At 62.9% G+C, this 57,671-nt stretch carries 49 protein-coding genes (1 of these 49 running past the window's edge); 28 read left to right on the forward strand and 21 right to left on the reverse strand.

The features are described 5' to 3' along the window. The 5 genes from YH62_RS30665 to YH62_RS23090 form a co-directional block, all read left to right on the forward strand. On the forward strand, positions 1-280 hold a 280-nt coding region (locus YH62_RS30665), incomplete at its 5' end, for a hypothetical protein (RefSeq protein WP_210166219.1). Continuing rightward, positions 268-1,221 carry an ornithine cyclodeaminase family protein gene (locus tag YH62_RS23075; RefSeq protein WP_046796656.1) on the forward strand — a complete coding sequence of 318 codons (954 nt, stop codon included), beginning with the start codon at positions 268-270 and terminating at the stop codon, positions 1,219-1,221. The genes YH62_RS30665 and YH62_RS23075, both read left to right, overlap by 13 nt. Next, positions 1,221-3,707, forward strand: coding sequence for an ATP-dependent helicase HrpB (gene hrpB / locus YH62_RS23080; protein ID WP_046796657.1), 2,487 nt, complete (start codon positions 1,221-1,223; stop codon positions 3,705-3,707). Before YH62_RS23075 ends, hrpB begins: the two co-directional genes overlap by 1 nt. Before the next feature lie 69 nt (positions 3,708-3,776). After that, entirely contained in the window at positions 3,777-5,117 is a 1,341-nt protein-coding gene (locus YH62_RS23085) for an ActS/PrrB/RegB family redox-sensitive histidine kinase (protein WP_046796658.1), read from the forward strand. Between the two features lie 69 nt (positions 5,118-5,186). Further along, entirely contained in the window at positions 5,187-5,759 is a 573-nt protein-coding gene (locus tag YH62_RS23090; protein WP_046796659.1) for an ActR/PrrA/RegA family redox response regulator transcription factor, read from the forward strand. A 9-nt stretch (positions 5,760-5,768) separates the two neighbouring features. Here the strand turns inward: YH62_RS23090 and YH62_RS23095 are convergent, their stop codons facing one another. Further along, a complete protein-coding gene (locus tag YH62_RS23095) occupies positions 5,769-6,257 on the reverse strand; it encodes an MmcB family DNA repair protein (RefSeq protein WP_046796660.1) in 489 nt (162 codons plus the stop codon). 180 nt (positions 6,258-6,437) lie between these two features. On the opposite strand from YH62_RS23095, the gene YH62_RS23100 reads away from it, so the two are divergent. Continuing rightward, the gene (locus tag YH62_RS23100; protein ID WP_046796661.1) at positions 6,438-7,115 is read left to right on the forward strand and encodes a L,D-transpeptidase; all 678 of its coding nucleotides are present in this window, start codon (positions 6,438-6,440) and stop codon (positions 7,113-7,115) included. A gap of 76 nt (positions 7,116-7,191) precedes the next feature. On the opposite strand, the gene YH62_RS23105 is transcribed toward YH62_RS23100, so the two are convergent. From YH62_RS23105 to hslV, 7 genes are all read right to left on the reverse strand, one after another. Further along, positions 7,192-9,363, reverse strand: a complete 2,172-nt coding sequence (locus tag YH62_RS23105; protein WP_046796662.1) for a malate synthase G — start codon at positions 9,361-9,363, stop codon at positions 7,192-7,194. Positions 9,364-9,466: 103 nt separating this feature from the next. Continuing rightward, positions 9,467-11,473, reverse strand: a complete 2,007-nt coding sequence (locus tag YH62_RS23110) for a hydantoinase/oxoprolinase family protein (protein WP_046796663.1) — start codon at positions 11,471-11,473, stop codon at positions 9,467-9,469. A 63-nt stretch (positions 11,474-11,536) separates the two neighbouring features. Further along, positions 11,537-12,955, reverse strand: a complete 1,419-nt coding sequence (locus YH62_RS23115; protein ID WP_046796664.1) for a cytochrome P450 — start codon at positions 12,953-12,955, stop codon at positions 11,537-11,539. Between the two features lie 44 nt (positions 12,956-12,999). Beyond that, a complete protein-coding gene (locus YH62_RS23120) occupies positions 13,000-13,920 on the reverse strand; it encodes a DUF1402 family protein (protein WP_245282169.1) in 921 nt (306 codons plus the stop codon). 242 nt (positions 13,921-14,162) lie between these two features. After that, on the reverse strand, positions 14,163-15,470 hold the full coding sequence (gene hslU / locus YH62_RS23125; protein WP_046796666.1) for an ATP-dependent protease ATPase subunit HslU: 1,308 nt from the start codon (positions 15,468-15,470) through the stop codon (positions 14,163-14,165). Then, the gene (locus YH62_RS23130; protein WP_046796667.1) at positions 15,467-16,009 is read right to left on the reverse strand and encodes a GNAT family N-acetyltransferase; all 543 of its coding nucleotides are present in this window, start codon (positions 16,007-16,009) and stop codon (positions 15,467-15,469) included. The genes hslU and YH62_RS23130 overlap by 4 nt, the downstream gene beginning before the upstream one ends. Then, positions 15,999-16,523, reverse strand: a complete 525-nt coding sequence (hslV, locus tag YH62_RS23135; protein ID WP_046796668.1) for an ATP-dependent protease subunit HslV — start codon at positions 16,521-16,523, stop codon at positions 15,999-16,001. The genes YH62_RS23130 and hslV overlap by 11 nt, the downstream gene beginning before the upstream one ends. Before the next feature lie 209 nt (positions 16,524-16,732). Between hslV and hisB the strand changes: the two genes are divergently transcribed. From hisB to coaA, 7 genes are read left to right on the forward strand one after another with little or no spacing between them, the layout of a single operon-like run. Then, complete coding sequence (gene hisB, locus YH62_RS23140; RefSeq protein WP_046796669.1) at positions 16,733-17,341, forward strand: imidazoleglycerol-phosphate dehydratase HisB; 609 nt, start codon at positions 16,733-16,735, stop codon at positions 17,339-17,341. A gap of 19 nt (positions 17,342-17,360) precedes the next feature. Then, entirely contained in the window at positions 17,361-17,843 is a 483-nt protein-coding gene (locus YH62_RS23145; RefSeq protein ID WP_046796670.1) for a DUF2628 domain-containing protein, read from the forward strand. Next, entirely contained in the window at positions 17,843-18,493 is a 651-nt protein-coding gene (hisH, locus tag YH62_RS23150; RefSeq protein ID WP_046796671.1) for an imidazole glycerol phosphate synthase subunit HisH, read from the forward strand. The genes YH62_RS23145 and hisH overlap by 1 nt, the downstream gene beginning before the upstream one ends. 25 nt (positions 18,494-18,518) lie before the next feature. Then, positions 18,519-19,262 (forward strand): 1-(5-phosphoribosyl)-5-[(5-phosphoribosylamino)methylideneamino]imidazole-4-carboxamide isomerase, encoded by a 744-nt coding sequence (gene hisA / locus YH62_RS23155; RefSeq protein ID WP_046796672.1) that lies wholly within the window; start codon positions 18,519-18,521, stop codon positions 19,260-19,262. Continuing rightward, on the forward strand, positions 19,259-20,047 hold the full coding sequence (gene hisF, locus YH62_RS23160; protein WP_046796673.1) for an imidazole glycerol phosphate synthase subunit HisF: 789 nt from the start codon (positions 19,259-19,261) through the stop codon (positions 20,045-20,047). Before hisA ends, hisF begins: the two co-directional genes overlap by 4 nt. Before the next feature lie 13 nt (positions 20,048-20,060). Further along, positions 20,061-20,384 carry a phosphoribosyl-ATP diphosphatase gene (locus tag YH62_RS23165; protein WP_046796674.1) on the forward strand — a complete coding sequence of 108 codons (324 nt, stop codon included), beginning with the start codon at positions 20,061-20,063 and terminating at the stop codon, positions 20,382-20,384. Further along, positions 20,381-21,367 (forward strand): type I pantothenate kinase, encoded by a 987-nt coding sequence (gene coaA / locus YH62_RS23170; protein WP_046796675.1) that lies wholly within the window; start codon positions 20,381-20,383, stop codon positions 21,365-21,367. The genes YH62_RS23165 and coaA overlap by 4 nt, the downstream gene beginning before the upstream one ends. 21 nt (positions 21,368-21,388) lie before the next feature. On the opposite strand, the gene YH62_RS23175 is transcribed toward coaA, so the two are convergent. The 3 genes from YH62_RS23175 to YH62_RS23185 all read right to left on the reverse strand — a co-directional run bounded on the left by YH62_RS23175 (position 21,389) and on the right by YH62_RS23185 (position 24,175). Continuing rightward, on the reverse strand, positions 21,389-22,000 hold the full coding sequence (locus YH62_RS23175; RefSeq protein WP_046796676.1) for an alpha-ketoglutarate-dependent dioxygenase AlkB: 612 nt from the start codon (positions 21,998-22,000) through the stop codon (positions 21,389-21,391). 13 nt (positions 22,001-22,013) lie between these two features. After that, positions 22,014-22,448: an alternative ribosome rescue aminoacyl-tRNA hydrolase ArfB gene (gene arfB, locus YH62_RS23180; protein WP_046796677.1), complete on the reverse strand. Its 435-nt coding sequence runs from the start codon at positions 22,446-22,448 to the stop codon at positions 22,014-22,016. 116 nt (positions 22,449-22,564) lie between these two features. Then, on the reverse strand, positions 22,565-24,175 hold the full coding sequence (locus tag YH62_RS23185) for a phosphoenolpyruvate carboxykinase (RefSeq protein WP_046796678.1): 1,611 nt from the start codon (positions 24,173-24,175) through the stop codon (positions 22,565-22,567). Between the two features lie 324 nt (positions 24,176-24,499). Between YH62_RS23185 and YH62_RS23190 the strand changes: the two genes are divergently transcribed. The 12 genes from YH62_RS23190 to trxA all read left to right on the forward strand — a co-directional run bounded on the left by YH62_RS23190 (position 24,500) and on the right by trxA (position 42,209). Beyond that, a complete protein-coding gene (locus tag YH62_RS23190) occupies positions 24,500-25,225 on the forward strand; it encodes a response regulator transcription factor (protein WP_137326856.1) in 726 nt (241 codons plus the stop codon). 199 nt (positions 25,226-25,424) lie between these two features. Further along, positions 25,425-27,188, forward strand: coding sequence for a sensor histidine kinase (locus YH62_RS23195; protein ID WP_280950078.1), 1,764 nt, complete (start codon positions 25,425-25,427; stop codon positions 27,186-27,188). Continuing rightward, positions 27,185-27,649, forward strand: coding sequence for a serine kinase (locus tag YH62_RS23200; RefSeq protein WP_046796680.1), 465 nt, complete (start codon positions 27,185-27,187; stop codon positions 27,647-27,649). The genes YH62_RS23195 and YH62_RS23200 overlap by 4 nt, the downstream gene beginning before the upstream one ends. Before the next feature lie 124 nt (positions 27,650-27,773). Further along, a complete protein-coding gene (locus YH62_RS23205) occupies positions 27,774-28,175 on the forward strand; it encodes a PTS sugar transporter subunit IIA (protein ID WP_046796681.1) in 402 nt (133 codons plus the stop codon). 14 nt (positions 28,176-28,189) lie between these two features. Next, entirely contained in the window at positions 28,190-28,465 is a 276-nt protein-coding gene (locus tag YH62_RS23210) for an HPr family phosphocarrier protein (protein ID WP_046796682.1), read from the forward strand. Positions 28,466-28,647: 182 nt separating this feature from the next. Next, complete coding sequence (gene ahcY / locus YH62_RS23215) at positions 28,648-30,048, forward strand: adenosylhomocysteinase (protein ID WP_046796683.1); 1,401 nt, start codon at positions 28,648-28,650, stop codon at positions 30,046-30,048. A 195-nt stretch (positions 30,049-30,243) separates the two neighbouring features. After that, positions 30,244-32,823 carry a PAS domain-containing sensor histidine kinase gene (locus YH62_RS23220; protein ID WP_082118470.1) on the forward strand — a complete coding sequence of 860 codons (2,580 nt, stop codon included), beginning with the start codon at positions 30,244-30,246 and terminating at the stop codon, positions 32,821-32,823. Beyond that, complete coding sequence (tsaE, locus tag YH62_RS23225) at positions 32,820-34,343, forward strand: tRNA (adenosine(37)-N6)-threonylcarbamoyltransferase complex ATPase subunit type 1 TsaE (protein WP_046796684.1); 1,524 nt, start codon at positions 32,820-32,822, stop codon at positions 34,341-34,343. The genes YH62_RS23220 and tsaE overlap by 4 nt, the downstream gene beginning before the upstream one ends. A 13-nt stretch (positions 34,344-34,356) precedes the next feature. Further along, positions 34,357-35,088 (forward strand): nucleotidyltransferase family protein, encoded by a 732-nt coding sequence (locus YH62_RS23230; RefSeq protein ID WP_046796685.1) that lies wholly within the window; start codon positions 34,357-34,359, stop codon positions 35,086-35,088. 3 nt (positions 35,089-35,091) lie between these two features. Next, positions 35,092-38,280, forward strand: a complete 3,189-nt coding sequence (addB, locus tag YH62_RS23235) for a double-strand break repair protein AddB (protein WP_046796686.1) — start codon at positions 35,092-35,094, stop codon at positions 38,278-38,280. Beyond that, complete coding sequence (addA, locus tag YH62_RS23240) at positions 38,273-41,815, forward strand: double-strand break repair helicase AddA (RefSeq protein WP_046796687.1); 3,543 nt, start codon at positions 38,273-38,275, stop codon at positions 41,813-41,815. Before addB ends, addA begins: the two co-directional genes overlap by 8 nt. Before the next feature lie 73 nt (positions 41,816-41,888). Then, positions 41,889-42,209, forward strand: a complete 321-nt coding sequence (gene trxA / locus YH62_RS23245) for a thioredoxin (protein WP_046796688.1) — start codon at positions 41,889-41,891, stop codon at positions 42,207-42,209. A gap of 84 nt (positions 42,210-42,293) precedes the next feature. Here the strand turns inward: trxA and YH62_RS23250 are convergent, their stop codons facing one another. From YH62_RS23250 to YH62_RS23285, 7 genes are all read right to left on the reverse strand, one after another. Then, complete coding sequence (locus tag YH62_RS23250; RefSeq protein WP_046796689.1) at positions 42,294-43,646, reverse strand: folylpolyglutamate synthase/dihydrofolate synthase family protein; 1,353 nt, start codon at positions 43,644-43,646, stop codon at positions 42,294-42,296. Positions 43,647-43,669: 23 nt separating this feature from the next. After that, the gene (accD, locus tag YH62_RS23255) at positions 43,670-44,566 is read right to left on the reverse strand and encodes an acetyl-CoA carboxylase, carboxyltransferase subunit beta (protein ID WP_046796690.1); all 897 of its coding nucleotides are present in this window, start codon (positions 44,564-44,566) and stop codon (positions 43,670-43,672) included. Positions 44,567-44,605: 39 nt separating this feature from the next. Further along, the gene (gene trpA / locus YH62_RS23260; RefSeq protein WP_046796691.1) at positions 44,606-45,445 is read right to left on the reverse strand and encodes a tryptophan synthase subunit alpha; all 840 of its coding nucleotides are present in this window, start codon (positions 45,443-45,445) and stop codon (positions 44,606-44,608) included. 2 nt (positions 45,446-45,447) lie between these two features. Further along, positions 45,448-46,668: a tryptophan synthase subunit beta gene (trpB, locus tag YH62_RS23265; protein ID WP_046796692.1), complete on the reverse strand. Its 1,221-nt coding sequence runs from the start codon at positions 46,666-46,668 to the stop codon at positions 45,448-45,450. Further along, positions 46,665-47,336, reverse strand: coding sequence for a phosphoribosylanthranilate isomerase (locus YH62_RS23270; RefSeq protein ID WP_046796693.1), 672 nt, complete (start codon positions 47,334-47,336; stop codon positions 46,665-46,667). Before YH62_RS23270 ends, trpB begins: the two co-directional genes overlap by 4 nt. Before the next feature lie 1,161 nt (positions 47,337-48,497). Further along, on the reverse strand, positions 48,498-49,259 hold the full coding sequence (locus YH62_RS23280) for a SprT family zinc-dependent metalloprotease (RefSeq protein ID WP_046796695.1): 762 nt from the start codon (positions 49,257-49,259) through the stop codon (positions 48,498-48,500). Between the two features lie 104 nt (positions 49,260-49,363). Next, positions 49,364-49,786, reverse strand: a complete 423-nt coding sequence (locus tag YH62_RS23285; RefSeq protein WP_046796696.1) for a DUF2852 domain-containing protein — start codon at positions 49,784-49,786, stop codon at positions 49,364-49,366. A 453-nt stretch (positions 49,787-50,239) separates the two neighbouring features. On the opposite strand from YH62_RS23285, the gene YH62_RS23290 reads away from it, so the two are divergent. Next, positions 50,240-51,115: a delta-class carbonic anhydrase gene (locus YH62_RS23290; protein WP_052760492.1), complete on the forward strand. Its 876-nt coding sequence runs from the start codon at positions 50,240-50,242 to the stop codon at positions 51,113-51,115. Positions 51,116-51,172: 57 nt separating this feature from the next. On the opposite strand, the gene phaZ is transcribed toward YH62_RS23290, so the two are convergent. Together phaZ and YH62_RS23300 are read right to left on the reverse strand one after the other, a co-directional pair. Further along, positions 51,173-52,453 carry a polyhydroxyalkanoate depolymerase gene (gene phaZ, locus YH62_RS23295; RefSeq protein WP_046796822.1) on the reverse strand — a complete coding sequence of 427 codons (1,281 nt, stop codon included), beginning with the start codon at positions 52,451-52,453 and terminating at the stop codon, positions 51,173-51,175. A 201-nt stretch (positions 52,454-52,654) separates the two neighbouring features. Continuing rightward, complete coding sequence (locus YH62_RS23300; RefSeq protein ID WP_046796697.1) at positions 52,655-53,497, reverse strand: fumarylacetoacetate hydrolase family protein; 843 nt, start codon at positions 53,495-53,497, stop codon at positions 52,655-52,657. 701 nt (positions 53,498-54,198) lie between these two features. Here YH62_RS23300 and YH62_RS30280 point away from each other — a divergent pair. Together YH62_RS30280 and YH62_RS23305 are read left to right on the forward strand one after the other, a co-directional pair. Further along, positions 54,199-54,378, forward strand: coding sequence for a hypothetical protein (locus YH62_RS30280; RefSeq protein WP_137326770.1), 180 nt, complete (start codon positions 54,199-54,201; stop codon positions 54,376-54,378). Positions 54,379-54,587: 209 nt separating this feature from the next. Next, entirely contained in the window at positions 54,588-55,190 is a 603-nt protein-coding gene (locus YH62_RS23305; protein WP_046796698.1) for a nitroreductase family protein, read from the forward strand. A gap of 61 nt (positions 55,191-55,251) precedes the next feature. Here YH62_RS23305 and gyrB read toward each other — a convergent pair whose 3' ends face one another. Then, positions 55,252-57,671, reverse strand: partial view of a DNA topoisomerase (ATP-hydrolyzing) subunit B gene (gyrB, locus tag YH62_RS23310; RefSeq protein WP_046796699.1) — the 3' portion only. It continues 16 nt past the right edge of the window; only the last 2,420 of its 2,436 coding nucleotides appear in the window; its start codon lies beyond the right edge, outside the window — the gene reads right to left on this strand; the stop codon is at positions 55,252-55,254.

Consider the following 57,671-nt stretch of genomic DNA (forward strand, 5'->3'; position numbering starts at 1 on the left):
GATTTCTCTAGAACAAAGGACTTCGTCGCCAGCAGCGCCGCCGCCCTCGTTCAGTGAGCGGCGTTATAAGCGGAGCCATCCGATGGTGTCAACGACCTTTTTAAAAAAATGTCATCTTTCTTCTCCGACCAGCCCGAAACGGCGTTTTGCACGCCAAAATCGGGCAAAAGTTAACGGAAAGGCAGCGCGGCATCAGCAAAAACCGCTTTCTCGGCGCTATCCGCCGTTGCTAGGGTTGAAGGCATTTCCCAAGGCTGGAGTCGAAACATGCTGGTACTGAATGAAGAGGAAACACGGGCGGCGCTTCCATGGGCCGAATTGATCGATGCGGTGGAGGCGATGTTCCGCAGCGATTGCGTGATGCCGGTGCGCCATCATCACGAGATGGACGTGCCCGGAGAAGCGCCCGCGACCATGCTCCTGATGCCGGCCTGGGTGCCGGGCGGCCATATCGGCGTCAAGATACTCAACCTCTTCCCCGACAATCACCTGCGGGCTCTGCCGACCATCATCGGCAGCTATCTTCTTTCCTCGGGAACGACCGGCGAAATGCTTGCGATCGTGGAGGGGGGCGAGCTCACGGCACGGCGCACGGCAGCCACCTCGGCGCTCGCCGCGAAATATCTGGCCTGCGCCGACGCGGAAGAGATGCTGATGGTTGGCGCCGGGCGGCTGTCGCTCAACCTGATGGAAGCGCATGCCGTGACCCGGCCCTTGAAGCGCTTTGCGATATGGGCACGCAACCGGCAAAAGGCTGAGGAGATCGCCGCCGCGGCCCGCAAGCTGGGTCTCGATGCATCCGCCGCGGACGATCTCGAAACCGCAGCCCGTTCGGCTGACATCATTTCCTGCGCGACGCTTTCAAACGATCCGCTGATTCGAGGTGAATGGCTGAAGCCTGGGGCGCATCTCGATCTGGTCGGCGCCTTCAAGCCAAGCATGCGCGAGAGCGATGACGAGGCGATCCGCCGCGCGCAGGTCTATGTCGATACCCGGGCAGGGGCGATGAAGGAAGGCGGCGACATCCATCAACCGCTCTCAAGCGGCGTGCTGACGGCCGAGGACATTCGCGCCGAGCTTGCGGAACTCGCCAGCGGCACCAAGGTCGGCCGGGCAACCGCAGAGGAGATCACCCTCTTCAAATCCGTCGGCGCCGCGCTGGAAGACCTCGCCGGCGCGATCCTCGCCTACCGGAAAGCAAGCGCAAAGGCCGGAGGCTGATGTCCCGGGAAACTGCCGAGGGTGCGATCTTGAAGCGCCTGCCGAAGCTGCCGGTCGGCGAAGTTCTGGGCGAGATCACCACCGCACTCAAGTCCGGCACGCGCGCCGTGCTTTCAGCACCGCCCGGTGCGGGCAAGACCACGCTGGTGCCGCTCGTTCTTCTCGACGAGCCCTGGTGCACAGATAAGATCATCCTTCTGGAGCCGCGCCGGCTTGCGGCACGGGCGGCGGCTTCGCGCATGGCCTCGCTCCTCGGCGAAACGGTCGGCGAACGGGTCGGTTACCGGATGCGGCTCGACAACCGCATTTCGGCAAAGACCCGCATCGAGGTGGTGACCGAAGGCGTGTTCGCCCGGATGATCCTCGACGACCCCGAGCTTGCGGGCGTCTCCGCGGTCATCTTCGACGAATTCCACGAACGTTCGCTGGACGCGGATTTCGGCCTCGCGCTGGCGCTCGACGTGCAATCGGGCCTTAGGGAAGATCTGCGTATCCTGGTTATGTCGGCGACGCTCGACGTGGAGCGCGTGGCAAGCCTGCTCGGAGAGCCTCCGGTGATCAAGAGCGAAGGCCGCAGCTTCCCGATCGATATCCTCCACAAGGACCGGGCGTCGAACCTTCGCATCGAGGATGCAATGGCCCGCGCCATCGTCGAGGCCCATGCGGAAGAGACGGGCTCGATCCTTGCCTTTCTTCCCGGCCAGGCGGAGATCGGGCGCACGACCGAGCGGCTTGAGGGGCGTTTCGGGCCGGATACACTGATCGTGCCGCTCTACGGCAATCTTTCCCAGAAGGAGCAGGACCTCGCGATCCGGCCGGCGCCCGCAGGTCAGCGCAAGATCGTGCTGGCAACCTCGATCGCCGAGACCTCGATCACCATAGACGGCGTCCGGATCGTCATCGACAGCGGGTTGCAGCGCCTGCCCGTATTCGAGCCTTCGACAGGTATCACGCGGCTTGAGACGGTTCGCGTGTCGCGCGCCTCTGCCGATCAGCGTGCTGGCCGCGCTGGGCGAACCGAACCGGGGATTGCCGTGCGGCTCTGGCATCCGGGACAGACGGCAGCGCTTTCCTCGTTCACGCCGCCGCAGATACTCGCCAGCGATCTTTCCGGGCTTGCACTGGATCTCGCCCATTGGGGCGTGCAGGACCCGAGTACCCTTTCCTTTCTCGATCCGCCGCCCGGCCCGGCGTTCAACGAGGCAAAGGCGCTGCTCGCGCAGCTCGGCGCGCTCGATGCGCAGGGCAGATTGACCGAAAAAGGGCGGCTGATGCGGGAGCTTGCACTACCGCCTCGTCTTTCCGCCATGACGATTTCAGCTGCCGAGGAAGGCTTCGGCAGACAGGCCTGCCTGCTTGCCGTGCTTTTGACCGAGCAGGGGCTGGGCGGCAGCGACGTCGATCTTGACGAACGTTTGCGCCGTTTCCGCAATGAGCGAGGCGAGCGGGCAGAATCGGCCCGGAAGCTTGCGGAGCGGATCGCCTCCAACCTGCCGAAGACGAAGCAGGGAAGCGACATCCCGCCGGCCGGCCGGCTGCTGCTGCATGCCTATCCCGATCGGGTCGCCCTGCAGCGCGGCGGACGCGGGCGCTTCGTGATGGCAAACGGCCGGGGCGCGGAACTGCCGGAGACGGAGCGGCTGGCGGCGGCTTCGATGCTGGTCATCGCCGATCTCACCGGCCGCGCCGCGCAGGCGCGTATCCTGGCGGCGGCGGAAGTGAGCCGCGCGGATGTCGAAGCGCAGCTTTCCGACGCCATCACCCGCAAGGACGAATGCTTCTTCGATCGCGTGAGCCGCCAGGCGCGGGCACGCAAGGTAGTCCGCCTCGGCGCGATCGTCTTCGATGAAAAACCGCTGCCCCGCCCAAGCGGCGAGCAGGCGGCCAAGGCGCTTGCCGAAGGCGTGAGCGAACTCGGCCTTTCCGTGCTCCCCTTTTCCAAGGAGGGACTGCAGCTTCGCGACCGCATCGGTTTCCTTCACCGCACGATCGGAGAACCCTGGCCGGATGTGAGCGATGAAGCGCTGCTTGCCCGGCTCGACGAATGGTTCGTGCCCTTCCAGGGGAATGCCTCCGGCCTCGATTCGATCGACCCCGGCGGCCTTTCGGAAGGTCTTCGCTCACTCATTCCGCACGATGCCGCCAGGGAGCTCAACAGGCTGGCGCCGACGCATTTCGAGGCGCCCACCGGCCAGCGCCATCCCATCCGTTACGATGGGGAGGAGCCCGTTCTTGCGATCCGCGTGCAGGAACTCTTCGGGCTCAAGACCCACCCGGCGATCGCCGGGGGCAGATTGCCGATGCTGCTCGAACTCACCTCGCCCGCGCACCGGCCGATCCAGACCACCCGCGATCTCCCCGGCTTCTGGGCCGGCTCCTGGAAGGACGTGCGGGCGGAGATGCGCGGCCGCTATCCGAGGCATCCCTGGCCGGAGGACCCGGCGGAGGCCGCCGCCACCACCCGTGCCAAGCCGCGCGGGACGTGACAGAATGCCGCCTGCGACCTGAAGGCGAGCCGGTCTATTGAGGTTTGTCAAAGCACCGCGGAGATTAATATGGTCGGATCGGAGACGGCAAACGGCGGCTCGAAAAATCCCGCGGTGAAATATGCGCAATTCGGGCCATCCAGCCGGCGCATCCGGCTGCAGACCCTCGTGCGCCTGCGCTGGCTGGCCGTGGCCGGCCAAACGCTGACGGTCATGATCGTCGCTTTCGTGTTGCAGTTTGCGTTTCCGCTGGTGGAAGCGGCGGTCCTGATCGCGGCACTGGCCTTCGCCAATCTCGCGCTTTCGGCCTGGTTCCCCCCGACGCACCGTCTCGGGCCGAAATCGGCTCTGGCGCTGCTCGGGTTCGATCTCCTCCAGATGGCGGCTCTCCTTTATATTACCGGCGGGCTTGCCAATCCCTTCGCGCCGCTGATCTGCGTGCCCGTCATCATCTCGTTCGCCTCGCAGCCGCTCCGTCATTCCGTTGCGCTGATCGTCTTTGCGCTGGTCTGCACCACGGTGCTCGCCCTCTCGCCCCACGACCTTCCCTGGTACGAAGGCGAGAGCCTGCGCATCCAGCCCGTCCTGCAGGTGGCCGTGTGGTGCTCGATCGCATCGATGATGCTGTTTGCCGCGTTCTATGCCTATCGCGTCTCGCACGAGGCGACCCTGCTTTCCGATGCGCTTGCCGCCACCGAACTCGTGCTCGAGCGGGAAAAGCATCTTTCGCAGCTCGACGGCCTTGCCGCCGCGGCCGCCCATGAGCTCGGCACGCCGCTTGCCACCATCAGCGTCGTCGCCAAGGAAATGGAACGGGAGCTTATCGACGACGAACGTTTCCGGGAGGACGTGCAGCTTCTTCGCAGCCAGAGCGAACGGTGCCGGGACATCCTGCGCCGGCTCACCTCGCTTTCGGCAGACAGCGAGGAACATATGCGCCGGCTGCCGCTCTCCTCCATGATCGAGGAGGTGCTCGCGCCGCACCGGCAGTTCGGCATCCGGATAGACGTTGTGGAACGGAACGATCGCGCGACCGAACCCGTCGGCAGCCGCAATGCCGGCATCCTATACGGCCTCGGCAATCTCATCGAAAACGCCGTCGACTATGCCCGAAGCAGGGTCATCGTCACGGTGGAGCACGATGCCCAGCGCGTCGCGATCACCATCGAGGATGACGGGCAGGGTTATTCGCCGGATATTCTCTCGCGCATCGGCGAGCCCTATATGACGAAGAGATCGAAGGAGGTCGAACGCGCCGGCGGTCTCGGGCTTGGACTTTTCATCGCAAAGACGCTCCTCGAACGTTCGGGCGCGACGCTTCGGTTTGAGAATCGCGGCGCCTCCGGACCGGGAGCGCGCATCCACATAGAATGGCCTCGCTCCGTGATGGAAGAGCCCCGGCCCAAATGACTTGGCCAATCGGCCGGAAAGAACGATAATCCCATGGAATGACGGGACCGAAGCCCGCGGAGAAGAAGAATGGAAACTCAATTGGAAAAAGCCGCAACGCAGGATATGGACCTCGGTCCCGACGCGTCGCTGCTCATCGTGGATGACGACGGCCCATTTCTCCGCCGATTGGCGCGCGCGATGGAGAGCCGCGGCTTCTCGGTCGATACGGCGGAATCGGTTGCCGAAGGCGTCGCCAAATCGAAGGCGCGTCCGCCCAAATATGCGGTCGTCGACCTGAGGCTTGGCGATGGCAACGGCCTCGACGTGATCGAGGCGATCCGCCAGGCGCGCGAGGACACCAAGGTGATCGTGCTGACGGGCTACGGCAATATCGCGACAGCCGTGACCGCCGTAAAGCTCGGAGCGCTCGACTATCTCGCCAAGCCCGCCGACGCCGACGACGTCTTCAACGCGCTGACGCAGCGTCCCGGGGAAAAGGCCGATGTGCCGGAGAACCCCATGTCGGCGGATCGGGTGCGCTGGGAGCATATTCAGCGGGTCTACGAGATGTGCGAGCGCAATGTTTCGGAGACCGCCCGCCGGCTCAACATGCACCGGCGCACGCTGCAGCGGATTCTCGCCAAGCGCGCTCCGAAATAATAGCCGGCGCTACATCTCGTCGAAGCTCTTGCCGCTTGCCCATTCGGCCAGCATAAGCCGCTGGGCGGCGGCACGGGAAAAATTCAGCATGACGGACTTGCGGGTGGCCGGCGGCAGCTTGTGCTCGGGCGCATCGCGCAGCAGGTGTCCACCATAGCCGTCCGAAAGGAAGAGGCCGCAATCCTCCGGAAAAATGTCGAGCGGCACATCCTTATGCGTCGCGAAGAAAAGCCGATCGCAATAGGCGCGGTATTCCGGCCACTTGCGATCGACGCGGAAATCCTCGATCGAGGTCTTGATCTCGATGATCCAGATCTCGCCCTTTTCGGAAACCGTCACCAGATCGGCGCGCCGCCCGCTCGACAGCACGAATTCGGGCAGAATGGCGTGGCGCATATCGTGCAGCAGGATCTGCACGCCACGACGCACCATCATGGCGCGCGCCGACTGGCGTCCATCGATCAGCGGGTTATTGCCGGCTATATTAAGAATCACCATGGATTTTCAGGGGACCAAGTCAACAAAATGTTGCAAAAAGGCCATGTTGTTTTCATTTCTGCGGCGAATGGCCTTCGACACTACGCAGCGCCTTGCCAAGCTAAATCTAATCGAAAATAACCCGTCTTCAAAGATGGTCTCCATCTCTTTAAATCGATTCGTCATTCCCAAGAGATTTCCATGCGCATCCGCTCCAGCATGATCGCATTCGGCCTGGCGGCTCTCGCCCTGGCCGGCTGCTCCACCACGTCCGAAACCAAGACCTCAGCGGTAAAGGCGGAGGCTCCGGTCCGCATCGAGACCGCCAAGATCTCCACCGATTACGGCCCGATGACCGATGCCGGCTATGCGCTGCCGGCCGTTCCGATCAATCGGGTCGACAAGAAATATCATCGTCAGGTCGTAGACTATTCCAGCAAGGAAAAGCCGGGCACGGTCATCGTCAACACGCGCGAACGCTTCCTCTACTACATCCTGCCGAACGGCAAGGCGGTGCGCTACGGCATCGGCGTCGGCAAGCAGGGCTTCTCCTGGTCGGGCGAGGCCTATGTCGCCTGGAAGCAGGCTTGGCCGACCTGGCATCCTCCGAAGGAGATGGCTGTGCGCCGCCCGGAACTCACCCGCTATGTCGAGGAAGGGATGGGTCCCGGCCTCAACAATCCGCTCGGCGCGCGCGCCATGTATCTCTTCAACGAGAAGGGCCAGGATACGCTGTTCCGCCTGCATGGCACGCCGGAATGGGCTTCCATCGGCACGGCTGCTTCCTCCGGCTGCATCCGCCTGATGAACCAGGATGTGATCGATCTCTACAACCGCGTTCGCCCCGGCCGCGGCACAAAGGTCGTCGTCATCCAGTAAGCTCCGGCTTCAGAACAAACGAAAGGCCGCCTGGATCGCTCCGGCGGCCTTTTCTGTTTCCGAAACTAAACTGAACTCAGCTCGCAAGCTTGGCCTTGAGCTCCAGGCGGCGGCGATGCAGGACCGGCTCGGTATAGCCGCTCGGCTGCTCGCGGCCTTTCAGCACCAGGTCGCACGCCGCCTGGAATGCGATGGAGCCCTCGAAATCCTTGGCCATCGGCGTGTAGAGCGGATCGCCGGCATTCTGGTCGTCCACGACCGCCGCCATTCGCTTCATGGTCTCGACGACCTGCTCCTCGCTCACCAGCTTGTGGTGCAGCCAGTTGGCCATGTGCTGGGCGGAGATGCGAAGCGTTGCGCGATCCTCCATCAGCCCGATATCGTTGATATCCGGCACCTTGGAGCAGCCGACGCCCTGATCGATCCAGCGCACCACATAGCCGAGAATGCCTTGGGCATTGTTGTCGAGCTCGCGCTGGATTTCCTCCGCGGTCCAGTTGGGCCGCGGCGCGACGGGCACGGAGAGAATGTCCGAAAGCTTTGCGCGGGCACGGCTCTTGAGGCTCGCCTGAACGGCCGCGACATCCACCTTGTGATAATGCGTGGCGTGCAGCGTCGCTGCCGTGGGAGACGGCACCCAGGCGGTATTGGCGCCGGCCTTCGGATGGGCGATCTTCTGCTCCAGCATCGCCGCCATCAGATCCGGCATGGCCCACATGCCCTTGCCGATCTGCGCATGGCCGGAAAGGCCGCATTCAAGCCCGATATCGACGTTCCAGTTTTCATAAGCCGCGATCCAGGCGGCCTGCTTCATGTCGCCCTTGCGGATCATCGGACCCGCTTCCATCGAGGTGTGGATCTCGTCGCCCGTGCGGTCGAGGAAGCCGGTATTGATGAAGACCACCCGCTCCCGCGCCTGACGGATGCATTCCTTGAGGTTGACCGTCGTGCGGCGCTCCTCGTCCATGATGCCCATCTTGATGGTATTTGTAGGAAGCCCCAGCGCCTCCTCGACGCGCGTGAAGATTTCGCAGGCGAAGGCGACCTCCTCCGGCCCATGCATCTTAGGTTTCACCACATACATGGAGCCTGAGCGGGAGTTCTTACGGCGGCCGTTCGGGCCGATATCGTAAAGTGCAATCAGCGCCGTCACCATGGCGTCCATGATGCCTTCAGGTACTTCCGCGCCGTCCTGGTCGAGGATCGCTGGATTTGTCATCAGGTGGCCGACATTGCGCACCAGCATCAGGGAGCGGCATTTCACCTCGAAGGCGGAGCCATCCGGGGCCTTGTACTCGAGGTCCGGATTGAGCTTGCGGATGAAGCTCTTGCCGCCCTTGGTCACCTCCTCCTGAAGATCGCCCTTCATGAGGCCGAGCCAGTTGCGATAGACCAGAACCTTGTCCTCCGCATCGACGGCCGCGACGGAGTCCTCACAGTCCATGATGGTGGTGATGGCCGATTCCAGCCAGACATCGGAAATGCCTGCCGGATCGCCCTTGCCGATTTCGGTCGTCCGATCAATCAGGATTTCGACATGCAGGCCATTCTTCTTCAGGAGTATCTGGCTCGGCTCGGAGGGCTCGCCGAGATAGCCGGCGAACTGGGCCGGATCGGCGAGACCGACTGTCCGTCCGCCCTGCAGGGCCGCGGTCAGCTTACCCGATGAGACGGTAAGGGAGACGACGTCCGTCCAACTCGCGCCGGCAAGCGGCACGGACTGATCCAGGAAATCTCGCGCCCAGGCGATGACCCTGGCGCCCCGGACAGGATTGTAGGCCTTGCCTTTTTCAGCGCCGTCCGTCTCCGGAACGGCGTCCGTGCCGTAGAGCGCATCATAAAGCGAACCCCAGCGGGCATTGGCGGCATTCAGCGCGTAACGGGCATTCATCACCGGCACGACGAGCTGGGGTCCGGCAATCTCGGCGATCTCCGGATCGACATTCGAGGTCGAAACGGTGAAATCGGGCCCTTCGGGCACGAGATAGCCTATCTCCTGCAAGAAGGCTTCGTAAGCCGCCATGTCGGCCGGGGCGCCGTTCTTGCGGTACCAGCCGTCGAGCTTTTCCTGCAGGTCGTCGCGCTTGGCCAGCAGCGCCCGGTTCTTCGGAGCGAGGTCATGAACGATACGGGCGAACTCCGAAAAGAAACGCTCGGCATCCACGCCGGTGCCGGGCAGCGCCTCCTGCACCAGGAAATCATAAAGCTTTCCGTCGATCGCCAGTCCGCTCTTCTGAATACGACCCATTATTGAACTCCCAACTCAGTCCTGAAATTAAACGCCGCCACTTTGCGCGCGTCGGACCGGCTGTCAATGCGACAAAGGCCGGAAAACGTTTCAACAGCCCTCTTCAGCCGATGGCCGCCATGCGGGGCCGCCCGGTGGCAATGGCGGTCACGCGCGCTTCCACCAGCCGGCGCGAACCCTCGACCTGCGGCGCGTCGATCTCTTCCGCGATCGTGACGACCGCATCCTGCGCGCCCTCTATCCCGGCTCGCTCCAGGGCCGCCGCCGAAGCGCGATCGCGCGCCGCCGACAGCGCCTCCGCCTCCCCCGCGATGCGCAGGCTTTCTCCGCCGCCGGAAAGCACGAAGCAGCCCTCTTCCGGCGAGGTGACGACCACGGTCACGCTTGCCCGCACCTGCCCCACCACGGCGCCGAGCGCATTGGCCACATCCGCATGTTCGGGGATCACCGGCTCGGCTCCCAGCATCTCGGCAACCGCAGGATAATAGACGGACGCGGACGCGCCGAGGCCAACCAGCGGCCGGTCGAGCGAGATGGAGAAGCGGGTGATGCCGGGCGTTCTTCTTAGCGCCCTATCCACCGCCATGGATACAGCCGGATCGATCGCTTCCGCGCCGTCCTCCGCCAGGCAGGCGGCGAGCACGGCTTCGCAGGACTGGCGTGTCAGCCGGCTCACGATCTTTTGCGCCAGCTCTTCCGCCGAGCCCGCGATCGGTTTTCCCGCGCCATCCCTGCGGCGGGCGGCAAGTTCGAGACCGAGTCTAGCGGCATCCACTTTCCACTGGTTCTGCCGGCCAAGCACATGCAGGGCGTCGGAAGGCGTGATGCCAACCAGATGAACGAGGCCCCGCGCCACAAGACGATCCAGCACCGCCTTCTGCGAGGCGGCGGTCAACAGCTCGTTGAGCGGCACCGACTCGCCGCCGATACGGGCATAGAGCGCCTGCTCCTGCGGCTGCAGGCCCTGTGCCATGGCGTCCGGCAAGCCTGTGCGCAGCGCCAACCGCCCGTCATGCCGGCCAGCGTGGCTGGCGCGAAGCTGCTTCTCAAGCGCCGCCACAACGCCCGCGCCATGTCGCATGGCGGCAAGACTCAGGGGCAGAATACGGCGCGGACCCAGCGTGAAACGGGCTTCGAGGCCGCGATCGTCGATATGCACTTCCGAATCACCACCGAGGCCATAGGTCCGCAGCGCCACCGCCTCCACCATGGTGCGGTGGCCGCCCACGACCGCGCCCTCCTCCGCAAGCCGGGGCTGCCCGCCCTCGAGCACCGCCACATCCGTGGTCGTGCCGCCGATATCGGAAACGACCGCCCGGTCGAGCCCGGTCAGATAACGGGCGCCGACAAGGCTTGCCGCCGGCCCCGACAGAATGGTCTCGATGGGGCGAAGCCGCGCCTCGGCGGACGAGATCAGCGCACCGTCTCCGCGAACCACCATCATCGGCGCGGCGATACCCCGTCTTCCCAGGAAATCCTCGCAGGATCCGATCAGCCGATCGATGATCGAGACCAATCGGGCGTTCAGAAGCGTCGTCAGGGCACGGCGCGGCCCACCAAGCTTCGAGGAAAGCTCATGGCTGCATGTAACCGGCAGATGGGTCGCCACCCGGATGCGATCGCGCACGCGGACCTCGTGAGCCGGATTCCGCACGGCGAAATAGCCGGCGACGGCGAAGGAGGACACCGAACCCGCAAGCGCCGGCAGCGCTTTTTCCAAAGCGGCAAGATCGAGCGGTGTTTCGTTGCCGTGCACGTCGTGGCCGCCGGGTAGAAAGATGACCGGGTCATTGCCGAGCGCGCCGGCAAGCCCGTCTCGGGCGAGGTCCTGCGGGCCGAAGCCGATCATCACCAGCGCCGCGCGGCCGCCCTGTCCTTCCACCAGCGCATTGGTGGCAAGCGTGGTGGATAACGAGACGAGCCCGATCTCCGAAACCGCTATGCCGCTCCTCCCCAGCACGGCGTCCGCCGCACCGGCGATGCCTTCGGACAGGTCGTGCCGGGTAGTCAGCGATTTGGCCTTGGCGCAGACACCTTCTCCTTCGCGGAAAAGCACGGCATCCGTATAGGTGCCGCCGGTATCAATGCCGAGGAGATAGGGAGAGTTCACGCAAGGCGCCCTTGGGACAGAGGAGAAGATTTCCTGCGATCAATACCCCAAGGCCGGCAAAGATCAATTCGGCGCGATCGACGTTCCGTGTCGCAGGCTGACCCGCATCGGCATTCCGTCGCGCGGCTGAGTCGTCAATTTCTGCACCGGCCAGATTTTCGTGCCGGGCGTCGCATCGAAGCGATAGCGCTTCATGAGCACCGCAAGCGCGATCACCGCCTCCTGCATGGCGAAGGTGGCCCCGATGCAGATGCGCGGCCCCGCGCCGAATGGCAGATACTGGAAGCGGCCAACCTTGCCCCGGTTCTCAGGCAGGAAGCGTTCCGGCATGAAGGCGCGCGGCTTTTCCCAATGAAGCTCATGCCGATGCAAGGTCCACGGCATGACGAGAACCGTCACCCCGGCAGCGATCCTCACCGTCTCACCCGCGGGACTGGTCCAGCGATCGTCGGCGATCGCAGCCCGGTTGATCGAAGGCGCCGGCGGATAGAGGCGCATCGCCTCCTCGAAGGCCGCTCGCACCCAGGGCATGAGGTCCAGCCATTCGACCGGGTCCGCGCCGCTTGCGAGAACCTGGTCGATCTCGGCTTCCATGTTTTGCCGGACATGTGGGGAATGCGCCACGCAGTAAAGCGTCCAGGCGAGCGCGCGCGCCGTCGTCTCATGCCCGGCGCCGATGAAGGTGAGGATATTGTCCTCGATCTCGTCCATCGTGAGCCCATCCGGCCTTGCCAGGTCGAGAAGCAGAGTGAGGAAATCCTCCGGCGTATCCGCCCGGTTCTCCCGCATGCGCTTCCGGCGAAGCGCCATGGTATCGGCGACCACGCCGCGGAACTTGTCGAGCACGCGCTGGCCGCCGATCCGCGTCAGGCGCGGGACCCAGGAAGGGGCGCGCAGAAGATCCATCGGATCGACGCGCCCCATGCGGTGCAGAAGCCGGTCGACATCGTCGGAAAAATTCTCGCTCTTCGTGACGATCTCCCCGGAAAAGAGGGTTTCCGAGAGGATCGCGAAGGTAAGCTCCGTCATGTCGTTGGAAATGTCGAAGACCTTTCCCTCCGATCCGGCGCCTGCATATTTTTCCGCATATTCCTCGGATTTGCGCAGCATCTGCCCGGCAAAGCCCCTGGCATGTTTCGGCGTGAAGACGGGCGCCATGGCTTTGCGCGACCGTTTCCAGATATCGCCCTCGGCGGTCAGAAGGCCGTCGCGCAGGATCGGTCGAAGGATGAGCTGGCGGATTTCCGACATCTCGTAATTCGCCGCGTTATCCACCAGCACATGACGGATGAGGCCGGGATCGTTGACGATGAGCGTTCGTTCCCGGAAGAATTTCGTCTCGATCCAGGGAAGCGTGTAGGAGGGCTTCCCCCAGAGCTCCAGGGGGTTGCGAAGCACCGTGCGAATGATCTCGAGCCGCGATGGGGGAACCGTGCGGGGTTCCGGTGCCGGCGGAACGAAAGGTTCGGGGCGCATCTCCATGGACAGCCCTCCTGATTATTCCTGTCGGTGAGGAGTATCGGCTCTCAGAGGAGCGATTTCAACTCGGCGAGTCTGTCGTTGACCAGCCAGCCGTAGTAATTCTCCTCCGGCAGGGCACCGCCTCCTCGGGCTGCCAGCGCCGCGGCGCGGTTCGCCGAGCCGCCGGTATTGTAGAGGGTCGCCGTGATGCCCGGATTGCGGGAGATATCGACGCCGGCGATCGTCTTGTAGTCGTCGATCGAGCGCCGGATGCCGGCCGCGATATAGGCGAGCGACTTGTCCGGGTCCATGATCGCCTCATAGACTCCCGCCGCATCACTCTCGTCGAGCCTCGGATAGCCGGAGGTCTTCGCCACCGTATCCGACAGCATAAGCGCAGTCAGCGGATTGAGCTGGCCGAGCCCGAAGGTCTGGCCGGCGAAGAAAGGCTGGAAGAAGACGGCGCTGAACCGGTTGTTCGGGAAGGCCGTGCCGCCGACCTTGCGGCCGCGGAAACTTTCTTCCCAGACATTTTCCCGACAGGTCCACAGCCGATAGGAATCGGAGAGCCGCTGGCATTTTTCGAATTCAGGCCGGGTCAGAAACTCGCTGATCGTCTCGCTGCCGAAGCCGAAACGGAACCTGTTGCCGGCATAGGCGGCGGCCTTGATGTAGTAGGACTGCAGCCGGTCATAGGCATCGACGTTATAGGTATGCTCGCCGACGATCGCACCGACGATATGGATCGGATCGATGCCGTAATCACCGGCCGTCGACTTGATCTTGGCGATCAACGCCCTGTCATTGGCAAGGAGATCACGGATCTTCTCGTATTTGTCGTCGAAGGTGGTCCGGCCGGCACGCGTCCGGCGCACCGAGGCGCCCGGCACCTTCGGCTGTTCCGCATGGCGGTTGCCTTCCGGCACCAGCAGAAGCCCCCCCGCCCCGGCACCCGAAGGTACCGTCCAGGCGGCCACAAGAAGCAATGCCAGCAGAAAACGTCTCAATATCCGTGTCCCAGGATTTTGTTCGGAAGCCCGCATTTCGCGGACACGCACGAAAGAATGGGCCTGTCTCAAATCCGATGCGCAGCCAAATGCAGCCAAATCATGAAAACGCGCCTCCCTTTACGTGAAAGAGAGGCGCGATGTCGAGATTGCCACGGTCAAAATCCCGTCAGCGGGAGCCAAGTCGCAGCCGGACGTTGCCCGGCTGCCACGTTTCGCGCTTAGAGAATGTATCTCGAAAGATCGGTATCGGCCGCCAGATCGCCCACATGCTTGCGCACATATTCGGAATCGATGGTGATCTCGTTGCCGGGCCGGTCCGGCGCGTTGAACGAGATCTCGTCCAGAACGCGTTCCATCACTGTCTGAAGACGCCGCGCGCCGATATTCTCGACCGAGGCGTTGAGGTGCACCGCCACATCGGCGAGCGCATCGATGGCATCTTCGGTGAAGTCGAGCGTAAAGGTTTCCGTCGCCATCAGCGCTTTGTACTGGCGGATGAGGCTTGCCTCAGTCTCCGTCAGAATGCGGCGGAAATCCTCCTTGGTCAGCGCCTTCAGCTCGACGCGGATCGGCAGGCGGCCCTGAAGCTCCGGCAGCAGATCGGAAGGCTTGGCCACATGGAAGGCGCCCGAGGCGATGAAGAGGATGTGATCCGTCTTCACCGGACCGTATTTGGTCGAAACCGTCGTGCCCTCCACCAGCGGCAGGAGGTCGCGCTGCACGCCCTCGCGGGACACGCCCGCGCCGAGTCCGCCGTCACGGGCAGCGATCTTGTCGATCTCATCCAGGAAGACGATGCCGTCGTTTTCGACCGCACGCACCGCTTCGCGTTGGATGACCTCGCTGTCGATCAGCTTGTCGGATTCGTCGCGGACCAGTTCGCCATAGGATTTTTCGACCGTGGTGCGAACCTTCTTGGTGCGGCCGCCCATGGCCTTGCCGAACATTTCGGAAAGATTGAGGACGCCGATATTGGCGCCCGGCATTCCGGGGATCTCGAAGCCGGGCATGCCGGAGCCGGTATCCGCCACCTCGATTTCGATCTCCTTGTCGTCGAGCTCGCCGCTCCTGAGCTTCTTGCGGAAAGTCTCGCGGGTTGCGGGCGAGGCGGTCGAACCGACCAGAGCGTCCAGCACCCGCTCTTCCGCGCTCATATGGGCCTTCGCCTGCACTTCGGCGCGCTTCTTCTCACGCACAAGGCCGATGCCGACTTCCACGAGATCGCGGATGATCTGCTCCACGTCACGGCCGACATAGCCGACCTCGGTGAACTTGGTCGCCTCGACCTTGATGAAGGGCGCGCCGGCGAGCTTGGCGAGACGGCGGGAAATCTCCGTCTTGCCGACGCCGGTCGGGCCGATCATCAGAATGTTCTTCGGCATGACCTCGTCGCGCAGGCTCTCGTCGAGCTGCTGACGGCGCCAGCGGTTCCTGAGCGCGATCGCGACCGCGCGCTTGGCGTCGTGCTGGCCGATGATATGGCGGTCCAGTTCGGACACGATTTCTCGGGGGGGAAAGTTGGTCATGATATCTCGTTCGCTTTCGGGTCGTATTGCATGATCAGCACGTCATTGCCGGTTCGGCCTTCCAGCGCCGGAACCGGCCGAAAGCCGGCCTTGGAATAAGCGCGGACCGCCCGGACATTGGCGGGATCGGGGTCTATGATGATGGTCTCGTGGCCAAGGCTGCGCAGCATGCCGAGAAAGGCGGTCAAGGCCGCGGAGCCAATCCCTAGGGAGAGCTTGCCGGGCTCGCCGATCGAAAGATCGACGCCGACGGCCTCGGACGACAGTTCGAGCAGCCACGGATGGTCCTTCGTCCACTCCTCGTTCTGGTGATGGCCAAGAAACCAGTATTGTATGTAGCCGACGGGCTCCGCATCGAGCGTCAGGATGAATGGGCGCGTCGTGTCCCTTCCTTCCACCATGTCTCTGATGAAGCCAAGCTCCTCTTCCGGATTGCCCCACCATTCCAGCACATGCGGCTCGTTCAACCACTGACGAAGCAGCGGGTAGTGAGCCGGATCCACCGGCAGGAAGCCAATTCGGGCGGGATCAATCAGCATCCAGCGTTTCCACCACGAGATTGTGGTTGGTGTAGACGCAGATATCGGCGGCGATATCGAGCGCGGTTCGGGCGATCTCCTCGGCCGACTTGTCGCTGTCGACCAGCGCACGGGCGGCCGCGAGCGCGAAATTGCCGCCGGAGCCGATCGCCATCACACCGTGTTCGGGCTCCAGCACGTCGCCGTTGCCGGTCACAGCCAGCGTGATCGACTTGTCGGCCACCAGCATCATCGCTTCGAGATTGCGCAGGTATTTGTCCGTGCGCCAGTCCTTGGCGAGTTCGACGGCAGCGCGCATCAACTGGCCCGGATATTGTTCGAGCTTCTTCTCGAGCCGGTCGAGCAGCGTGAAGGCGTCGGCCGTGGCGCCGGCGAAACCGGCGATGACCTCGCCCTTGCCGATGCGGCGCACCTTGCGCGCATTGCCTTTCATAACGGTCTGGCCGAGGCTCACCTGGCCATCGCCGGCAATGATGACCTTTCCAGCCTTCCGGACTGTGATAATCGTTGTCATGAAGCACCCTGTTGGCCCAAGTCGGGCATTGACCGGGGGCACGGAGCGGCCCCGTTGAGCCCTATGTAAGGGGTGCCGGCGCGATTGCAATCTTGGCCATGGCGACGTGGCCCCGCGCTGCAGCAAGCGAGGCTAATCCAAGGGTGCTTTTGCTGGATATTTGTCATCTCGCCTGATAAGGAGCGCAGATCGATCGCATGGAGTGACCAATGGGCGAGACCGCAACCGGACGCGTGGGCGCCGTTTCCCGCAAGACCAACGAAACTTCCGTCTCCGTCTCCGTCAATCTCGACGGCACCGGGACCTCGAAGATTTCCACGGGCGTCGGCTTCTTCGACCATATGCTGGACCAGCTTTCCCGCCATTCGCTGATCGATATGGAGATCGACGTGAAGGGCGACCTGCACATCGATGATCACCACACGGTGGAGGATACCGGCATCGCGCTCGGCCAGGCGGTCGCCAAGGCCCTCGGCGACCGGCGCGGCATCACCCGCTATGCCTCGATCGATCTTGCCATGGACGAAACCATGACGAAAGCGGCCGTCGATCTTTCCGGCCGGCCTTTCCTCGTCTGGAACGTCGCCTTCAGCGCGCCGAAGGTCGGCACTTTCGATACGGAGCTGGTGCGCGAATTCTTCCAGGCCTTCGCGCAGAACGCCGGGATCACCCTGCATGTGCTGAACCATTACGGCGCCAACAACCACCATATCGCGGAAACCTGCTTCAAGGCCGTGGCGCGCGCACTCCGCACCGCCACAGAAATCGATCCGCGCCAGGCAAACAGCGTTCCCTCCACGAAGGGAACGCTGGTCTGACCGGCCGAAGGAGGTCGTCTTGACAAGCTATCTCGTTCTGACCCCGCCTGGAGGCCCGGAGAGGGACCACCGCTCGACCATCGTGCTTCCCGACCGGTTCTCCTGGCTGGCGCTTCTCTTTCCGTGGATCTGGTTACTCGCCAAGCGCCTCTGGCTTGCGGCCGTTGCGGTCGTCGTCCTTCAACTGGGCACGGGATGGCTGATGCAGCTTCCGGGACTCGAGACCGCCGGCTGGCTCGCAGGTCTGGCAATCAACCTGCTGGTCGCATTGGAAGGAAGGCATTATTATTCGGAACACCTGATCCGCCGCGGCTGGAGCCTCGACGCGGTGATCTCGGCCGACAGCCGGGCCGGCGCCGAAGACATCTATTTCACTACGCTGAGGCGGGCGGAGGATAAGTCGCTGCCGCCCTCGGCTGAATGGGCGGTGCAAGCCCCCACCGCGGTGCCCACCGGCTGGCGCCCGGCCCTCGGGCTCTTCGATCACGAAGGAGGACGCTGATGCGCGTCGCGATCATCGATTACGGATCGGGCAATCTGCGCTCGGCCACCAAGGCTTTCGAACGCGCCGCCGAGGAAGCCGGCATCGAGGCCAAGATCGACCTTACCGACAAGGCGGAAGCCGTCGCCACCGCCGACCGCATCGTGCTGCCGGGCGTCGGCGCCTATGCCGATTGCCGCGCAGGGCTCGATGCCGTTTCCGGCATGCGGGACGCGATCATCGACGTGGTGGAGCATAAGGGCCGCCCCTTCCTGGGCATCTGCGTCGGCATGCAGCTCATGTCCTCCCGAGGCCTCGAGAAGACGACCACGGAGGGTTTCGGCTGGATTGAGGGCGATGTCGTGGAGATGACGCCCAACGACCCGAACCTGAAGATCCCCCAGATTGGCTGGAACACGCTGGACATTCACCACGAGCACCCGCTCTTCGAAGGCATTCCGACCGGACCGGACGGCCTGCACGCCTATTTCGTGCATTCCTATCACCTTGCGGCAAGACACCGGCACGACGTGATCGCGACAGCCGATTATGGCGGTGCGGTCACCGCCTTCGTGGCGCGAGACAACATCGCGGGCTCGCAGTTCCATCCGGAAAAGAGCCAGGCGCTCGGCCTCGCCCTCATTACCAATTTCCTGCGCTGGAAGCCTTGAGGCTCGCGCAGCAGAAGGAAGAAACATGATCCTTTTCCCCGCTATCGACCTCAAGGACGGCCAATGCGTTCGCCTGAAGCTCGGCGACATGGAGCAGGCGACCGTCTATAACCCGGACCCAGCAGCCCAGGCGAAAACCTTCGAGGACCAAGGCTTCGAGTGGTTGCACGTTGTGGATCTCAACGGCGCCTTCGCGGGAACGAGCGTCAATGGGGCGGCCGTCGACGCCATCCTGAAGGCTACCAAAAACCCGGTGCAGCTCGGCGGCGGCATCCGCACGCTCGATCATATCGAGGCATGGCTTTCGCGCGGGCTTGCCCGCGTCATCCTCGGCACGGTCGCGGTGCGCGATCCGGCGCTGGTCATCGAGGCATGCAATCGTTTCCCCGGCCAGGTCGCCGTCGGCATCGACGCCAAGGGCGGCAAGGTCGCGGTCGAAGGCTGGGCGGAGGCCTCGGAGCTCGGCGTGGTCGAGCTGGCGAAGAAGTTCGAGGGGGCCGGCGTCGCTGCGATCATCTACACCGATATCGACCGGGACGGCATTCTGGCCGGCATCAACTGGGCTTCCACGCTGGAACTCGCGAACGCCGTCTCCATCCCGGTGATCGCGTCGGGCGGACTTGCTTCCCTCGACGATATCCGCCGCATGCTGGAGCCGGACGCAGCCAAGCTCGAAGGTGCTATTTCCGGCCGCGCGCTCTATGACGGCCGTATCGACCCCGCCGAAGCGCTCTCCCTTATCCGCTCCTCACAAGGACGTGCCGCATGACCCTGAAGGCTCGCGTAATCCCCTGCCTCGACGTCAAGGATGGCCGTGTCGTCAAAGGCGTCAACTTCGTCGACCTCGTCGATGCCGGCGATCCGGTGGAGGCTGCCAAGGCCTATGACGCCGCGGGCGCCGACGAACTCTGCTTCCTCGACATCACCGCCTCGTCCGACAATCGCGAGACGATCTTCGATGTCGTGGCGCGTACGGCCGATCACTGCTTCATGCCGCTGACAGTCGGCGGCGGCGTGCGTTCAATCGCCGATATCCGCAAGCTGCTGCTTGCCGGGGCCGACAAGGTTTCCATCAATTCGGCAGCCGTCAACAACCCGGATTTCGTCGCGGAAGCAGCCGACAAGTTCGGCAACCAGTGCATCGTCGTCTCGATCGACGCGAAGCGCCGGCTGACCCAAGCGGTCGGCGGTGACAATCGCAGCGAATGGGAAATCTATACGCATGGCGGCCGCAACGCGACCGGCATCGATGCCTTGGAATTCGCCGAGAGAATGGTCGAACGCGGCGCCGGCGAATTGCTCGTGACCTCCATGGATCGAGACGGCACGAAGATAGGTTACGATCTTGAGCTGACGCGCGCGATCGCCGACAGCGTGCGGGCGCCGGTAATCGCGTCGGGCGGCGTCGGCTCGCTGGACGATCTGGTGGCCGGCGTGAAGCAAGGCCATGCCACGGCGGTGCTCGCCGCCTCGATCTTCCACTTCGGCACCTATTCCGTCGGCGAGGCCAAGCACTATATGGCCCAAAACGGCATCCCGATGCGGCTCGATTGAGAAAGGCCCGGTCATGAGCGGATTTTCCCTCAAGGATCTCGAAAGGATCGTCGGCGAACGCGCCAAGGCCTCGCCGCAGGAATCCTGGACGGCGAAGCTGGTGGCGGCAGGCCAGGCGAAGGCCGCCAAGAAGCTCGGCGAGGAGGCGGTGGAGACGGTCATCGCCGCGGTTGCCCAGGGGCGCGAGGAGCTGACCGCCGAAAGCGCCGATCTCCTCTATCATCTTTTAGTCGTCTTGCGCATCGCCGGCATCCCGTTGCAGGATGTCCTCGACGAGCTGGAAAAAAGGACCGGACAGTCCGGTCTTCAGGAAAAGGCAAACCGGCAGACATCATGACGACCGCCACAAAAACTGCCGAGATGCCGGACCCCTCCCCGTCTGCGACCTATTCGCCCTATCATCAGTTCACTTCGGAAGAATGGGCGAAGTTCAGGGCAGACACTCCGCTGACACTGAAGGCCGACGAGGTCGCCAGACTCCGCTCGCTCGACGACCCGATCGATCTCGACGAGGTCCGCCGCATCTACCTTTCGCTATCGCGCCTGCTTTCCTCGCATGTGGAAGCATCGCAACTGCTCTTCCGGCAGCGGAACCGGTTCTTGAGCCTCTCGGATGTCGCCAAGACGCCCTTCATCATCGGTATCGCCGGATCGGTCGCGGTCGGCAAATCCACCACGGCGCGTATCCTGAAGGAACTGCTGGCCCGCTGGCCGTCGAGCCCGAAGGTCGACCTCATCACCACCGATGGTTTCCTCTATCCGAACGCGGTTCTCCAGCGCGAGAACCTGATGGACAGGAAGGGTTTCCCGGAAAGCTACGACATCGGCTCCGTCCTGCGCTTCCTCTCCGCCATCAAGGCCGGCGAGCCGAACGTGAAGGCGCCGCGCTATTCGCACCTCACCTATGACGTGCTGCCGAGCGAATTCACCCTGGTCGACCGGCCGGATATCCTGATCTTCGAGGGCATCAACGTGCTGCAGGCACGCGCGCTTCCCGCCGACGGCAAGATCGTGCCGATCGTTTCCGATTTCTTCGATTTCTCGATCTATATCGATGCCGACGAGGCGCTGATCCATAACTGGTACGTCGCCCGCTTCATGAAGCTTCGCGAGACCGCCTTCCGCGATCCCAGTTCCTATTTCAACCGCTATGCGACGATCGACGAGGATGCCGCCCGCGCCGTGGCCGAGGGCCTTTGGGAAAACATCAACCTGAAGAACCTGCGCCAGAACATCCTGCCGACCAGGCCGCGCGCCGATCTCATCCTGCGCAAGGGCAAGAACCACCTGATCGAAACGGTGGCGCTGCGCAAGCTGTAGCCAACCGATAGCCAGCGATTTTCAGCGGTTCACGCGCCGCAGCGTGAGATTGATGCGTCCGCCGTTCTTCAGCAGCGTCGAGGTACCCGGATAGATGCGGTCGACGCCGTGGAAGGCGAGCCGCCCTTCGCCGCCGAGAACCACGACATCGCCGCTCGAAAGCCGGAAGGAGCCGGTCGGATCTTTCCGGGAAAGGCCGCCGACCCGGAAGAGGCAGCTACTGCCGAGCGAAACCGAAACCACCGGCGCCTCCAGGTCGATTTCGTCCTTGTCCTGGTGCAGCCCCATTTTCGCGTCGTCGGAATAGAAATTGACGAGGCAGGCCTCCGGCGGCTTCGAATAGCCCGACAGCTTTTCCCACAAATCCAGCAGTTCTCTCGGAATGGACGGCCAGGGATTTCCGGTGCCCGGATGCGTGGACTGGTACCGGTATCCACGCTCCTTGTCTGTCACCCAGCCGAGCGAGCCGCAATTGGTCATCCTGACCGACATGGGCTTGCCGGTGCCGGGCATTTCCGGAACGTAAAGCGGGGCCTCGGCCACCACCCCTCGGACGAGTTCCACCAGATGCTCCTGCGCGGCGCGATCGAGATATCCCGGCAGATGGCGTATGCCGTTCGCAAGGCTTGCCATGGCTCGCTTCCTTTCAGTCCCTCACAGGCCGGCCACGCATTTTCTTGATCTCGGAACGGCCCGACTTTTCCTTGAGCCGTCTTTCGACCGAACCCTTGGTAGGCTTGGTTGCCTTGCGTGGCGGCGGAGGCGGCTTTGCCGCTTCGAGGATCAGCTCCTTCAGCCGCTCACGCGCCTCCTCGCGATTGCGTTCCTGACTGCGGGACCGGCTCGCCTCTATCATCAGAACGCCCTCTTTCGACACCCGTTTTCCGGCGAGCTTGATGGCGTTCTGCTTCACACGATCCGGCAGCGAAGGCGAACTGCTAATGTCGAAGAAGAGCTGGACGGCGGTCGAGACCTTGTTGACGTTCTGGCCGCCCGGCCCGCCGGCAAGCACGAACTGCTCAGCGAGCTCCCATCCGGCGATGGTAATGCGGCTATTGATGACAAGAGGATTGCTGGCCATTGTTCTATCTCCGGGCGCATCCTTTCCATAAACGGCGGCAAAAGAAAACCGCCGGCCTCCATGGAGACCGGCGGTCGAATGTTCCACGTGAATCCAGTCGCTTATAAGCTATTTGCTTATTGGGCGGCCGCGAGCACCCCCGGGGCGGCGTCCCTTACCTTGCTGTCCACGTGATCCTCGAATTTCTCGAAGTTCTTGATGAACATGGAGACGAGCTTTGCCGCCTGCGCGTCATAGGCCGGGCCATCGGACCAGGTCGAGCGCGGGTCGAGAATGGAGACATCCACGCCTTCCACAGAAACCGGAACGGCAAAGCCGAAATTCGGGTCGGTGCGGAATTCCGCGTTCTTGAGGCTGCCGTTGAGGGCCGCCGTCAGAAGCGTGCGGGTCGCCTTGATCGGCATGCGGTGGCCGGTGCCGTAGGCGCCGCCCGTCCAGCCGGTGTTGACCAGCCAGCAATCCACGCCATGCCGATCGATGAGATCGCGCAGCAGGTTGCCGTATTCCGCCGGATGGCGCGGCATGAAGGGCGCGCCGAAGCAGGTCGAGAAGGTCGCTTCCGGCTCGGTCACGCCCTTTTCCGTGCCCGCCACCTTGGCGGTGTAACCGGAGAGGAAGTGATACATGGCCTGTTCCGGCGTCAGCCTGGCGATCGGGGGCATCACGCCGAAGGCATCCGCCGTCAGCATGATGATCGTTTTCGGATGTGGCGCCAGGCCCGTTTCCGAAGCATTCGGAATGAAATGCAGCGGATAGGCGCTGCGGGTGTTTTCCGTCAGAGAATTATCGTTGAAATCCGGAACCCGGTTCTCGTCGAGCACCACGTTTTCCAGCACGGTGCCGAAACGCCGGGTTGCCGCATAGATTTCCGGCTCGGCTTCGGCGGAAAGCTTGATGGCCTTGGCGTAGCAGCCGCCTTCGAAGTTGAAGATGCCGTTTTCGCCCCAGCCGTGCTCATCGTCGCCGATCAGCGTGCGGGCCGGATCGGCCGAAAGCGTCGTCTTGCCGGTGCCGGACAGGCCGAAGAAGACGGCCGAATCGCCGGCCGGGCCGACATTGGCCGAGCAATGCATGGGCATAACGCCCTTGACCGGCAGGCGGTAGTTCAGCACCGTGAAGACGGATTTCTTGTTCTCGCCGGCATAGGAGGTGCCGCCGATCAGCACGAGGCCATTCGCCAGGTCGCAGGCGATCACGGTCTCCGAACGGCAGCCGTGACGGGCGGGATCGGCCCGGAAGCTCGGCAGATTGATGATCGTCAGCTTCTGCTGGAAACCCGACAAGGTCTCCCGCTTCGGCCGGATCAGCAGATTGCGGATGAAAAGCGCGTGCCAGGCATATTCCGTGACGACGCGGGTCGGCAGAGCATATTCGGCATCGGCGCCGCCGATCAGGTCCTGGACGAACAGCGTCTTGCCTGCCGCGTGCGCCAGCATGTCCCGGCGCAGCACTTCGAAATGCTCCGGCGAGATGGGCTTGTTGTTGTCCCACCAGATCTGGTTTTCCGTGCTGGAATCGCGGACGACGAACTTGTCCTTCGGCGAGCGGCCGGTGTGTTGGCCGGTCACGGCTCGCAACGCTCCATCGATAGTGAGTTCGGCTTCGCCGCGGCGCAGAGCCTCTTCATAGAGCTCGACCTCGGAAAAATTGTAATTGACGCGGGATGCGTCGCCGAGACCGATTGCCGCCAGACCGTTTGACGGGTTGTGAAGTCCTAACTCCTCCATACGCGCCTTCCTTTATTTTGCCGTTGGATAACGGGGAAAGTAGTGGGAGTTTAAAGAAAGGGCAAGAGCCCATTCAAAATAATGCAATGATATCAAATAATTAATCGATTTAAAAAATTTTATTTCCATTTAAATCGGTTTAAGCGATATTTTGGTTTTGCTGCTGAAAACTTGTCGGACAGCCTGAAAAGCCTGCGACCGTAAGCCGCCCCTTTATCTTTGCCACAATTTGTTCCACCTTTATACTCACAAGGCGCATCGGCGGGTTGCCACCGGCGGGGGTGATTCAGGAGACGCGCAATAATGGTGACGGAGACGGAGAGCATGCAGACAATCGCGCTCGTTGACGACGACCGCAACATTCTAACCTCGGTGTCGATCGCGCTCGAGGCAGAAGGTTACAAGGTCGAAACTTACACGGACGGCGCTTCCGCGCTCGATGGCCTGATCGCCCGTCCACCGCAATTGGCGATATTCGACATCAAGATGCCGCGCATGGACGGCATGGAGCTTCTGCGGCGACTTCGCCAGAAGTCCGACGTGCCGGTGATCTTCCTCACCTCCAAGGATGAGGAGATTGACGAGCTGTTCGGGCTGAAGATGGGTGCCGACGACTTCATCACCAAACCTTTCTCCCAGCGCCTGCTGGTCGAACGGGTGAAGGCGATCCTGAGGCGCGCCAGCAATCGCGAAGCCCTGGTTGGCTCCGGCGCAAAGCCGGCGACCGACCAGCAGCAGCAGTCGCGCACGCTCGAGCGCGGCCAGCTCCTCATGGACCAGGAGCGCCATACATGCACCTGGAAGGGCGAGCCGGTAACGCTTACGGTCACCGAATTCCTCATCCTGCATTCGCTTGCCCAGCGTCCCGGCGTGGTGAAAAGCCGTGACGCGCTGATGGATGCTGCCTATGATGAGCAGGTCTACGTCGACGACCGCACCATCGACAGCCACATCAAGCGGCTGCGCAAGAAATTCAAGATGGTCGATGGCGACTTCGACATGATCGAGACGCTCTATGGCGTGGGTTACCGCTTCCGCGAGGCCGCCTGAGATCAGGCACCTTGCGAAAGCTTAACTTGAGGCCGCGCCCGGATCGGCATAGAGCGTTCCTTCGACCGGATGGAACGGTCCGATCGGCCAGGTCTGCGGGCGGGCCGATCATCCGACCGGACCATTCCGTTCGGCCTTGAACCGCCCCAGGGGCTCGGCGGAAGGACTGCAGGTGGCAGATCAGCTGCTCGACAGAGACATCGTGGGAACGACCGAAACCGAGGCGCGGCGCGTGCCGCGGCGCCTTTGGTCGCATCCTTTCACGCTGATACGCCGGGTTTTCGGCCACGCGGTGTTCTCGAGCCTCACCCGCCGCATCCTGTTCTTCAACATCGCCGCCACCGTCGTCCTGGTGGGCGGCATCCTCTACCTCAACCAGTTCCGCGAGGGGCTGATCGACGCCCGGGTCGAGAGCCTGCTGACCCAGGGCGAAATCATCGCCGGCGCGATCTCGGCATCGGCATCGGTGGATACGAACTCGATCACCATCGATCCGGAAAAATTGCTCGAGCTGCAGGCGGGCCAGAGCATCACCCCGGTACCGAACGATGAGGACCTCGACTTCCCGATCGACCCGGAACGCGTCGCCCCGGTGCTGCGCCGCCTGATCTCGCCGACAAGGACCCGCGCGCGCCTCTTCGATGCCGATGCCAATCTGCTGCTCGATTCCCGGCATCTCTATTCGCGCGGCCAGGTGCTCCGCTTCGATCTGCCGCCGGTGGAGAACGAATCCACAAGCTGGAGCGACTGGTTCGCGAGCCTCTTCAACAGGCTGCTGCAGCCCGGCAATCTGCCCTCCTACAAGGAGGCGCCGGGCGGCGACGGCTCGATCTATCCGGAAGTGATGAATGCGCTGACCGGCGTGCGCGGCGCGGTCGTGCGCGTCACCGACCGCGGCGAGCTGATCGTCTCGGTCGCCGTTCCCGTCCAGCGATTCAGGGCGGTGCTCGGCGTCCTCCTGCTCTCGACCCAGGCAGGCGATATCGACAAGATCGTGCATGCCGAGCGTCTTGCCATCATGCGCGTCTTCGGGGTGGCCACTCTCGTCAACATCCTGCTTTCGCTCCTGCTTTCGTCGACGATCGCCAATCCGCTGCGCCGTCTTTCGGCCGCCGCCATCCGCGTCCGCCGTGGCGCCAAGCAGCGCGAGGAAATCCCCGACTTCGCCTATCGTCAGGATGAGATCGGCAATCTTTCCATCGCGCTTCGCGAAATGACGACGGCGCTCTACGACCGCATCGATGCGATCGAGAGCTTCGCCGCCGATGTCAGTCATGAGCTTAAGAACCCGCTGACTTCGCTCCGCAGCGCGGTCGAGACGCTGCCGCTCGCCAAGACCGAGGAATCCAAGCAACGGCTCACCGAGATCATCTTCCACGACGTGCGCCGCCTCGACCGCCTCATCAGCGACATTTCCGACGCCTCCCGGCTCGATGCGGAGCTTGCCCGTTCCGATTCCACCCCGGTCGACATGGAAAGCCTGCTCAACAACCTGGTGGACATTTCGCGGCAGATCCGCACCGACCGGAAACCGGTCGAGATCGACCTGTCGATCGACAGCAAGGCCGGCAACAAAGCCGCCTTCGTCGTCAACGGACACGATCTGAGGCTGGGCCAGATCACAACCAATCTCATCGAGAACGCTCGCTCCTTCGTACCGGAAAAGGGCGGCCGGATCGCGATCCGCCTCTCCCACGGCAAGGGCAAGGTGACCGTCACCATGGAGGACAACGGTCCCGGCATCCAGGCCGAGGATATCGACCGCATCTTCGAGCGCTTCTATACCGACCGTCCGGAAGGAGAAAGTTTCGGGCAGAATTCCGGCCTCGGCCTCTCCATCAGCCGGCAGATCGCCGAGGCACATGGCGGCACGCTGAGGGCCGAGAACATTCAGGATCCCAAGACCGGAGCAACGGTCGGCGCCCGCTTCATCCTGTCGCTGCCGGCCGGCGAGCCCTCATGACGCCCACGCCGGTCAATATTCATGCGACCGCTATCGTGATCGGCGAAAGCGGTATCGTCTTCGCCGGCCCATCGGGCAGCGGCAAATCCCTGACCGCCCTCACCTGCATGGCGGCCGCCCGCAGGCAGGGCCTCTTTTCCGCGCTGGTGGCCGATGACCGCGTTCTCGTTTCGCGCGAGGGCGACCGGCTGATCGCCTCCTGCCCCGCCTCGATCGCCGGTCTCATCGAGATCCGCGGCAGCGGCATCACGCGCATCGAAAGCGTCCCCTCGGCTACGCTTCATCTTGCCGTCTCGCTCGTCTCCCTGCCGGAAGCAGAACGCCTGCCGCCGGAAAACGAGGTTTTTTCCATCCCCGGCGCGGGCACGTTGCCGCTCCTGCGAATCTGGCGGAACGCACCGGATCCACTTGCCGTTCTGGCCGCCTTCGCTCCCCGTTTCGGCCTGGAAATACCTTTTTGAGCTTTCCACCCGCAGATTTTTGACTTGCACTTCATTTCTACTTGGCGAAGATGCCTTCCCACCGCTGGACGGCCTTGTTGCGATGCGATATGGGCCGCGAGTTCTGTAGCAGGGGGCAGTTTTCATGATCGGACTTGTGCTTGTCACACATGGCAAGCTGGCTGAGGAGTTTCGTCATGCGGTGGAGCATGTCGTAGGTCCACAGAAGTTTATCGAGACAGTATCGATCGGCCCTGAAGACGACATGGACCAGCGGCGTCAGGACATCGTGGATGCGGTCGCCCGCGCCGATGACGGTCACGGCGTGATCATCCTCACCGACATGTTCGGCGGAACTCCGTCCAATCTTTCCATATCCGTCATGGACAGTGGCAAGACGGAAGTGATCGCCGGCGTCAACCTTCCCATGCTGATCAAGCTCGCCGGCGTGCGCAGCGACAACAACATGGAAAGAGCGCTGGTCGAGGCCTCCGATGCGGGCCGCAAATACATCAACGTCGCCAGCCGCGTGCTCAGCGGGAAATGAGAACAGCCACCTCCATGCCGCCCCTTTCCCGCGAACTCCTGATCGTCAACAAACGCGGGCTGCATGCGCGCGCTTCCGCGAAATTCGTGCAGATGGTCGAGAGCTTCGACGCCGAGATAACCGTCTCGAAGGACGGCACCACCGTCGGCGGGACCTCAATCATGGGCCTGATGATGCTGGCGGCCAGCCCCGGCTGCAGCGTAGAGGTGAGCGCCAGCGGCCGCCAGGCCGAAGAAGCGCTCGACGCGCTCGAGCGGCTGGTTGCCGACAAGTTCGGCGAGGAAGCCTGACCTTTCCCGAATAGCCCCACTCTCGGGACATAAAGACATAAAGACTTCTTTATGTCCCGTTGCCTCCAGCAGCGAAGCCTGATACATCCCGATGCCAGCACCCGCCCTCCCCCGAGGCGGGCGAAGTCCCGTCGCGTGCCGCGATTTCGCCGGCGCGTGGCCAATCTGAGCTGGAGAGCTTCATGAGCACTGACAAGGATTACATCGTCGCCGATATCGGTCTTGCCGCTTTCGGCCGCAAGGAACTCGATATCGCCGAAACGGAAATGCCGGGCCTGATGTCCTGCCGCGCCGAATTCGGTGAACAGAAGCCGCTGAAGGGCGCCCGCATTTCCGGCTCGCTGCACATGACGATCCAGACCGGCGTGCTGATCGAGACGCTGACGGCGCTCGGCGCCGAGGTCCGCTGGGCCTCCTGCAACATCTTCTCCACCCAGGATCATGCCGCAGCCGCGATCGCCGCCGCCGGCATTCCGGTCTTCGCCGTCAAGGGCGAGTCGCTCGAGGAATACTGGCAGTACACCGACAAGATCTTCCAGTGGACCGATGGCGGCCTCTCCAACATGATCCTCGACGACGGCGGTGACGCCACCATGTACATCCTGCTCGGCGCCCGCGCCGAAGCGGGCGAGGACGTGCTTTCCAATCCGGGCTCGGAAGAAGAGGAAATCCTCTTCGCGCAGATCAAGAAGCGCCTCCAGGCATCGCCGGGCTGGTTCACCAAACAGCGCGATGCCATCAAGGGCGTCACGGAAGAAACCACCACGGGCGTTCACCGCCTCTATGAGCTCTCCAAGAAGGGCCTGCTGCCTTTCCCGGCGATCAACGTCAACGACTCGGTCACCAAGTCCAAGTTCGACAACAAGTACGGCTGCAAGGAATCGCTGGTCGACGGCATCCGCCGCGGCACGGACGTGATGATGGCCGGCAAGGTCGCGGTCGTCTGCGGCTATGGCGACGTCGGCAAGGGTTCCGCCGCATCGCTCGCCGGCGCCGGCGCACGCGTCAAGATCACCGAAGCCGATCCGATCTGCGCGCTGCAGGCCGCCATGGATGGCTTCGAAGTCGTCCTGCTCGAGGACGTCGTCTCGACCGCCGATATCTTCATCACCACCACCGGCAACAAGGACGTCATCCGCATCGACCACATGCGCGCCATGAAGGACATGGCGATCGTCGGCAACATCGGCCACTTCGACAACGAGATCCAGGTCGCCGCTCTCCGGAACCTCAAGTGGACCAACGTCAAGCCGCAGGTCGATATGATCGAGTTCCCGAAGGGCAACCGCATCATCCTGCTTTCGGAAGGCCGGCTGCTCAACCTCGGCAACGCCACCGGCCACCCTTCCTTCGTCATGTCGGCCTCGTTCACCAACCAGACGCTGGCGCAGATCGAGCTCTTCACAAAGCAGGGCCAGTACAAGAACGAGGTCTATATCCTGCCCAAACAGCTCGATGAGAAGGTCGCCCGGCTGCATCTCGACAAGCTCGGCGTGAAGCTGACGGAACTCTCCGAGGAACAGGCCGCCTATATCGGCGTCTCGCCCAAGGGCCCGTTCAAGCCGGAACACTACAGGTACTGATACCTACCCATCCAATCCACAAGATATGGTAGCCGCGGCCCTTGACAAAAGCCGCGGCTTCTTTTTTGAGGCTGTCCCTTCCCGGCGATTCCCCAAGAAGGTATTGTTTTAACGATTGATTCGCACCGGCTCGAGGCAAGGTGCGGAATGGTATGTCTTGTCGATGAGCGGCAACTAGACGGAGACAGACCGGGTATGTCGGTAAAGGAAGAGTGCCTGTCCAGGCAGGCCGATCGTCATGACGTCGGCGCAAGAACGCCAGGCGTATGGCGCCGCCGCGGATTTTTCCGCGGCGATCTGGTCAGCAGGAAACTGGGCAAGCTGGCGCGCTTCTGCAGCGTGCTGCTCGGCGGCGCGTCGCTATCGGTGCTCGCCGGAACGGCCGCCGCTCAAGAAGCCGGTGCCGCGGGCTCACGACTTTTCTCCTCGATGGAAGTCATCGTCTCCTCCGTGGCGCTCGGCGCGCTCGGTGCCGTTCTTCTCTCGGCCGTCTGGCTGGTCCGCCAGCGCGGCAATATGGAAGCCGAAAGCCAGGAGATGCGCAGCGCCCTTTCGGACGCGCAGCAGCGGATCTCGAAATATGAGGCGCTGATCGCCGACAAGAACCGACGCATCGTGGTGTGGGACGGCCCCGGCTCACGCCCGGAATTCCTGGGCCAGCTTCCGGCCGAAACCGGCGCGCCGGCGCAGGATCCGGATTTTCTCGCCTTCGGGCGCTGGCTTCGCGCCACGTCGGCGGGCGAGCTCGAAAAGGCGATCGACCAGCTTCGCAGCGGCGCCCGCAGCTTCGACATGGTGGTAGAGACCCAGCGGGACGAAATTCTCGAGGTGCAGGGCCGGGTTTCCGGAAGCAAGGCCTTCGTTCGGTTCATCGCGCTCAACAATCTGCGCGCCGAACTCGCCGAGTTGAAGATCGAGCGGGAGAGGCTCACCGGTTCCATCGCGCTCTTCCAGTCCCTGCTCGATGCGATCGAGCAGCCGGTCTGGCGCCGCGATGTCGAGGGTCGGATCACCTGGGTGAACCAGGCCTATGGAGAGGCGGTCGAAGCCGGCAGCCCGGCCCAGGCAGTCGAAGAGACGCGGGAACTGCTCGGCACCATCACCCGCGAAAAGATCCGCGCGACGGCCACCGTCACGTCTCCCTTCCACGAGCGGCTTTCGACGGTCGTGCACGGCAACCGCAGCGTTTTCGAGGTCGTCGACGTGGTGGCGCCCACCGGGTCGGCCGGCATGGCGATCGACGTCTCCGAGGCGGAAGCCGTGCGGGAAGAGCTGAAACGGACACTGCGCAGCCATGCCGAAACGCTTGATCATCTGGCGACGCCCGTTGCCATCTTCGATCGCGACAGGCGGCTGCAATTCTATAACCAGGCCTTCGCGCAGCTCTGGGGCCTGAGCCTGCCCTTCCTCGAATCCCGCCCGGACAACAGCGAGCTCCTCGACAAGCTGCGCAGCGACAGCAAGCTGCCGGAGCAGTTGAGCTGGCGGAGCTGGAAGGAGTCGGCGCTCTCCGTCTACCAGTCCACCGAAACGCAAACCAATCTGTGGCACCTGCCGAACGGCCAGACGCTGCGCGTGATCGCCACGGCCCATCCGCAGGGCGGAGCCACCTGGGTTTTCGAGAACCTGACGGAGCAGGTCGATCTGGAGACCCGCTACAACACGCTCGTGAAGGTCCAGGGCGAGACGATCGACCACCTTGCCGAAGCGGTCGCGGTATTCGGGCCGGACGGACGCATGCGGCTTTCCAATCCCGCCTTCCGGGCGCTATGGGGCATCACCGCGGAAGAAGCCAAACCCGGCACGCATATCCGCGACATCGACGCAGCCTGCGCCGCCTCCTATGACAAGCCGGACGGCTGGCGCCGGTTCGGCCAGATGCTGACTAATTTCGATGACGAACGTCCCTCGCTGCAGGGAACGCTGGAGCTCTATTCCGGCCTGATCCTCGATTATGCGGTGACGCCGCTGCCGAACGCGCAGACCATGTTCACCTTCGTCGACATGACAGCGAGCGCGCGGGCCGAACGGGCGCTCAAGGAGAAGAACGAGGCGCTGCGCAGGGCCGACGAGATCAAGAACGATTTCGTCCAGCACGTTTCCTACGAGCTGCGTTCGCCGCTCACCAACATCATCGGCTTCACCGATCTCTTGAAGACGCCGGGCCTCGGGCCGCTCAACGAGCGGCAGGCCGAATATGTCGACCATATCTCGACCTCGTCCTCCGTGCTGCTGACGATCGTCAACGACATCCTGGATCTCGCCACCCTCGATGCCGGCATCATGCAGCTCCATTACTCGGAAGCGAGCATAGACGATCTGCTGGACGACGTGGCCATGCAGATCGCCGACCGCCTGCAGGAAAACAGCGTGACGCTGGCGATCACCGCGCCGGCCGGTCTCGGCACCGTCGTCGCCGACCAGCAGCGGCTGAAGCAGATTCTCCTCAAGCTTCTGACCAATGCCGCCAATTTCGCGCCCGAGGGCTCCGAGATAGCGCTTACCTGCTGGAAGGAGAGCGGCGACGTATACTTCTCCGTCTCCGATCGGGGACCGGGCATTCCGCAGGATATGCTGAAGACGGTCTTCGACCGCTTCTCCTCCAGCGCGAAGGGCGGCAAGCGCAGCGGCGCGGGCCTCGGCCTTTCCATCGTCGAGAGCTTCGTCACCCTGCACAAGGGCGAAGTCTCGATCGACAGCCGTCCCGGCCAGGGCACGACCGTGACCTGCCGGATACCGAGCGGCACCACATTCCATTCCGTCGCCGCCGAATGAACGGCCAGACCGTCATCATCCTGGATCTTCCCGGCGAAGCCGAAACCATGCGGCTCGGCGAGGACCTGGCCCTTGCACTGAAGGTCGGGGATTGTCTCGCGCTTTCCGGCGATCTCGGCGCCGGCAAATCGACGCTCGCCAGGGCGTTGCTGCGAGCCCTTGCCGATGATGACGATCTGGAAGTGCCGAGCCCGACCTTCACGCTGGTCCAGAGTTACGACCTGAGAATTCCCGTCGCGCATTTCGATCTCTACCGGCTTGGGGACGCTTCCGAGCTCGACGAACTCGGCTTCGACGAGGCGCTTTCGAACGGCATCTGCATCGTCGAATGGCCGGAGATCGCCGAAGACCTGTTGCCCGACAGCCGCATCACGCTGAAACTGGAGCACCGCGGCTCCGGCCGTGTCGCCACCATCACCGCGCCGGAAGAGCGGATGAAGCGCATCCGCCGCGTGCTGGCGATCCGCGACGCGCTCACCGGCTGGGGCTATGCGGGCGCCCGTCGCCGGTATCTCACCGGCGACGCTTCCGTACGCGCCTACGAGACGCTGAGGACGGCGGACGGCAGGGACTTCATCCTGATGGATTGGCCTCGCCAGCCGGAAGGTCCTCCCGTGCTCGACGGAAAGCCCTATCCCAAGGTGGCGCACATCGCCGAGGATGCCTACCCCTTCGTGGCGATCGCCGGCTATCTGCGGGAAATCGGGCTTGCGGCACCGCAGGTCTTCAACGCCGACTATGAGCAGGGCATTCTCGTCATCGAGGATCTCGGCCGCGAGGGCGTCCTCGACGAGAGCGGCCGGCCGATCGCGGATCGCTACCGCGAAAGCGTCGCCTGCCTCGCTTTTCTGCATGGTCATCAGGTGAGCCAGGACATTCCGGTCACCGATGCCCATGTCCACCACATCCCGGATTTCGATCCGACGGCGATGAAGATGGAGGCCCGGCTTCTCCTCGACTGGCACCTGCCGTGGAAACGCGGCGCACAGCCGAGCGAAGAGGAACGGCAGGATTATCTTGCGATCTGGGACGGGCTAATCCGCGAGCTGGAAGGCTCGGAAAGAAACCTTCTTCTTCGCGACTTCCATTCCCCGAACATCATCTGGCGCCCGCACGAATCCGGCGTGCACCGGATCGGCATCATCGATTTCCAGGATGCAATGATCGGTCCGACGGCCTATGACCTCGCCGCGATCGTGCAGGATGCGCGGGCGGATGTCCCGGCAACGCTCGCCGAGCAGATGATGGTGGACTATGTGACGCTGCGCCGCTCGCTTAGCTCTCCCTCGAGCCCCTTCGACGAACCGGCCTTCCTGAAGGCATTTTCGATCATGGCGGCACAGCGCAATTGCAAGCTTGCCGGCCTGTGGGTAAGACTGAAGGAGCGTGACGGCAAGCCCGGCTACATGAAGCATATGCCGCGCACGCTTCGCTATCTTGCGGCCGCGCTCCGGCACGAAGCGCTCGCCCCCTTGCGCGATTGGTGCCATAAGGCTGGAATAGACCTGCCCGAATCATAGAATACGGTTCCACATGACCATCACACAGGCCATGGTGCTCGCCGCGGGGCTCGGCACCCGCATGCGCCCGATCACCGATACGATGCCGAAGCCGCTGGTGCCGGTCGCCGGCAGGCCGATGATCGACTATGCGCTGGATGTGCTGGCCGATGCCGGCGTTACCTGCGCCGCCGTCAACGTGCATCATTTCGCCGACCGCGTGGAAGCGCATCTCCAGGCCTATCCGCGCATGGAGATCCTGATCTCCGACGAGCGCGCGCACCTCATGAATTCCGGCGGCGGGCTTGCAAAGGGCCTGCGGCTGCTGGAGCCGGGCTTGCTCTACGTCATGAATGCCGACCTCTTCTGGATCGGCGAAATACCGGGCAGGAAGACCAATCTGCAGCGGCTTGCGGAATTCTTCGACCCCGCGACCATGGACATGGCGCTGCTGTGCGTACCGCTCGAGCGCACCACCGGCCATAACGGCAAGAAGGATTTCCAGCTCGATCCGGATGGCCGGCTTTCTCGTTACCGGGAAGGCGGCGACAATCCAGTCGTCTATGCAGGCGCGATCGTGATGCATTCCTCGCTTTTCGACGATGCGCCGGAGGATGCCTTCAATCTCAACATCTATTTCGACCGCGCGATCGCGAACGGCCGGCTCCATGGCCTCGTCATGGAAGGGCATTGGATCACCGTCGGCACACCCGAGGCGCTTCCGCAAGCGGAGGCGGTGATCGCCCGGCTGCCGGTGGAGGTTTAAGCCTTGGGCGCGGCCCGACAGAAGCGGGTTCTGACCATCCCGCCGGCTGCGCCCTTTCTCAAGACGGTGGCCGCCGCGCTTCTTGCCGGACGCCTCACGGATGGTTTCCGCTACGATCCAGGCGATCCGCTTTCGCTGGCGGGCATTACCATATTCGTGCCGACTCGCCGCGCAGCCCGCGTGCTACGCTCCGAATTCGTCGATCTTCTCGGTGGTCGCTCCGCCATCCTGCCGGTCATCCGGCCGCTCGGCGAAACGGATGACGACAGCGGCTTTTTCGATCTCGTCGCGCCGGAGGAGATGGACCTCGCATTGCCGATTGGCGGCACGGCGCGGCTTCTCGAGCTCGGCCGGCTGATCCTTGCCTGGCGAAACCAGCTCCCGAAAGCCGTGGTCGACGTGCATCAGCAATCGCCACTGATCGCACCGGCAAGCCCGGCGGACGCCATCTGGCTTGCCCGCGCGCTTGCCGAGCTCATCGATTCCATCGAGACCGAGGAGCGCGACTGGGCGGACCTCAAGAAACTCGACACGGGCGAACACGCCCTCTGGTGGCAGCTGACCGCCGAGTTCCTGTCGATCGCCAGCGCCTTCTGGCCGATGCGGTTGGAGGAGCTGCGCCGTTCCTCTCCCGCAAGGCATCGAGCGGCGCTCTTGAAGGGCGAGACCAGGCGCATCTCGGAGCGTGGCCCCGAGGGCCCGGTGATCGTCGCCGGCTCGACCGGATCGGTTCCGGCGGCGGCCGAACTGATTTCCGCGATCGCCGCGCTGCCGAACGGTGCCGTGATCCTGCCCGGCCTCGACCTTGCCATGTCCGACGAGGAATGGTCGATGATCGGCGAGGACCGGAGCGACGGCAGGGCCGATCCCACGGGCCGCAGCCATCCGCAATTCGGGCTTTCGCGCCTGCTCAAGAAGATGCAGGTGGAGCGCGGCGAGGTCGAGACGCTGGGCGAGGTTTCCGCCGCGCTCGATTTTCGGGCCGCCGCACTTTCAAGGGCACTGGCGCCGGCAAAGGCGACCGATCGGTGGAGCGAATGGCGGAACGAGGCCGATCCCGGCCTGCTCGAAAGCGCTTTTGCGGATGTTTCGCTGATTGAGGCGGCCAACGAGCGCGAGGAAGCGGTCGCGATCGCAATCGCGCTGAGGCTGGCGCTCGAACAGCCTGGCAGGAACGGCGACTTCTCTCAGGCCGCCCTCATCACCCCGGACCGGGCGCTAGCCCGCCGCGTCACCGCCGAGCTTTCCCGGTTCGGGATCGTCGCCGACGATTCGGCCGGCACGCCGCTTTCCGGCACGCCGCAGGGCACGCTGACCCAGCTCGTGCTGGAAGCGGCGCTCAGACCCGGCGATCCGGTGGCGATCGCCGCCCTCCTCAAGCATCCGCTGCTCAGGCTCGGCCTCGATGCCCGCCTCGTTCGGGAAGCCGCCGAAGCGCTGGAGCTTCTGGGCCTGCGCGGCGGCACTGGAGAACTCGACATCTCCGCGCTGGAACCGGTCCTGGAAGAACAATTGGCGCGTCAGGCCGAGGACGGCCGTACCCCGCGCTGGCGGCTGTCGCTGCCGGAAGGATCGGCGGACAGGGCGCGGGATCTCGCCAAACGCCTTTCGGCTGCCGTCGAGCCGCTCGCCTCGGCCTTTGCCCGGCGCCGGCCGGATGGGCTCGGCCTCACCAACAGGCTCGCGCTTGCCGATTGGGCGGCAAGAACCGGCCGCGTGCTGGAAGCACTTGCGGTGGACGAGCGTGGCGATCTCTCTCCTCTCTGGTCGGGAGAAGCGGGAGAAAGGCTCTCCTCGCTTCTTGCGGAGGTCATCGAGACCGAGGGCCAGATGGAGGCGGACGGTCCGCAATGGATCGATATCGTCATGGCGTTGACGACCGGCGAGGCGGTCAAGCCCCGTTCGCTCGCCCATCCGCGCGTTTTCATCTTCGGCACGCTGGAAGCACGGCTGCAAAGCGTCGATACCATGATCCTCGGCGGGTTGAACGAAGATTCCTGGCCCGGCCAGACTGTCAACAATCCCTTCCTCTCCCGCACCATGAAGACGGAAATGGGTCTCGAGCCGCCGGAACGGCGGATCGGCCAGCTCGCGCATGATTTCGCGATGGCGAGCGGCACAAGGCATCTCATCTATTCCCGCTCGCTCAGGCAAGGCTCGACGCCGACCGTTGCTTCACGCTGGCTGCAGAGGCTTCTGGCGCTCGGTGGCGAAGAGTTCGCCAGGGCGCTGAAGGCGCGCGGCGACCTTTACCGGGAATGGGCAACGGCGATCGATGCCGGCGAGAACCAGCCTCCTGCGAGGCGTCCGGCGCCACGGCCGCCGGCCGGGCTGCAGCCGAAGAAATACTCCTTCAGCGAAGTAGGCCGGTTCAGGCGCGATCCCTATTCCATCTATGCCAGGCGCATCCTGAAGCTCGACCCGCTCGACCCCTTCAATCGCGATCCCGGTGCATCCGAGCGCGGCACGCTCTATCACGCGATCATCGACCGCTATACGCGGGAAGGTCACGTTCCCGGTTCGCCAGCCTCGCGGGAGGCGATGGCGAGGATCATCGCGGAACTCTTCGACGCAGAGCAGCTTGCGCCGCATATCGACCGTGTCTGGCGGCCGCGCTTTGCCGCCGTCGCGGAGGAATTCCTCCGCTGGGAGGCTGGGCGCGCGCCGGATATCCGCCGGACCTACACGGAGGTGGCGGCCGGCTGGGAAATCGAAGCGGCCGGCATACGGCTCACCGGCATCGCGGACCGGATCGACATCAAGGGTTCCGGACTTGCCGACATCGTCGACTACAAGACCGGCTCAAGCCCCTCGGCTCCCCAAGCCCGTTCGCTCCTCGATCCGCAGCTCGCGCTGGAGGCCGCGGCCCTGATGGCCGGCGGCTTCCGGGAACTCGGCGCCCAGCGGCCCGACGACCTGCTTTACGTCCGGCTCAAGCCGGGAGATCGCTTCAAGCTCGACAAGGTGAACAACGAGGGAGCCAAGACGAATCCCAAATCCGCAATGGAACTTGCCCAGGAATCCGTCGATCAGCTCACCCGCTTCGTCACCACGCTTCAAACCGGAGAGAAGGGCTTCGCCTCCCGCCTTATCCCGGTGAAGCAGGGCGATTTCGGCGGCGAATACGATCATCTCGCCCGCGTGGCGGAATGGTCCACCGCCGACGATGAGGAGGCCGAAGCGGATGAATAACATGCATCCGGAAGACGACGATCCCGGCAAATGGATCGACTGGACGACGGTGCAGCAATCGCTCGCCTCCGATCCGGTGAGCTCCGCCTGGGTTTCGGCCAATGCGGGTTCCGGCAAGACGCATGTGCTCACGCAACGGGTCATCCGGCTTCTGCTGTCCGGCTGCCGTCCTTCCTCCATCCTCTGCCTCACCTACACGAAGGCCGCGGCCTCGGAAATGTCGAACCGCGTGTTCCAACGGCTTGCCGAATGGGCAGTTCTTTCCGATGAGGAGCTGCGCCGAAGGATCGCCGCCATCGAAGGTCATGAGCCGGATTCGTTGAAACTTGCGGAAGCGCGCCGCCTGTTCGCCAAGGCGCTGGAAACGCCGGGCGGACTGAAGATCCAGACCATCCACGCCTTCTGCGAGGCGCTGCTGCACCAGTTTCCGTTGGAGGCCAATGTCGCGGGCCACTTTTCCGTACTCGACGACCGGGCGGCATCCGCCCTGCTCGCCGAAGCCCGGCGGTCTCTGTTGACCGCCACTTCGGCGGAGGATGACCCCGATCTCGCCGAAGCCTTCGCGCATGTGCTCGATCTCGGCGACGAGTTCGGCCTGGAGACCCTGCTCGGCGATATCATTTCCAACCGGAGCGCCATCCAGCGGTTCATCGCCCATGCGGAGCGGCATGGCGGCGTGGAGGGCGAGCTCCGGCGCGCCTTCGGGCTTGCACCCGGCGAGACGGAGGAGACGATCGCAGCCGGTTACTGGCCGCTCCCCAGCCTCTTCGGAGCCACGCTCGACCTCTATCTCGTGCTTGCCGACCAGAATGGCGGGCAGAGAGTTACCGAGGTCGCCTACGGCTTGCGGATGGTCGCGAGGGAGGCGGATGCCTTCAAGCGGGCGCAATATCTGGAACAGATATTCCTCACCAGGGAGGGCAAGCCGAAGGCGGATTCCATGCTGATCGCCAAGGCGATCACGAATGCCGCGCCCGATCTTGCCGAAGCGGTAGCCGCCGCCCGCGCGCATGTTGCCGCCTCCCGCGAGCGGCTTCGCCTGCTGCGGATGTTTTCCGCCACCAGGGCGGCGCTGGTCCTGGCGGAGCGGCTGAACGGCGATTACGAGCAGCTCAAGAAGCAGCGCAGCCTGCTCGATTTCGAGGACCTGATCGCCCGAACCGCCGAACTCCTGACCCGCGAAGGGGTCGGCGCCTGGGTGCATTACAAGCTCGACCAGGGTATCGACCATATCCTCGTCGACGAGGCTCAGGATACGAGCCCGGTACAGTGGACGGTCATCAAATCGCTCGCCGAGGATTTCTATTCGGGCAACAGTTCCCGCGAGGCGCGCCGCACCATCTTCGCGGTCGGCGACGAGAAGCAGTCGATCTATTCCTTTCAGGGCGCGCGGCCGGAGCGTTTCGCCGAAGAGCGCAGCGAAACGGAAAAGCGGGTGCGCGCCAGCGGCCAGAGTTTCAATCCGGTGCGGCTGCCGCTTTCCTTCCGGTCCACCGCCAACGTGCTCGCAGCCGTCGATCAGGTGTTTTCTCTTGCCGAGAACGCAAGGGGCTTGAGCGCTACCGGAGAACCGGTGCAGCATCGCTCGAACCGCATCGGCCATCCCGGTGCCGTCGATCTTTGGAACATGGTGGCTCCGGAAGTTTCCGAAACGGACGAGGACTGGACCGCTCCCTTCGATGCGACGCCCGACAAGGCGCCCTCCGCGATCCTGGCCGCCCGCATCGCCCATGCGATCGGCGAAATGATCGGCAAGGAAACCATCATCGAAAAGGGCGCCGAACGGCCGATCGAGCCGGGCGACATTCTCGTTCTGGTGCGCAAGCGCGATGCCTTCGTCAACGCACTCACCCGAGCACTGAAGCGCCGCGACAATATCCCCGTTGCCGGCGCCGACCGCCTGCGGCTGACCAGCCATATCGCCGTGCAGGACCTGCTCGCCCTCGGACGTTTCCTGGTGCTGCCGCAGGACGACCTTTCGCTCGCCGCCCTTTTGAAGAGCCCGCTCTTCAACCTTTCGGAAGAAGACGTCTTTGAAGTCGCCGCACTTCGGCCGGAAAGTTCGAGCGCCTGGAACCAGCTCCTCGCCCTTTCCGAGGAACAGCCGCTGCGCTTCCGGGATGCCGCGGAACGGCTGAGCCGTCTTTTCGACCTGTCGCGGCAGCTCAGTCCGCATGATCTCTTTGCCCGGATTCTGGGGCCCCTCGGAGGCCGCCGGAAATTCCTCGGCCGGCTCGGGACAGAGGCCGGCGACATTCTCGACGAGTTTCTGACCTTCGCGCTCGACCATGAGACCAAGGGCCTGCCCGGCCTGCAAAGCTTCGTGGCGACACTCGAAATCGAGTCACCGGAAATCAAGCGCGAGCAGGATAGCGGCCGCAACGAGGTGCGGATCATGACCGTTCATGCCTCCAAGGGTCTGGAAGCGCCGGTGGTGTTCCTGGTCGATGGCGGGTCCAAGGCCTTCATCTCCTCGCATGTGCCGAAATTCCGCCTGCTCAGGATCGACGGCGAGGAAGTGCCTGCCTGGGTTCCGGGAAAGATGCTTTCCAATCCCTTCACGGTGGCGGATGACGAGCGGATCAGGACGGCCACGGAAGAAGAATATCGCCGGCTGCTCTATGTCGGCATGACGCGGGCGGCCGACCGGCTGATCGTCTGCGGCTATCGCGGCGCCCGCGAAAATCCCGATACCTGGCATTCGATGATCGCTTCGGCGCTGGCCGCCCATGAGAGCCATTGCTCCCCCGCCACCTTCACCGGACCGGACGGCGAGTGGGAGGGGTTGCGCTGGCGCTTGCCGGTCGTTGCCGGCCGTATCGCGCAGGGAGGGGCGAAAGGCGGAGCGCATTCGGAAAAACTGCCGCTGCCCGAAGCTCTCCGGCGACCGCTTCCGCCGCAGAAAATCCTGCCGCGGCCGCTCAGCCCGTCCGGCGCCGGCACGATGGTGGAGGACGAGACGGACGATCTCATCGTCACCTCCCCGCTCTTCGGCGAAAAGCACCTGCCCGGCATTGCCTTGCAGAAGGGCCGCCTCGTTCATCGCATGTTGCAGACGCTGCCGGACTTCCCCGAGGCCGAGCGGGAAGCCGCCGCGCGACGCTATGCCGAACGGGCTGCTCGTTACTGGCCTTCCGAGGAACGCGAAGGGCTCGTTCGCCGCGTGCTCGCCGTGCTTTCGCATCCCGTCCTCGAAACTGTCTTCTCCGCCCATGCTCGAGCAGAAGTCTCCGTCATGGGGACGCTGACGCTGGAGGGCAAGGATCATGCGATCTCCGGCCGTATCGACCGGTTGGCTGTCACGGATATCAGGGTCACCATTCTCGACTACAAGACGAACCGCGTGCCACCGGATGGGCCGCAGGAGGTTCCTCTCGCCTATAGGGCGCAGCTTGCCATCTATCGCGAGATCCTGAAGCCGCTTTATCCCGGCCGAATCTTCGACTGCGTACTCGTCTATACCGAAAACGCCAGTGTCATTCCGCTGCCCGACGAGCTGCTTTCACGCTCGCTTGCGGAGATCAAGACAAAGTGAGATAGCCACCATTGAAACTTGCCTTTTTCGGCATCACATTTGTTTCAACATAAAGACCCGGAAGGAGTGCCTCATGGCCACCGTGAAAGTCGACAACAGCAATTTCCAGACCGAAGTCCTGGACTCCGCCGAGCCGGTAGTCGTGGATTTCTGGGCCGAATGGTGCGGCCCGTGCAAGATGATCGCCCCGAGCCTCGAGGAAATCTCCACCGAGCTTGCCGGCAAGGTGAAGGTCGCCAAGCTGAATATCGATGAAAACCCGGAACTGGCTGCCCAGTTCGGCGTGCGCTCGATCCCGACGCTCGCCATCTTCAAGGGCGGTGAAGTGGCCGATATCAAGGTCGGCGCTGCTCCGAAGACCGCCCTTTCCTCCTGGATTTCCGGCGCCGCATAACCTCTCCAGCATGCCAGAATGAAAAGCCCGGCCTATTCCCTGCGGCCGGGCTTTTTCTTTGCCTATCGTCGATGTGTTTTAGAGCTACTTCGGCGGCGTGCCGTTGTCCGCCAGCACATTGCCGGCGAAATAGAGCGAGCCGCCGATCAGGATGCGCGGCGCGGGCCGGCCCGGCACCTGCCGGCGGGCGATCTCTTGCAGAGCCTCCGCCACGGAGCCGGCAGGCTCAGCCACCAGCCCCGCATCGAAGGCGGATTGCGCAAGCGCCACCGGATCGAGGCCCGATTCGCTATCGCGGATTCCAACCGTGAAGACATGCTCGGCGATATCGGCAAAGGCCCGGAAATAACCGACCGGGTCCTTGGTGTTGATCATGCCGGCTATGATGTAGAGCGGGCGCGGCTGGCGCTCCTCGAAGGCCGCCATGGCCTCGGCGATCACCTCGCCGGCACCGGGATTGTGCCCGCCATCCAGCCAGATCTCGGAACCTTCCGGAGCATATTGCAGGAGCTTGCCTTCGGTCAGCGCCTGGAGCCGTGCCGGCCACTCGACGCTTGCCATGGCCTTTTCCATCATCGTTTCCGTGACGGCGAAACCCGCCGCCTTGACGGCCCGAATGGCAGCGGCGGCATTGGCCTGCTGATGCCGGCCCGGCAGGCGCGGCAGCGGCAGATCGGCAAGGCCGAATTCGTCCTGATAGATCAGCCGGCCGAACTCTTCATGGCCTGAGAAATCCTGCCCATAGACCGCCAGCGGGCAGCCGAGCCGTTCGGCTGTGGCGACCAGAACCTCGCGCGCCGCATCGAATTCCTGCTGGCCGACCACCACCGGGCGACCGCGCTTCATGATGCCGGCCTTTTCTGCCGCGATCAGTTCCACCCGATCGCCGAGATAGGCCTGATGATCGAGAGAGATCGGCATGATAACCGAAACGGCCGGATCGGCGATGACATTGGTGGCGTCGAAACGGCCGCCCAGACCGACTTCCAGGATCACCGCATCGGCGGGCTGTTCGGAGAAGAGCAGGAAAGTCACCGCGGTCAGGATTTCAAAGACCGTAATCGTCTGGCCGCCATTGGCGGCGGCGACGCGGCGCAAGGCATCGGCAAGCAAGGCATCGTCGACCAGCCTGCCGCGGCCGCCCTTGACGCCGATCCGATAGCGCTCATGCCAATTGACGAGATGCGGCGAGGTGTGGACATGCACGGCATAGCCGCCCGCCTCGAGAAGCGCGCGGCAGAAGGCCGTCGCCGAACCCTTGCCGTTGGTGCCGGCGATATGAATGACCGGCGGCAGCTTGAGATGCGGATTGCCGAGCACTTCCAGGAGCCGGGAAATGCGCTCGAGCGAGAGGTCGAAGCCCTTCGGATGAAGGGCCATCAGTTTCTCGATCTCGCGTTCGGCCTCGCTCACGACGGACTGGTCCATGGCGTTCATCCCGCCGCTTCGGCTTTCAGGGTTCAGGCGCTGGCCGCCAAAGGCGGTGCCAGAACCCCGGCCGCTTCGGCCGGCTGTTTCATCAAAAGTCTCAGAACCCTTGCAAGCGTGGCCGGTATATCGTGGCGCTTCACCACCATATCGACCATGCCGTGCTCCAGCAGGTATTCCGAAGTCTGGAAACCCTCGGGAAGCTTTTCGCGGAGCGTCTGCTCGATGACGCGCTTGCCGGCGAAGCCGATTTCGGCACCGGGCTCGGCGATATGGACATCGCCCAGCATGGCATAGGAGGCCGTCACGCCGCCGGTGGTCGGATTGGTCAGCACGACGATATAGGGAAGCCCCGCTTCCTTCACCATGTCGACCGCGACCGTTGTGCGCGGAAGCTGCATCAAGGACAGGATGCCCTCCTGCATGCGCGCGCCGCCTGAAGCCGGGAAGATGATCAGCGGGCACTTTTCCGCAACCGCCCTTTCGGCCGCCTTCACGATCGCCTCGCCGGCCGCCAGGCCCAGCGAGCCGCCGATGAAGTTGAACTCGTGCACGACGGCGACCAGCTTGACGCCCTGCACCTTGCCGAGGCCGGCGAGGATCGTGTCCTCCTGCTCGGTCTTGGTACGGCTGTCCTTCAGGCGATCCACGTATTTCTTGGAATCGCGGAACTTCAGCGGATCCTGCGCGACCTTCGGCTGCGGCAGCGATTCATAGACGCCGCCGTCGAAGAGATCGGTAAGCCTGGCCTTGGCCGGCATCTTCATGTGGAAGCCGGAGGCCGGAATGACCCACTTGTTCTCTTCCAGGTCCTTGTGGAAGACCATCTCGCCCGTTTCCGGGCATTTGATCCAAAGATTTTCAGGGACTTCCCTGCGGCCGAGCATGGAATTGATCCGCGGCCGAACGTAATTGGTGATCCAGTTCAAAGGCGTGGCTCCTTCCTGACTGCAATCAATGTGGGGAATTTATTCGGCGGCAACAAGGCGGGCCGAACGCACGCCCGAGGCAAGGCCCCGGACGAGGGTCGCGACGGAGGCGACGGTATCGGGCCCAGCCTGGCCGTCCTTGGTGAGACTGCCGGCAATCTGTGCAACGATCGCGGTACCGACGACGACACCATCGGCCGCCGCGCCGATCGCGCGGGCATGGTCGGCGGTCTTGACGCCGAAGCCGACGCAGACCGGCAGTTCCGTGTGGCCCTTGATGCGCTCAACAGCGCCCGAGATCAACGAAGGATCGGGTAGAGCCGAACCGGTAATGCCGTTCATGGATACGTAGTAGACGAAGCCGGATGTGTTCTTCAACACGGTCGGCAGGCGCTTGTCATCGGTGGTGGGGGTCGCCAGCCGGATGAAGTTTATGCCTTTTTCCAGCGCCGGAATGCAGAGCTCGTCATCCATTTCCGGCGGCAGGTCGACGATGATAAGCCCATCGATGCCGGCTTCCAGCGCATCGTCCAGAAATTTTTCGACGCCGTAGATATAGATGGGATTGTAGTAACCCATCATGACGATCGGCGTGTCATTGTCGCCCTCGCGGAAGCGGCGGGCAAGCTCCAGGGTCTTGGCGAGCGTCTGGCCGCCCTTCAAGGCGCGCTGGCCGGCTAACTGGATCGCCGGGCCATCGGCCATCGGATCGGAGAACGGCATGCCGAGTTCGATAATATCGGCGCCGGCGCCGGGAAGCGCCTTCATGATGCCGAGCGAGGTTTCGAAATCGGGATCGCCGCCCATGAAATAGGTGATGAGCGCGGGGCGCCCTTCCGTCTTCAGGCTTGCGAAACGTTTGTCCATGCGAGCGGTCATGATCACATCCCCATCCCGAGAATCTTGCCGACGGTGAAGATGTCCTTGTCGCCGCGGCCCGAGAGGTTCATCAGGATGATCTCGTCCTTGCCCATCTTCGGCGCCCGCTTGATGACCTCCGCCAGCGCGTGGCTGGGCTCCAGAGCCGGAATGATGCCTTCGAGGCGGGTGAGCATCTGGAAGGCTTCCAGCGCCTCGTGGTCCATGATCGGCACGTATTCTGCACGGCCGATATCGTTGAGCCAGCTATGTTCCGGACCAATGCCGGGATAATCGAGGCCGGCCGAAATCGAATGGCCTTCCTTGATCTGACCGTCGCCGTCCTGCAGCAGGTAGGTGCGGTTGCCATGCAGAACGCCCGGCGAGCCGGCAGTAATCGAGGCGCAGTGCTCATCGCCCTGAAGGCCCTTGCCGCCCGCCTCGACGCCGACGATCTTCACCCCGTCGTCATCCAGGAATGGGTGGAAGATGCCGATCGCGTTGGAACCTCCGCCGACGGCGGCAATCACCATATCCGGCAGGCGGCCTTCGGCGGCGAGCATCTGCTCGCGGGCTTCCGCGCCGATCACGGCCTGAAAATCGCGGACCATTTCCGGATAGGGATGCGGGCCGGCGGCCGTGCCGATCAGGTAATAGGTGCTGTCGACATTGGTGACCCAGTCGCGTAGCGCCTCGTTCATGGCGTCCTTCAGCGTGCCGTGGCCTGCGGTGACCGGAATGACTTCGGCGCCAAGGAGCTTCATGCGGAAGACGTTCGGCGCCTGGCGCTCGACATCGGTGGCGCCCATGTAGACGACGCAGGGAAGGTCGAACCGGGCGGCAACCGTTGCCGAGGCGACACCGTGCTGGCCGGCGCCGGTTTCGGCGATGATGCGGGTCTTGCCCATACGCTTGGCGAGCAGGATCTGGCCGATGCAATTGTTGATCTTGTGGGAGCCGGTGTGGTTCAGCTCCTCGCGCTTGAAGTAGATCTTCGCGCCGCCGAGTTCGGCCGTCAGCCGCTCGGCGAAATAGAGCGGGCTCGGCCGGCCGATATAATGGGCGCCGAGATGCTTCAATTCCGCCTGGAAAGCCGGATCGTTTTTCGCCTTTTCCCACTCGCCCTGCAGGTCGAGGATCAGCGGCATCAGGGTTTCGGCGACGAAGCGCCCACCATAGATGCCGAAACGGCCATCCTCATCGGGGCCGGCGCGAAACGAATTGGGTCTTGGCGTCTGGTTCACTCTTTGCTCCCTGCAGCCTTTCGCGGCTCGGCTCCGGCGATCGCCTCGAAAAAGGCATCGATCATCGAGAGGTCCTTCACGCCCGGCGCGCTTTCCACTCCGGAAGAAACATCTACGCCGCCGGCCCGCGTGGTGGCGAGCGCGAGACCGACATTCTCTTTGTTCAGCCCCCCGGAAAGCATGTAATCCATGCCTTCGTCAAGGGAAGCCATGAGGCCCCAATCAAAGGAAACGCCGTTGCCGCCCGGAAGTTCGGAACCGGCCGGCGCCTTGGCGTCGAACATGAAGCGGTCCGCCACGCCGATATAGGAATCGATGCGGTCGAGATCGGCGGCTTCGCGGACGGAAAAGACCTTCATGACCGGGAGGCCGTAAAGCGCCTTCAGATGCAGGATGCGCTCCGGGCTTTCATGGCCGTGGAGCTGCAGGATATCCGGCTTCACGAGGTGGACGATATCGTCCATCGTCTCGTCATCCGCATCCACCGTCACGGCCACGATCTTGACGCGGCCGCGCGCGCGGTCGGCAAGCTCGGCTGCTGCATCCGGCTCTATGTTGCGCGGGCTTTTCGGAAAAAAGATAAAGCCGATATGGGTCGCTCCGCGTGCGATCGCCCGATCGACCGCTTCCGCCGTCTTCAGCCCGCAGATCTTGATATCCGGTTTCATGGGGGCGGAGTGACATGAAATGCGCCAAGAGTCGAGTTAAATCCTCGGGTCTCACTGCGTTCGCCCGAGGATGACGAGGGTCCTCGGGTCAAGCCCGAGGATGACGACTCACGTTGTGAGATTGCTTCCTCGAAGCAGGTGGGAGCTCGAGGAAGACGAGTAGGCAGACTCATCCCTTGGTGCCTGTGGCTGTTCATTTTCGGCCGGGACACGTCGAGTGCCTCGTATTTGTATTTTATGGTGACACGCGACGTGTCCCGTTCGGTGTGTTTTTCCGCGCAACTCCGGTCCCTCTGCGGCGGCCCATATGTTGTTGATTATTAGCCGGGCCGGGTTGTGTGCGACACACGCACGCCCCGCCATTTCTCAGGCGAGAGGGAGACCATTTTCTGCGCAGCCCCTCACAACCCGCCTGCATCAACGGCGGATCGAAAGGGCACCGGCCCCATCTCGCCGGCGATGCTGGACCGGTGCAGCCGAAACAGGACCGGGAGATTATGGAGTGGATTTGGAGAGCGGGGATGGAGAAATGGGTAAGTTATTGAGATCGTTCAGGAGATGCTTTGAATCGTCCCCATCTGACGGAGATGACGGCTTGTTTGTGCGGTAGATCCTCGGGACATCCTCGGGTTTAACCCGAGGACGAGGATGACGAAAAGGAAGGTTGGAGCAAGGGTGCCCCAATCAACCGCCGAGGGCGGTCTCACTGGAGACGCCACACCGAGGCCGGACTGCTGGATGTGCCCCAAGCACGGCATCGAGTTTGGCACCTTTTGCAAACCCTCAAGGTTCGTCATCCTCGTCCTCGGATTAAACCCGAGGATGTCCCGAGGATCCAAGCACAAACAACAATCATGAGACGGCAATGGTCTTCTCGCCGTGCAGACGCACGGCGGCTGGATTCCTGTGACTGATCCCCGGATCAAGTCCGGGGACAGGAATGACGGGAAGTATGCTGCAACTGTGGCGTCCTACTTGCTCGCCGAGTGTCATCTCGACTCCGCTCAGCCCCCCTCTGCCCTGCCGGGTATCTCCCCCCAAGGGAGGGAGATGGATATGCCGCGCCGTTTCAGCGTCCCCTCGACCATCTACGGGGAAAGGATACGCCGAGCAAAATGTTGGCGAGTAAAGGGCAATTCCCGTCGAGTCAGATGAATAATATCATTCAAAATCAATGGCATGGAGCTGCGAGCCGTGCTGCTTCAGCCATTTGCGCGCCTCTTCCATGCGCGGGCAGAGTTCACGGCAGAGCGCCCAGAATTGCGGGCCGTGGTTCATTTCCCGAAGATGGGCGACCTCGTGGGCAGCGAGATAGTCGATCACCAGCGGCGGCGCCATGACGATGCGCCAGGAAAAGCTCAGGTTTCCATCCCACGAGCAAGAGCCCCAGCGGCTGCGGGTATCCTTCATGGTGATCGATTTCACCGGCTTGCGGATCGCTGCCGCATGAACGGCGACGAGAGCCTCCAGATCGCGACGCGCCTCTTTCTTGAGAAAGGCGGAAATCCGCCGGCCCATATGATCTTCGAGCCCGCTGACCTTCAGCACCGGCTTGCCCTCGACGATCAGAGCTTCGGTCACCCCGCGAAGACTGCCGGTGTGCTCGATACCGTGCGGCACTCCCCGCAGCGACAGTTTTCCACCATGCCGAATGGGGTTTTCGAGCGTGAACTTGGCGAGCTTCGTCAGCAGCCAGCCCTGGTGCCGATCGAGGAAATCATCGATTTCGCTTTTCCTCAAGCCGAGCGGCACCGTGAGGTTGAGCGCCCGGCCGCCCGGTTCGATGCGCAGCGTGATGCGGGTGGCCCGGTTGTTCTCGCGGATCGTCAGCGGCATCGCCCGGTTGCCGACCTCGAGCGTACGCCTGACCGTTTCCGGCGCCTTGCGCGGCGTTCTGACAGGCTTTTTGAGAAGGGCGAACATGAAGGTCCTTTTAGCCGATTCGCAAGGCCGGCTCATACAAAAAAGCCGGCGCCGCAAGGCGCCGACCCATCAAACGTTTCACGTGAATCCATCCCGATCCGCTATCAGAGATCGACGACCGGATTCTGCCCGGAGGAACGATTGTTCCGCTCGCGCATGAAGCGATCGAATTCTTCCTGATCCTTCGCCCGGCGCAGCTCGCGGACATAATTGTCGAATTCCTCGCGCATCTCATCGAGCTTGCGACGCTCTTCTTCCAGGCGGTCGAGTTCCGCCTTGCGCCAATCGTCGAATGCGACGTTGCCGGTGTTGAAATGCGTCTGGTAGCGCGCTTTGGCGCGTCGGCAGCCGGCGAACATGCCATCCGCCTTGCGGTTCGCATCGCGCTTGAAGCCCTGGAGCCGCTCGCCGAACAGAATATAGGCGAGCATGGCAAGGCCAAGCGGCCAGAAGACGACGAAACCGAGCACCATCAATGCAATGGTGGCCGGAGTCCAATCCGGACGGATCAATGCTGACTGGTTCATTGGTGACACCCTTCGTTTCCGCGGGCGGCCGCATGCCAGCCCGTCGAATTCGATTTGGGAAGTTCTCAATCGCCCTTCAAGACGGCGAAACAAGGAATCCAAGAAGATGCTGAAATACCAGCGGGAAATCATCCTGCTCGGCGATTGAAGAGTCTTGTAGCCCACCATTCGCCTCCGCCGGTTTGCGACAGGCCGCAAATCGAGCCGTTACCTCAGACTGGAAATACTTTCTCCAGCAATTGCAGCCGGTTGGCCGCCTCTCCTAGTCCTGGCCGGCTCTTTACATCCTCTCCGGGCCTTTCTTCGCAAGACCTCAGAGCTTGTTTGCTCTATCAGCGCACCGGTTTCCGCGAAGACTAGAAGCAGACGATGCATCGTCCAGCTCTGAGCCAGCACCCGCTGTGACCCACAGCGGGTTTCAGTTGTACACACCTATAGCAACAGGATTCATAAATGAGACTAGAACCGGCTCTTGGCGCCCTTGCCGCCGTTTCGCTTTTGGCCCTCGGCTCGCCGTCTGCGGCAGACACGGCTGATCATGCGCCCGCATCCGTGACTGAGGAAGTCATCGCAGTTCAGCGAGCCAACCTTGCGGAAATGACCGCAGATGCGGGCTTCGGACCCCAGTCGCCTCGCGATATCGATTCCATTGAAGGGAGCAACGAGCATAGGTTTGCCTTCGCGCCACCCTATTCGCAAATGAACTTGTGCAACATCCACCTTCACAAGAATGCCGAGCACAAGGGAGGCGAGTTCACAACGTTTGCCGGGAACGGCGACGGTCATGGCTACGGGACGGGATACAGGTTCAACGGCGAATTGACTGCGAAGGAATTGGCACCGCTCGATATGAAGATCGGCGCATCCAGCCATGGTGAACTCCTGCCGGGCGACACGATCGAAGTTCATTTCGTTTATTCCACGGCGAATGTTTCTCCCGGCGCAACGCTGGGGGCCTGCATGAATGATGCAGTTATCAACCCTCAGCTGCGCGTGGAAACGCAAGTCGCGGTGCTGGTGAACGATCTACGCGCTCTCGACTTCGTAGAGCTGACGGAAATCCAGAAGGTGGATGGTTTCTATCAGGCGCTCCATATGCCGACGGACATGGGAAAGCCTGTCCAGTATGCAGGTTCGACTACCGGTCCGGATTACAATGAGAAGGGGTCGCCGTTTCAGGTCAGCTGGGGAGTCCGGCCCAAGGTTGCCAAGGTCAATATCGCAAGCGTAGGCCGCTGGTTCACAAACAATCCTTTCGACGAGGACCACGCGCACGGCGTTCGAAATCTCGTGGTAAACCCTGACCTGCTTTCGGCAATCGGCGAATAAGTCCAAGCCATCAAGAAACCGCCATGCGGATGCCCCGGGGAAATCAGATCGCGGGCATCAGCCGGCCTTGCCACCCTTGATGACGCGCTTGACCGGCGCCTTGCCGCCGGTTCTTGCGTGCTTCTGCGCGAAGGCCAGGATGCGCGGCGCGATCTCGCGGCGGAAGCGCGAGCCGTTGAAGACGCCGTAATGGCCGACATCCGGCTGCATGTAATGCATGCGGAGGCTTTCCGGAATATTGGGACAGATGGTATGCGCGGCCCTGGTCTGGCCGAGACCTGAAATATCGTCGTTCTCGCCTTCGATGGTGAGAAGAGCGACACGGCGGATCGCGGTCGTATCGACCGGTTCGCCGCGATGGGTCATCTCGCCCTTCGGCAATGAATGCTTGATGAAGACCGTATCGACCGTCTGAAGATAGAATTCCTCCGTCAGGTCCATCACCGCCAGATATTCATCGTAGAAATCCCGGTGCTTTTCGGCGGACTCGCCATCGTTCTTCACCAAGTGTTCGAAGAACTCCTTATGGGCGATCAGATGGCGGTCGAGGTTCATCGACATGAAGCCGGAAAGCTGCAGGAAGCCCGGATAGACGGCGCGCGAGAAACCTGGCTGCGGCCAGGGCACGTGCATGATGACGTTATCGCGGAACCATTCGAGCGTGTGGTTCTGCGCCAATTCATTGACGGCGGTGGGATTGATGCGGGTATCGATCGGCCCGCCCATCAGCACCATGGAGGCGGGGACAAGCGGGTCTTCCGCCGCTTCCATGACCGCCACGGCGGCGAGCACCGGCACCGAGGGCTGGCAGACCGCCACGACATGCGCGCCGGCGCCAATCTCATGCAGCATCTCGATGACGTAATCGATGTAATCGTCGAGATCGAAGCTGCCATCCGAGAGCGGCACCATGCGGGCATCGACCCAATCGGTGATGTAGATTTCCGCATGCGGCAGAAGCGCTTCCACAGTGCCGCGCAGCAATGTGGCATAGTGGCCGGACATGGGCGCGACCAGCAGGATCTTCTGATCCGGCGCGCGATCGGCCGGCAGATCCCGCCGAAAATGCAGGAGATTGCAGAAGGGCTTTGCCCAGACGATCTCCTCCATGACTGCGACCGTCTCGCCATCGACCACGGTCGAATGGAGGCCGAAGGAAGGCTTGGCATAACGGCGCGTCATGCGCTCGAAAACCTCGAGCCCCGCCGCGACGGCGCGGCCCATCGTCGTCTGTGAATAGGGATTGAGCGGGTTCTCGTAAGCCAGACGCATGGCATCCGCCGCCGCACGGACCGGCGCCATGGCGGCATGGTTCAGTTCATAGAGCTGGTAGAACATCGAATTGCCACCCTTCATCACATCCGAAAGCATTTTCGACGATTTCGTCATATCCCTCGGTACAGCAGCAAGCGTTCAATAAACTATCAGTTTTCTATTGCGGCGCAACATCAAGAACGCCGCCGGGCTATATGGGGCTCGCGAGAGAGAGTAGAGATCCCCACCCCTACTCGCTGAGCCTCATATAGCGGCAAGCATCGCTCAAGCGTCGGCGACGAAGGTCTGCTTCTGGGTGCCGAGGCCTTCGATGCCGAGTTCGACGACATCACCGGCCTTCAGGAAGCGCGGCGGCTTCATGCCGAGGCCGACGCCGGGAGGGGTGCCGGTGGAGATGACATCGCCCGGATGCAGCGACATGAACTGGCTGAGATAGGAGACCAGGAAGGCGACGCCATAGACCATGGTCTTGGAAGAGCCGTTCTGCATGGTCTCGCCGTTGACCTTCAGCCACATGCCGAGGTTCTGCGGATCGGCGACCTCGTCCTTGGTAACGAGCCAGGGGCCGATCGGGCCGAAGGTGTCGCAGGACTTGCCCTTGGTCCACTGGCCGGAACGCTCCTGCTGGAAGGCGCGCTCGGAAACGTCATGCGAGACGCAATAGCCGGCGACGTAATCCATCGCCTCTGCCTCGGAAACATATTTCGCCTTCTTGCCGATGACGACGCCGAGCTCGACTTCCCAGTCTGTCTTTTCGGAGCCGCGCGGGATCAGCACCTCGTCATTCGGGCCGCAGATGGCGGAGGTCGCCTTCATGAAGATGACCGGCTCCGGCGGCACGGTGGCACCGGTTTCGGCGGCATGGTCGGAGAAGTTGAGCCCGATGCAGATAAACTTGCCGGTGCCGGCGACGCAGGCGCCGACGCGGCTTGCCGGAAGCTCGGGCAGGCTCTTCGGATCGAGCGCGGCGATCCTTGCGAGGCCTTCCGGCGAAATCGCCTCGCCGGCAATATCGGCGACATGGCCGGACAGGTCGCGGATCTTGCCATCATTGTCGAGAAGTGCCGGCTTTTCCTGGCCCGGCTGGCCAATGCGCGTCAGTTTCAAAGGGAAACTCCTCCGATTGTCAGACAGGTGGCGTTATGGACGATCCTTTTTGGCTTGTCACGACCAATTGCGGGCGCAACCGTTCCCCTTCCGGCGGGATTCCACCTGCGGAGACAGGAGAAATCATTTCCAATCCGGAAGGAAATCCATCGAGCTTTCCCAAGGAGATAGAGGAGATACGCTCCACAAACGATCAAAGTCTTTCCAGATTGGGAATGATCCCTGGTGAAGTTTCCGCGGTTTGCCTGCATATGGCGCGGGTTTTTCGAGCTTCTGCCCGACTGTTTCAGCTTTCCGGGCAGCAAGCGGCCGGAAGGGTGACTGCCCGCCAGTCGTCACCCTTCCGTTCCGCAACTCTCCACCGTCAGCAGCCGACATTCCCCCAACGGACCCTGGATACCGCAGCTTCGGCGGTTCCCGGATATCTCACCGATTCTCGGTTATAAGTTCTGTCGGACATCGGCCGGTCGATCGGCTGGGAAAAATCGCTTCCGATCCGGGAGCTTTTCTCCCTTATTTTTCCGATAGATAGGACGCGTCGCCAGACCGTCAGCCCAAACCCCACCGAAACGGAACCAATTCGGCGTGATTTATTCCCCCTCCGGCCGCATCTAGGGGGTGCCGGACCGATGCCAGTTCAACCTATGGCAACCGGCGCAGCCTCATCGAGATGCCCCAAGGGCAGAAAGGCAGGTGCGGTCATGTCTATCGCGGAACTGAGCAAGACTTCTCGAGCACGCCCGAACCACCGGATGGCGATCGAGGACACGCGGATCGAAAGATACCCCCTGCACATTTTCGTGCCGGTGTGGATCGGCATGATCACGGTTTGCCTAGTGTTCTGGGTCTTCGTCCTGAAGCTAATCGCCAACGCTTTCTGAGACGACGTTAGCCGGATTCAGGCGCAGCCTTCTGCGCCTGCTGTCGGCTCAGCACTCCTCCAGCGCGCAAGTGACTACCCGGACGCACCCGGTTCCCGTGCGTATCAAGGCACCCGATGCGGCAGCATCGACAATCTCTGTTCGATTTTTCTCCCGCCTGGCTTATCCTGCCGCTCTCCACAATAGTGTTCGAGCTTGCAAGGAAACTCATGACCAGCGCCAACAGCCGCCAATCCGAATATCCGATCGATGCCTTTTTCCTGAAGCGCTGGTCGCCCCGCGCCTTTACCGGCGAGCCGATAACCAAAGAGACGATGCTGACCATTCTGGATGCGGCCCACTGGGCTCCCTCTTCCGGCAACGGCCAGCCATGGCGCTTCGTCTATGCGCTGAAAGGAACGCCGGATTTCGACGTGCTTCTCGATATCCTCGTTGAAAGCAACCAACGCTGGGCGAAGAATGCGTCCGCCCTCATCATCCTGATCTCCAAGACCTACCGCGTTTCCTCTACGGGCGAGCGGCGACACGCCCATACCCATGCCTTCGACACCGGGGCGGCATGGTTCTCGCTCGCCGCGCAGACGATGAAGCTCGGCCTCTACGCCCACGGCATGGAGGGCATGAGCCGCGAAAAGGCGATGGAAGTGCTCGGCGTTCCGGATGGCTATCGGGTGGAGGCCGCAGCCGCGATCGGCCATCTCGCCGACAAGGACACGCTGCCAGAGGATATTCGCGAACGCGAGGTTCCGAGCAAGCGCAAGCCGCTTGCCGAAGTGGCCTTCGAGGGACGGTTCATGGGCAGCGCCGATTGAGCGGAGCGCACCGTTTCACGTGAATCTGCTCGAAAACGGATTCACGTGAAACCCGACTCGATTAGATATCGAGGTTTGCGACGCTCAGCGCGTTGTCCTGGATGAACTCACGGCGGGGCTCCACTTCGTCGCCCATCAGGCGCGAGAAGAGGCCATCGGCATCGGTGGCATCGTTCACCTTCACCTGCAGGAGAGAACGGACGTTCGGATCGAGCGTCGTTTCCCAGAGCTGTTCGGCGTTCATCTCGCCAAGCCCCTTGTAGCGCTGCATGGACAGACCCTTGCGCCCGGATGCGAAGATGGCTTCCAGAAGAGCGATAGGGCCGGAAATTTCCTGCTCGCCTTCCTTGCGGGCAAGAACGGGCGGCTTCGCGTAGATTTCCTGCAGGCGGCGGGTCATCTGGTCGATATGGCGCGCATCGGCCGAGCCGATGAGGGCGACATCGAGGACCGCGACTTCCTTGACCCCGCGCACCATGCGCTCGAAGCGGAGGCCGCCTTCGCTGGTGACGTGACCTGACCAGCCGCGCTCGGTCTCCTCGGCAATCAGGTCCAGACGACGGGCTACTTCATCTGCCGTCTGCTGGGCGCGTTCGCGATTGTCGGTGAGCTCCGGGTTGAGTGCGCCGGAAATGGCCGCCTGCTCGATGATCGAGCGGCTGTAGCGAGAATGCAGGCCGCTCAGCAGCGTGCGGAGGCGAAGCGCGTCCTGGATTACTTCTCGCAGATCTTGACCGACCCGGACCTCACCGGAACCAAGCGTCAGGCGCGCTTCATCTATACCGGCGCTGATCAGATATTCCTCCAGCGCCTTCTCGTCCTTCAGGTACTGGACGGACTTGCCACGGCTGACCTTGTAGAGAGGCGGCTGGGCGATGAAGAGGTGGCCGCGCTCGATCAGCTCCGGCATCTGGCGGAAGAAGAAGGTGAGCAGCAGCGTGCGGATGTGGGCGCCATCGACGTCAGCGTCCGTCATGATGATGATCTTGTGGTAGCGCAGCTTGTCGGCGTTGAATTCGTCCTTGCCGATCGAGGTGCCGAGCGCAGTGATCAGCGTACCGATCTCCTGGCTGGACAGCATCTTGTCGAAGCGGGCGCGCTCGACATTGAGGATCTTGCCGCGCAGCGGCAGAATGGCCTGGCTCTCGCGCGAGCGGCCCTGCTTTGCCGAGCCGCCAGCGGAATCGCCCTCAACGAGGAAAAGCTCGGATTTGGCGGGGTCGCGTTCCGAACAATCGGCGAGCTTACCGGGAAGCGAAGCAATATCGAGAGCGCCCTTGCGGCGGGTGAGCTCGCGGGCCTTGCGAGCCGCCTCGCGGGCGACGGCGGCTTCAACCACCTTGCCGACCAGGATCTTGGCTTCCGCCGGATGCTCCTCGAACCAGGTGCTCAGCGCCTCGTTGACCAAGCTTTCGACCACGGGGCGGACTTCGGAGGAGACGAGCTTGTCCTTCGTCTGCGACGAGAACTTCGGGTCCGGTACCTTGACGGAAAGAACGGCCGTCAGGCCTTCACGGCAGTCTTCGCCCTGCAGCGTCACCTTTTCCTTCTTGGTGATCCCCGAACTATCCGCATAGGACGTGACCTGGCGGGTCAAGGCACCGCGGAAGCCGGCCATATGGGTACCGCCATCGCGCTGCGGGATATTGTTGGTGAAGCAGAGCACGTTCTCGTGGTAGCTGTCGTTCCACCAGAGCGCGACTTCGACGGTAATGCCGTCCTTCTCGCCCTTGATCGCCACCGGCTTATCGACCAGAGATTTCTTGGCGCGATCGAGATAACGGACGAAAGCCTCCAGGCCGCCGTCATAGAGCAGTTCCTCCTGCCTGACATCCGACTTGCGCTTATCGGTGAGCAGAATGCGCACACCCGAATTCAGGAACGCGAGTTCGCGCAGGCGATGTTCGAGCGTGCCGTAGTCGAATTCCACCATGGAAAAGGTGCCTGAACTCGGCAGGAAGGTGACCTCGGTGCCGGAACGGCCCTCGTACTGCCCGACCACTTTGAGGGGGGCATCCGCCACGCCATGGGTGAAGCTCATTTCATGGATCTCGCCGCTGCGCCGGATGCGCAGCTTCAACCAGACCGAAAGCGCGTTGACGACCGAGACGCCGACGCCATGCAGGCCGCCCGAGACCTTGTAGGAATTCTGGTCGAACTTTCCGCCGGCATGAAGCTGCGTCATGATGACTTCCGCAGCCGACACGCCCTCGCCGCTATGGATAGCCGTCGGGATGCCGCGACCGTTGTCGGTCACGGTTACCGAGCCGTCCGGATTGAGAGTGACGGTGACGATGTCCGCATGGCCGGCCAGAGCTTCGTCGATCGCATTGTCCACCACTTCATAGACCATGTGGTGCAGGCCCGAACCATCGTCGGTATCCCCGATATACATGCCCGGACGCTTGCGGACGGCATCGAGGCCCTTCAGGACCTTGATCGAATCGGCGCCGTATTCTGTGCTCGCGTCGTTCAGGCTCG

Origin of the sequence: Rhizobium sp. LC145 (assembly GCF_001005825.1) — a bacterium.
Classification (GTDB): Bacteria; Pseudomonadota; Alphaproteobacteria; order Rhizobiales; family Rhizobiaceae; genus Neorhizobium.

Coding starts and splice junctions, on each gene's coding strand:
- hslV (WP_046796668.1), bottom strand. CDS start 16,523: ATGACAACGATTATCACAGTCCGGAAGGCTGGAAAGGTCATCATTGCC.
- YH62_RS23095 (WP_046796660.1), bottom strand. CDS start 6,257: ATGGTGATTCTTAATATAGCCGGCAATAACCCGCTGATCGATGGACGC.
- YH62_RS30280 (WP_137326770.1), top strand. CDS start 54,199: ATGTCTATCGCGGAACTGAGCAAGACTTCTCGAGCACGCCCGAACCAC.
- addA (WP_046796687.1), top strand. CDS start 38,273: ATGAATAACATGCATCCGGAAGACGACGATCCCGGCAAATGGATCGAC.
- hisB (WP_046796669.1), top strand. CDS start 16,733: ATGGGCGAGACCGCAACCGGACGCGTGGGCGCCGTTTCCCGCAAGACC.
- hisH (WP_046796671.1), top strand. CDS start 17,843: ATGCGCGTCGCGATCATCGATTACGGATCGGGCAATCTGCGCTCGGCC.
- YH62_RS23270 (WP_046796693.1), bottom strand. CDS start 47,336: ATGAAACCGGATATCAAGATCTGCGGGCTGAAGACGGCGGAAGCGGTC.
- trpA (WP_046796691.1), bottom strand. CDS start 45,445: ATGACCGCTCGCATGGACAAACGTTTCGCAAGCCTGAAGACGGAAGGG.
- YH62_RS23230 (WP_046796685.1), top strand. CDS start 34,357: ATGACCATCACACAGGCCATGGTGCTCGCCGCGGGGCTCGGCACCCGC.
- YH62_RS23075 (WP_046796656.1), top strand. CDS start 268: ATGCTGGTACTGAATGAAGAGGAAACACGGGCGGCGCTTCCATGGGCC.
- YH62_RS23115 (WP_046796664.1), bottom strand. CDS start 12,955: ATGGAGATGCGCCCCGAACCTTTCGTTCCGCCGGCACCGGAACCCCGC.
- phaZ (WP_046796822.1), bottom strand. CDS start 52,453: ATGTTCTACCAGCTCTATGAACTGAACCATGCCGCCATGGCGCCGGTC.
- YH62_RS23205 (WP_046796681.1), top strand. CDS start 27,774: ATGATCGGACTTGTGCTTGTCACACATGGCAAGCTGGCTGAGGAGTTT.
- YH62_RS23285 (WP_046796696.1), bottom strand. CDS start 49,786: ATGAACCAGTCAGCATTGATCCGTCCGGATTGGACTCCGGCCACCATT.
- YH62_RS23210 (WP_046796682.1), top strand. CDS start 28,190: ATGCCGCCCCTTTCCCGCGAACTCCTGATCGTCAACAAACGCGGGCTG.
- hslU (WP_046796666.1), bottom strand. CDS start 15,470: ATGACCAACTTTCCCCCCCGAGAAATCGTGTCCGAACTGGACCGCCAT.
- YH62_RS23290 (WP_052760492.1), top strand. CDS start 50,240: ATGAGACTAGAACCGGCTCTTGGCGCCCTTGCCGCCGTTTCGCTTTTG.
- hisA (WP_046796672.1), top strand. CDS start 18,519: ATGATCCTTTTCCCCGCTATCGACCTCAAGGACGGCCAATGCGTTCGC.
- YH62_RS23200 (WP_046796680.1), top strand. CDS start 27,185: ATGACGCCCACGCCGGTCAATATTCATGCGACCGCTATCGTGATCGGC.
- YH62_RS23100 (WP_046796661.1), top strand. CDS start 6,438: ATGCGCATCCGCTCCAGCATGATCGCATTCGGCCTGGCGGCTCTCGCC.
- YH62_RS23105 (WP_046796662.1), bottom strand. CDS start 9,363: ATGGGTCGTATTCAGAAGAGCGGACTGGCGATCGACGGAAAGCTTTAT.
- YH62_RS23130 (WP_046796667.1), bottom strand. CDS start 16,009: ATGCTGATTGATCCCGCCCGAATTGGCTTCCTGCCGGTGGATCCGGCT.
- hisF (WP_046796673.1), top strand. CDS start 19,259: ATGACCCTGAAGGCTCGCGTAATCCCCTGCCTCGACGTCAAGGATGGC.
- coaA (WP_046796675.1), top strand. CDS start 20,381: ATGACGACCGCCACAAAAACTGCCGAGATGCCGGACCCCTCCCCGTCT.
- YH62_RS23190 (WP_137326856.1), top strand. CDS start 24,500: ATGCAGACAATCGCGCTCGTTGACGACGACCGCAACATTCTAACCTCG.
- YH62_RS23250 (WP_046796689.1), bottom strand. CDS start 43,646: ATGAACGCCATGGACCAGTCCGTCGTGAGCGAGGCCGAACGCGAGATC.
- YH62_RS23165 (WP_046796674.1), top strand. CDS start 20,061: ATGAGCGGATTTTCCCTCAAGGATCTCGAAAGGATCGTCGGCGAACGC.
- YH62_RS23305 (WP_046796698.1), top strand. CDS start 54,588: ATGACCAGCGCCAACAGCCGCCAATCCGAATATCCGATCGATGCCTTT.
- YH62_RS23175 (WP_046796676.1), bottom strand. CDS start 22,000: ATGGCAAGCCTTGCGAACGGCATACGCCATCTGCCGGGATATCTCGAT.
- ahcY (WP_046796683.1), top strand. CDS start 28,648: ATGAGCACTGACAAGGATTACATCGTCGCCGATATCGGTCTTGCCGCT.
- trxA (WP_046796688.1), top strand. CDS start 41,889: ATGGCCACCGTGAAAGTCGACAACAGCAATTTCCAGACCGAAGTCCTG.
- YH62_RS23220 (WP_082118470.1), top strand. CDS start 30,244: ATGTCGGTAAAGGAAGAGTGCCTGTCCAGGCAGGCCGATCGTCATGAC.
- YH62_RS23090 (WP_046796659.1), top strand. CDS start 5,187: ATGGAAACTCAATTGGAAAAAGCCGCAACGCAGGATATGGACCTCGGT.
- YH62_RS23185 (WP_046796678.1), bottom strand. CDS start 24,175: ATGGAGGAGTTAGGACTTCACAACCCGTCAAACGGTCTGGCGGCAATC.
- YH62_RS23280 (WP_046796695.1), bottom strand. CDS start 49,259: ATGTTCGCCCTTCTCAAAAAGCCTGTCAGAACGCCGCGCAAGGCGCCG.
- YH62_RS23085 (WP_046796658.1), top strand. CDS start 3,777: ATGGTCGGATCGGAGACGGCAAACGGCGGCTCGAAAAATCCCGCGGTG.
- hrpB (WP_046796657.1), top strand. CDS start 1,221: ATGTCCCGGGAAACTGCCGAGGGTGCGATCTTGAAGCGCCTGCCGAAG.
- tsaE (WP_046796684.1), top strand. CDS start 32,820: ATGAACGGCCAGACCGTCATCATCCTGGATCTTCCCGGCGAAGCCGAA.
- arfB (WP_046796677.1), bottom strand. CDS start 22,448: ATGGCCAGCAATCCTCTTGTCATCAATAGCCGCATTACCATCGCCGGA.